The sequence below is a fragment of the Hymenobacter coalescens genome (assembly GCF_054783195.1).
The window spans coordinates 453,078-507,163 of the sequence record NZ_BAAGRA010000014.1 but is presented as its reverse complement, the minus strand read 5'-3'; the positions used below and the strand labels follow the sequence as shown (position 1 = coordinate 507,163).

The window sequence follows — 54,086 nt, the reverse complement described above, 5'->3', positions numbered from 1 at the left end:
CGTAAACTACCTGCGCAAGCGCCACGCCGCGCTCGTGCAGTCGCCCTTGTTTCGGGGCATGCAGTTCAGCACCGATAAAGCCGAGCTGCAGCAGTGGATGCCGCTGGTGATGGAAGGCCGCGACCCGCAGCAGCCCGTGGCCGCCACCCGCATGGACCTGGGCACCGACGTGAACTTCGGCTCCCTGACGCGCGGCATGTTCTACCTGCTGCAGGAGAAGCCCGGCGTCACGTTCTACTTCAACCACGAGGTGGACAAGCTCCGGCAGAAGGAGGACGGCCTGTGGCGCCTGCGCGCCGAAAACCGTGCCACCGGCCAGAAGCTCAAGCTCAAGGCGCCCTTCGTGTTTATCGGCGCGGGCGGCGGCTCCTTGCCCCTGCTCATCGCCTCGGGCATTCCGGAGGGCCAGGGCTTCGGCGGTTTCCCGGTGAGCGGGCAGTGGCTGAAGTGCCTGAACCCCGACATCATCGCCCGCCACGACGCGAAAGTGTACGGCAAGGCCTCCGTCGGCTCGCCGCCCATGTCGGTGCCCCACCTCGACTCGCGCGTCATCAACGGCCGCAAGGAGCTGCTGTTCGGGCCCTACGCGGGCTTCAGCACCAAGTTCCTGAAAAAAGGCTCGTTCCTGGATTTGCCGCTGAGCATCAAGCTCGGCAACATGCGCCCGATGATTATTGCGGGCCTGAAAAACATTCCGCTCACGCGCTACCTCATCAACCAGGTGCGGCAGTCGCCGGAAGACCGGCTGGCGGCCCTGCGCGAGTACCTGCCCGAAGCCCGGGCCGAGGACTGGGAGCTGGAGGTGGCCGGACAGCGCGTGCAGGTCATCAAAAAAGACAAAAAGGAAGGCGGCGTGCTCGAGTTTGGTACCGAAGTGGTCAGCGCCGCCGACGGCTCCATTGCGGCGCTCCTAGGGGCGTCGCCCGGCGCGTCCACGGCCGTGAGCATCATGCTGGGTCTGATTCAGAAATGCTTCCCGCAGCAGGCGGCTACGCCCGAGTGGCAGGCCCAATTCCGGCGGATGATTCCCTCCTTCGGTCAGTCGCTGAACGACAACCCGGCTTTGGTGGAAGAATTGCGCGCCCACACCGGCGACGTGCTGGGGCTGAACGCCTCGGTGAGCAGCTAGCCGCGCCGCCCCGGTATTTAGCACGCAGTATAGCACGCCCCCGACAAGCTGTCGGGGGCGTTTTCGGCTACGGCCCGCCATTCGCTCATACGCCAACGAGGGCTGACCACTAACTGTCAGCCGGTTACATCATACTTAACGTAAGCTTAACACCAATTGGCGGCTCATGCAGGCGGCGTCTACGTATCAGGAAGTGCTGCTGGCCGGCGCATGCGCCGCGCTCCGGTCGGCAGCCGTTCCGCAACCCCGCGGCGTCGTCCCTGAACTGCTAATCCCGTGTATTCCATCACCCGCTATAACCGCGCCGTCCGCCGCAACGACTTCGTCGTGTACGCGCTGATGGCCGCTGCCGGAGCCTGCGCCCTGCTCGTATCGGTAGTAAATTGATCCATGGCCGCACCTTGCGGCCAGCCCGACGGGCCGCCCGGCAGTAGTGCCGGACGGCCCGTCGGCTTTTAGCGCTCCGGCAGAAACACTTCGGCCAGCATGCACCGGGCACTGCCGCCGCCAATGGTTTCGATGGTGGGAATGGGCAGAGGCAACAACTCGCAGTAGTGGCCCAGTTCGGCACGTTGGGCCGTCGTCAGGGCCTCATAAGCGCTTTGCGACATGGCCAGCAGCTCGCGGCCCGCGGCGGGCTGTACCGTGAGCATATTGCCGGCAAAGCGCTCCACCTGGGCCAGCGTGATATCCACTATGTGGTGGCCGGTAGCCGTAAGCGAATCCACCACGTGCGCCCTTTCCTTTTCGTCGGCAATGCTTTCAAGGCACACCACGGCAAACTCGGCGCCGATGCACATCATCACGTTGGTGTGGTAAATGGCCTGCCCGTGGGCATCCAGGGCGTGAAAAGCGACGGGCCGGTGGTCCAGCTGCGCGGCTACTTCCCCAAACAGCTCCGCGTCGGTGCGCGGCGACAACGCAGCGTAGGCCACGCGGTGGTCGTGGTCGAAAATAATGCTGCCCGTACCTTCCAGAAAGCGGCCCTGCGCTTCGTAGCCCGAGAGGTCGATGATTTCGCGCAGCTCGAACTCCTGGCCCAACGCCTCCAGGATGTCAGGGCGGCGCTCGGCCCGCCGGTTGGGCGCGCACATGGGGTACAGCAGCGCGCGGCCGTCGGGGTGCAGCGTAAGCCAGTTATTGGGAAACACGGCGTCGGGCTTGGCCGGCTCGGCCGTATCATCGAACACCCGCACGCGCACCCCCCGGCCGCGCAGGGTGCTTACCAGCTGATCGAACTCGGCAAAAGCCCGCTGCTGCACCGCAGCGGCATCGAGCTCCGCTGGCCCCTGCTGCTGGAAGTGGTTGGAGGCGGCGGTTTCGGCATTGAAGCCGAAGCGCGCGGGCCGTACGACAAAAACGGTGCGGGCAGACTGCATGGGTGTGAAATAGGATAACGGGGCCGGGCAAATGTAGGGGCCGCGCAGTTGGCAGTGGCTCCCGATAACAGCGTCAGTCGCCCCTGCGTAGGCAGCACAGCGGCCTTTCAGGCGCGTCCCATACTTTTACCCCACCCCGCCTTCAGCGGGGCCATTCCCATCCGCTTCCCATGATCCGACTCGAACGCTTCACCCCGGCCGATTTCAACCAGCTCATTGAATGGATCAACAGCGAGCGGCTCATGCAGGAATGGTCTGGCTCGCTGTTTTCGTTTCCCCTCACCGAGGAAAGCCTAGCGTGGTACATCGAGGGCGCCAACGACCTGAAAAACCCCGACGTGTTCGTGTACAAGGCCGTCGATTCCAAAACCGGCGAAATTGTCGGGCATATTTCGCTGGGCAGCATCAGCCCGCGCGATAAGTCCGGGCGCGTGACGCGGGTGCTGGTGGGCAACCAATGCGCCCGCGGCAAAGGCGTGTGCCGGCGCATGGTGCAGGCCCTGCTGCGCATCGGGTTCGAGGAATTGGGCCTGCACCGCATCAGCCTGGGCGTGTATGACTTCAACGAGGCCGCTCTGAAATGCTACCTCAAAGCCGGCTTCACGCAGGAAGGCGTGCTGCGCGACGTGGTGCGCCACGGCGACGAGTATTGGAGCTTGGTGGAAATGAGCGTGCTGGAAGACGAGTGGCGCGCGCAGCAGGCCGCTGCTTCAAAACCTGCTCAGGCCGACGAAACGGCCAAGGGACGCAGTGCCGACTTAAACTCGTAGGCAATAACCCGCCTATAAGGGCCGACACCGCTGGCCACTTCGCGGGCCGGCCTCACGCCGCCGCAGATCCATTGCGCTCTGGGCACAAAAAAAGCAGCATGCCTTCCGGCATGCTGCTTTTGCTCTTGCAAGCGTCGTAATTACGAAGCGCGGCGCACCTTTACGGCGTTCAGGCCTTTACGGCCCTGCTCCACTTCGAATTCAACCTTGTCGTTGTCACGGATTTCGTCGATCAGACCGGTAACGTGTACGAAGATGTCTTCGCCGGTAGCGGCGTTGTTGATGAAACCAAACCCTTTGGTCTCATTGAAGAATTTTACGGTTCCCGTCTGCATGATGCTTAGGATGTGAATGAGATTTAAGCAACTAGCAGCGGCACCCTACTTGAATTCAGCACGCGAATCAATTGTAGTGCAACGGGGCAACTTGCCTTAAACACTGTAAATGTAAGGCTTATTTGTGAGAGTTTTCGCTACGCCCGCTGAAAAACCCCGCTGCTTGCGTTTCGTCCGGCCCGCTTCAGCCCCGCGCAAAGCAGCTGGCAGCCTCCCCTCCCCTTGACCAGCCAAGCCAGGCACCACAAATCAATACTATTGTTAACCAATAATTTATGCCTTTTAAAATAGTCTTCCACCGGCACCACCTGCGCGGCTCCTACCGGCTGAATTTCCTGGCCATAGCCCCGGTGGTGCGCTCGTAATTAAATCTTGTAAGCCTTCACCGAGTCGACGTCAAACAGGTAAACCACGCTGTCAATCGGGTCGAAAATGTAGTCCGGGGTACGGTTTTCCACCTCCACCTGCCCCTCCACCTTGCCGGTGGCCTTGTTGATCTTAAGCAGCTTGAAGCGTCCCACTTCGTCGCGTTCGGCCTTGGTCAGCACGATGTGGTGCCGAAGTCCGCTCAGCAGCGTCGTCGGGCGTCCGGCAGCGCTGCTACCCGCCTCGAAAGCGCGTTGGTTGGCAATCCACGACTGCTTGGCGGCCGGCATGGCATTCGTTTTGGCCTGCGTGGCCGCGTCGACCGCCTGCGCGGCCGAGTGGCCCAGGATGGCACCGGCCACCACCGGGGGCGGGGCGAAGTAGTGGTTGTACACAATGCGGCCGCTGAAATCAACCTTCACCACCGACTGCGCCGTCACCACGGCCACCCCGTCGTCGAGCAGCTCCAGCTGGGGGGCCTCGCCTTCGAGCAGCTTGATGGACAGCTTATCTTTCACCAGCAATGTTTCCTCGCCCTTCTTCAGGTTGACGCGCCCCAGGTAGCCGTTGGCGAAGAAGTAAGTGTCGTCGTTGACTTTGAGCTTGGCGCGGCCAGCCGGGTCGAAATACTTTGTCTTGCCGGTTTGGGCGTAACCTTTGGGGTTGAAATACTCCACGCAGGAGGCACTCAGCAGCCCGATGCCGCCGTCGTTGGCAAACAGCTGCACGTTGTCGCCGCTGGTTTTGAAGGTCTTTTCCGCCTTCAGAGCCAGGCTGCCCAGGTCCACCAGCTTCACCGATGAGCCGCCGCCCACGACGAACAGGTCGGTGCCATAGGGCTGCATGGCGCCGGCGTTACTGATGCCCACGGTGGCCGTGCGCAGCTCCTGGCAGGTATGCTTGTCGTACAGGGCCAGGGTCAGGTCGCGGTCCTTTTTGCCGCTCTTGCCGATGATGAGCTGGTCGGGGGCGACCTCCCGGTAAGTCACCACGGCGCCGGGCAGCTCCTTTTCGCCGGTGAGCTTACCGGTTTGCAGGTTGATGCCGGTCAGGTAGCCATCCTTGAGCACGCACAGGTGGGTGGCGTTGCCAAACACTTCAAACGTCGGCTCGGTGGGCAGCAGCAGTTCGGCCACCTTCGGCGAGGTCTTCAGCGGCACGTTGTACACCAGCTTGCCGGTGCCAGGCTCCAGGGCCGATACGCCAAAGGACGACACCACCACCACACGCCCGCCGGGCTGCGGCATGATCTTGATGGGGCGGGCCCGGCCGGCGGAAATGCTGAGCTCGGCGAGGCGCGTGCCGGAGGTCCTGTCGAGCACCAGGGCCTTGGTGCCCGCGTCGGTGGCTTCCCACACCACCGTGTTGGCAGCGTCGATGACGCGGTTTTCCAGCTGCTTGATGGCCGGCGGGCTGTACACCGCTTTGCCCGTTTCGGAATTCAGCACCACGGCCTGCGGGTACTCCGAAAGGGCCGAGCCCGTCACCACCTGGATCAGCGGGCCCGCGCCAAGCAGGCTGGCCGACTTGGTTTGCTCCACCTTGGTGAGCCAGCGCGGCTTGCCCGTGTTTTTGGCCAGGCTCATCACGAAGTTGGCCTTCAAAATCAAAATGTTGCCATCCGGAATGATGTACTTCACCGGGGCCGGGCCGTTGCGCAGCGTCGTCCAGATAACGTGCCCCGGCTCGGCCTCCGCGGCAGGTTCGCGCACCATTCGCCCCACGGGCTTGCTGGGCGAAGGGCTCGGCGCAGCGGCCGCAGGAGCCTCTGGCTTTGCCGGTGCGGCCGGTACCGGCGCCTCAACCGCGGGCGCGGCAGCCGGCTCTGCAGCAGCAGGTGCGGGCGTAGCCGGAGCAGCCGTGTCCGCAATTACCGGCGCGGCCGTTTCGGTGGGTTGCGCTGCCGGACTGGTTGCCGTGGCCGCGGCTGCGGACGCAGCACTGGCTTCGGGCGCGGGCTGCACCACGGCCAGCTGGGTGACTGGCGCCGCTGCCGCTCCCAGCGGCTGCCCACCCGCCGGCTCGGGAGTCTCCAGCGCGGGTGAGGTGGTAGCCGGAGCGGGCGCGGCAGCAGGAGCCGGGGCCGCTAGCTCGGCCGGAGCAACGGCTGCTGCCGGTGCTCCGGCCACGGGGGCGGCTTCCGTTGCCGGGGCCGCGGCGGCCACCGGCGCGGCCGCTGAGGGCGGGCTGCTGCCTGCCGTCACCGGGGCTGCGGGCTGCTCAGCCGCCGGAGCCGATGCACCTAGTGCCGGCGCGGCGGCTGCGGGCGCACTGGCCGGTGCCGCAGCGGCCGGGGCAGCTGCGGGGGCGGCGGCTGTTTGCTCCGGCACGTTGAACTTCTCGCGGCGCCCCTTTTCGTAAATGATCATCCACACGTCGGTTTTCCGCACGTTGTAGATAGGGCCATCAAGAAAGTCGAACAGGCGGTATTTGATGTGCTCGTCGGTAATCTCAATGACCTTGGAGCTGATTTCCGACTTGTCGTTCTTGATGATGACGTCCTGCGCCTGGCTGCTGGTGGCCGCCAGCAGACCGAAAGCGGCCAGCACGGCCGTGCGCCCGGCCCAACCAGGACTTATTGCCCGGAGGATGGGGGCAGCAGCCAGCCAAAAACGAGTATAGCGTTGCAACATAGATGCAGGTGTGCGGAGAAGGAAGCAAAAAGGCAGAAAAGCCTTGCCAAAACGCAAGGCCATTCTTTCCATAATGCAAAGTAACAAAAAACATTCACCATCCCCAAGCGCCACATTGCCGCTTTGATCTTCACAGCTGCTGTTGTTTCAGCAAGCAAAGTGCGCCGTTTGGCGGGCTACAAATCGCCTTTTCCAAGGCTGTGGCAGGCATGCACGGCTTGTATCACATGAAAATGCTATAGACAAACCGGGTTAAGTACAGCTAAACTTGCAACGCCGAGAAGGTGCTGTTTTGCTGATAGCACCGCTCTTCGGTTTCGCACGCACTTTTCCTACATCCCCAGCTATGAAAACCAACCCAGTAGCCATCATCGGTGGCGGCCCCGCCGGCATTGCCGCCGCCAAATCCCTCCTGGAAGATGGCCTGACACCCGTCATCATCGAGCAAAGCAGCGGCATCGGCGGGCAGTGGAACCAGGGCGCGGCCCACAGCGGGCAGTGGCCCGAAATGCACGCCAATTCCTGCCACATCAAGATGTCCTTTTCGGACTACGATTACCCGGCGGGCACCCAGATGTTTCCGACCAACCAGGAAGTGCTGGCGTACCTGCGCAGCTACGCCCGGCACTTCGGCGTGGACGCCCACGTGCGTCTTAATACCCGCGTGGAACTGATCAGCCGCGGGCCCGAAGGGCAGTACGTTATCTGGACGGTCGATCAGGCCGGCAAGCGGCGTACGGAGGTGTTTTCGCACGTCATCGTGGCCTCGGGGCGCTACAACAAGCCGCGCTACCCCGACACGCCCGGCCTCGACCACTTCCACGGCCGGGTGCTGCACTCCTTTGAATACCGCGGCCGCGAAGCTTTCCGCGGGCAGCGCGTGCTGGTGGTCGGCAACAGCATCAGCGGGCTGGAAATTGCCAGCGACCTAGCCCGCAACCAGGACACGACGGTGATTTCCTCGTGCCGCAAGCCGCGCTACATCGCCCGCAAGGTTATGCACGGCCTGCCCACCGATCAGCTGGCCTTCACCCGTTTCGGGGCCTACATCAGCCAAGCACTGCCGCCGGCCGAAGCCATGGAAGGCCTGAAAAGCCTTATTCTCAGCGCGGTAGGCAACCCCGCCGACTACGGGGCTCCGCGCCCGGCCGACAGCATTCTGGAAGCCGGCATCTCGCAGTGCCAGGATTACCTCGACCACGTGGCCGCCGGCCGCATCCAGGCCGTGACGGGCGTGCGGGCCTATGCCCCCGGCATGGCGGTGCTCACCGACGGGCAAGAGCTGCGCGTGGATGCCGTCATTCTGGCCACGGGCTACGAGCTGCACCTGCCCTTCCTGCACGAAGACATCCGCCGCACCGTCAACGCCGACCACGCGCACCTCGACCTGCACCAGTTCACGTTCCACCCGGGGCTGCCCAACTTCGCCTTTATGGGCCTCTACCAGCAAATCGGCTCGTACTTCGTGACGGCGGAGCTGCAGGCCCGCTGGATTGCGGCCTGCTGGAGCGGTGCCCGCGCCATGCCTACGGCCGACGAAATGGCCACCGGCATTGCCGAGTTCCGCCAGCTGAAGCAGCACCGCGACACGATGACCTGCCAGGAAATGGCCGAAATGCTCGCGGCGAACCTGGGCGTCGCGCCCACGCTGGAAAAATACCCCGAGCTGGCCCAGGAGCTGTTCTTTGGGCTGCTGGCACCGGCCCAGTTCCGCATGGAAGGCCACGGCAGCCACCCCGACGCCCGTGCCCGCTTCGAGCGCAACGCGCGCCACTTCACCGGCGGCCAGGCCGTGCCGCTCAACGAGCAGCAGCTTGGCGGGCTGCAGATGCTGGCCGCCAAGCTGCCGCAGCGCCAGTCGTTGCAGGCGCTGGTGCAGCAGTTGCAGCCGGAGGCCGCCCTTGCTTAGCAGCCGGTTTTCAGCACGACCAGCGCCGGCGGATGACAGTATCCGCCGGCGCTGGTCGTTTGGAGCTTACGCCTGGGTTTCGTCGTCGAACACGAAGGACTTGAGCAGGCTCAGCAGGCCTTCGTCGATGGCGGGCAGATAAGCATCCAGAAAGTCGGAGCGGTAGGGGTCGATGTAGCCCGCGAGGCGCCGGAAATCTTCGCCCGACAGGCGTTGAAAGCCCATGGACCAGTTGCTGAACACGCGCGCCCGGATGGGGCCGTCGGCGAGGGTGAACACGCGCGTATGCCGCTGGTCCACCTGAATCTTGGCGTAGATGTGATGCACGGCCGCTTCTTCGCCTTCCAGCACCTGCAGAAAGCTGTCGTTGCCGTAAAGCAGCAGCCCGGTTATGCCTAGCCGAGCATTGTTGGTACGCGACTGTTCCAGCAGAAACCGCAGCCCGGCGGCCGTTTGTACTCCCACCGCGGAGCTTTGGTAGACGATGTGGTGCATGTCCGAAACGCTATGCCGGACGCCTGTAGATGGTGCCCGACGCCTGGCGGTTTGCCTCTGACGGCAGCAGCCAACTCCCTTAATGTAAGCACTCGAAGGCCCGGAAACAAGCTCATCCTTCACGGTGGCGTCCCGTTGGGCCATTTGCCACCGGGGGCGGCTCCGGCCCGGCCGCTGGCGTCGGCCGCAGGGCCAGCCGCAGGCTGAACAGGGCCAGCAACAGCGTCAGGGGAGTAAATACGGCCTTCTCAAAGGCGTTGGCCGACAGCAGATTGCCAGCGGTGTTGAGCAGAAAAATCCCGGCCATGCCCCACAGGCAGCCGTTGATCAGCCGGCAGTGCACCCGTAGTTTCAACAGCCCGGCCCTGATGCCGACCACCGCCAGCATCAGCAGGTTGAGCAATACGGAAACCGTTTCGAACGCCAGCATCCGGCTTTCATCGGGCAAGCGCCCGCCCCACACAATGGCGAAGGGAATCACCCGGGCCATGACCAGCAGGTGAAACCCGACCACCAGCGCGAGGATGCTGAGCAGGCCGTACGTGGCCACGCGTTCGGACAACAGGTGCTTCATGGGCCGTGGAGAGTTTTTGGTCAGGATGGCCCAAAACTACCCGTTTGAGCGGGTGTCGCGCTATGGCCGCGTAACCGACGGCCTACTGGCAGCCCGTGGACCACCGAGTCCTACGGGCACAAAAAAAGCACGCTGTGGGGCGTGCTTTTCTACTTGCAAGCAAGTACTGCGGGGTTAGGCGCGGCGTACGTTGACGGCGTTCAGGCCCTTGCGGCCCTGCTCTACCTCAAACTGCACCGTGTCGTTGTCACGGATTTCGTCGATGAGGCCCGTTACGTGGACGAAGATGTCCTGGCCGGTAGTGGTGTCGTTGATGAAACCAAAGCCTTTGGTTTCATTGAAGAATTTTACGGTTCCTGTTGACATGATGCTTTAGGAAAGGGGTGAAAGAAAAGCAACTGACAACGGAACGCTACGGTAATTCTGCAAGCGAATGATGGTAGGTGACACGAGGCAACTTGCCTGAAAACGATGTAAACCTACGCCTTTTATTTTCGGCAGCTCCCAGAAAGAGCGGCACGGCTGCCGGCGTCGGGTTACGGGGAGCTAACGGGCGGCCCCTGCGTTAAGTTCAAAACAGCTCTGGGTTAAAATTAGCACCACCGATTGAGCCCGCGGCGTGCGGGGACATTTCGTCTGGCTACCGCAACCGTGCTACTCCAGCCCAGCCGCCGCATAACGCTGGCAGTATGGGCACTGCGCCCGGGGCAACCGTGCCGCGGATCGGAGCAAGGTCCTCGTGTAGAGGCCAGGCGGTGGGCTGCCGGTTCCGAACATACAGGAGGCGCCCGGTGCATCACGTGCGCCGCCTTTTTCGGAGCCTGAGCGACGGCATCGCACGCAGCTGGCGCGCCGGCTGGCTTGCCGGTTTGATCGGCAGGCCGCAAGTTTGCGTAGGTAGCTGCCTGACAGCCGTGCCAAGCGCCCCTTCTCCCCGCCTATGGATATCCGCCCCCGCGACAACGCCCCCGCCTGGAAGCGCGCCGCTTACCGGGTCATTTTCGAATCGGACACGCGGGCGGGCCAACGGTTTGACATCTGCCTGCTCCTTGCCATTGTGCTGAGCGTGCTGGCGGTGATGCTGGAAAGCGTGCGCAGCATCGAGGCGCAGTACGGGCCCGCGCTGCGCGTGGTGGAATGGGTATTTACCGGGCTGTTTCTGCTGGAATACCTGGTGCGCCTGGCCGTGGTGCGGCGGCCGATGGCCTACGCCGTGAGCTGGCTGGGCATCATCGACTCCCTGTCGGTGGTGCCCACGCTGGCGGCACTGGTGCTTACAGGCAGCCGCTACCTGCTCGTGATTCGGACGCTGCGGCTGCTGCGCGTGTTCCGCATCTTCAAGCTCGGGCAGTTCGTGGGCGAGGGCGAGTTTATCCTGAACGCACTCAAGGCCAGCCGCTTCAAAATCATGGTGTTTCTGACGACGGTCTTCACCCTGGTCATCGTTATCGGTACGCTCATGTACGTGGTGGAGGGCGGAGAAAACGGCTTCTCCAGCATCCCCAAAAGTATTTACTGGGCCATCGTGACGCTGACCACGGTGGGCTACGGCGATATTTCTCCCGTGACGGTGTTGGGGCAGAGCTTGGCTTCGGTGCTCATGATCATGGGCTACGCCATCATTGCCGTGCCCACCGGCATCGTATCGGCCCACATGGCCCTGCCCGCTACCCAGGGCTCGGCCTTGAAGCAGGCGGTGTGCCACGTGTGCCAGGCCGGCGGCCACCGCGACGACGCAGAGTTCTGCTGGCATTGCGGTGAGAAGCTTTAGCCCGAGCTGTCGGGCCGCGGGCCGGCGACACGAAGCCGAGCCCAGGCGCGGTGCAACGCCACCACTGCCTGACACACCGAGGCCTTGAAAGCCGTGGCCCCGGGCGGACCGGCATCTCAGCGTGCCGCTTGGCAGCTTGGCGCTAAAGACTTCGCACGATAACCTTCGCGGGCCCAACCAGGTAGTAGCAGCGGCCCGGTGGCCCGGCCAAGTGGGATGCCCCTCTCGCCGGGCCACCGGGCCGCAAACGCTCCACTTGTACCCTTCCATGTCGGCTGAACCGCACTCCTCACCCCTCTCTTCTTCGTCTGACCCGGCCCCGGTGGTGCTGGCCGGCGCTACCGGCCAGCTGGGCCTCCTCATTGCGCACCACCTGCGGCAGCGGGGCGCAGCCGTACGGGCTTTGGTAAGGCCTGCCACGCTCACCTCCGCCGAGGCCGATTCGCTACGCCTACAGGGCGTGGCGGTTGTGGCCGTGGATTACCACGACGCGGCGGCGCTGGCGCAGGCCTGCGCGGGGGCGGGTTGCGTGGTATCGGCCCTGTCGGGGCTGCGCGAGGTGATAGTAGACGCGCAAAGCCAATTGCTGGCGGCTGCGGTGGCCGCCGGGGTGCCCCGCTTCATTCCTTCTGATTATTGCATCGACTACACCCGTCTTCCCGAGGGCTCGAACCGCAACCTGGACCTGCGCCGGGAGTTCAGCCGCCGGCTCGACCGGGCGCCCATCCGGGCCACGTCCGTGCTCAACGGCATGTTCACGGACTTGCTCACCGGCCAGGCTCCCGTGGTGCTGGCGGGCCCGCGCCGGGTGGTGTACTGGGGCGACGCCGACCAGCCGCTGGACTTCACCACGATGGTCAACACGGCGGAGTTTACCGCGGCCGCAGCCCTCGACGATGCCACGCCGCGCTACTTGCGCGTGGCCGGGGAGGTAGCCAGCATCCGCGGGCTGCAGGCGGCGGCCAGCGCCGCCACCGGCCAGCCGTTCAAGTTGTTTCGGGTGGGTAGCCTGGGCGCGTTCGGCACGGTCATCAGGCTCACCAAAGCCCTCATGCCCGCTTCCGACGACGTGTTTCCGCCCTGGCAGGGCATGCAGTACCTGCACAACATGTTCAGCGGTCTGCCCAAGCTCGCCCCGCTCGACAACGCCCGCTACCCCGACATCCGGTGGACTTCCGTGCAGCAAGTGCTAGCGGCGCTCCGATAGCGGCCGGCAAGCGCACTTCCCGGATTTGCCCCGCCGACACCGTAGCGACGGTGCGGCGGGGCTTCGCAGGGCGGCTGGCATCCTGCTTCGGCAACCAGCCGGCCCGCACCCGTGGCACCAGCCACGGCTGACGAGCCCATCTCTAGTCGTCGATTGCTGGCTTTTTTTGCGGGGTATATCCCTCCTTCGCTGGTCAGGTACGGCACCTACGATTTAACTTCTTTGGAAATTACTTTGAGATACAAAGTTCTTTAACTTACTTCGTGCCGTTCCTGCTTGCCGGCTGGTGCTGGGGCTGCCGCCCTGAGGCCTTGTCTGCGAAGCAGTGTGCGCATGCAGCATTTCCACACGTATTTTCAACATTATACCCTGACTGCCATGACCACCAAAAACCTCGTGCGCCCTGCGCTTGCCACGGCCGGTCTTCTGCTCGTGCCCTTTGTGGCGATGCAATTCACCCCGGAAGTGAAATGGACCCTCTCGGACTTCGTTTTCGCCGGCTTACTGATTTTCAGCACGGGCCTCGCCTACGAGTTGCTGGCCAGCCGGGCCGGCAACCTGACGTACCGGCTGGGCGTGGTGCTGGCATTGGCGGCCGGGTTCCTCTCCATCTGGGTTAATCTGGCCGTTGGCATCATCGGGGCCGGGCCCAACCTGGCCAACGTGCTGTTTGCCGGGGTGTATGTCACCGCCATCGTCGGGGCCATCATGGCGCGGCTGCAGCCGCGCGGCATGGCCAACACGATGTTCGCAGCGGCGCTGGTGCAGTTTCTGGTACCCGTGGTGGCGCTGCTGATCTGGCGGCCCGAGCTGACTACGGATGTTACCCGCGGTGCACTCGGCAACCTGCTCTTTGTGGCGCTCTGGATTGGCTCGGCACTGCTTTTCCGCCGCGCCGATGGGCACCGGGACAGTTCCCGCCCGGCCGCTTCCACTACCGCTTAGGCCGATTCGGCAAAGCCGGTTTTACCCGAACGCCGTGCCGAGCGCGGGCTGGGCACGGCGTTCAGCCCGATACACCTCTGGCTGCCGACGCCCGCCCTGGCTTACGCCTATTGGATGTTTTGAGCAAACGGCGGCGCCAGCAGGCCCGTCCGAACAACCTTCTTCACGGGCAGCGAGCCACGTCAGCCGGCATGATCTACTCCTGCACGGCGAGGAAAGCCGGCAATGCGGCCCGCAGCCGGTCGCTGCCGAACTGAAAGCCAACTTCGTCGCCGTTGCAGTCGATGTGAGTCGCGTAGGTAGTGGCCCAGAGAAACTTCTGCCGCCGTACCGGCCCAAAGGCCGACCAGGGAATGAACAGCGGCGGGTGCCCGAGGAAAAAGATTGCCCAGGCGCTCAGCCAAAGCCCCTGCGGAGTTACGCCGGCGCGGACCGCATTTTTATACTGCACCCCGCCAATGCGCAGGAAGCGCACCGGCGCCAGGGAAACGGCAGCGGGCACTTCGGCCGTGGCGTACGATTTGGCTAGCCGCATCCAGCCCATTCGGGACAGGATAAAGAGTATCAGACCGAAGAAGGCTACCAGGACGGGCAGGAGCAGAAGAAGTAGCCACGGCACAAAAGGATGCATACCCGGGCCTACGTGGGTAACGGGCAAGGGTTAAAGCCATGGGCGCTGGCCCGCAGCCCGCGGGGCCACTTTTGCCCTGAGCCCGAGCACCCGTCGGCGTGGCCTCACCCCGCTTGGGGCGTGGCGGGGTTTTGCTTCCAAAACCTTTCGCACGCACTGCTTCGTCCTACCTCGGCTCGACCAACGAAATGGCAAAGCTGCTTCCCGAGGCTCGGCGGGACGTTCGGGAGGCGTCTTTTACAAAATACCTCCACACATGCTGTTAGTTGCCCAAAGCCCGCAGGTAGTCCGGTGGAATGGGCAGGCCTTGCAGGCGATTCGTCATGGCATACAGCATGAGCAGCCCCGCCAGCAGCCCCACCGCACCCACGCCCACGGCCTGCCGCCGCGCACTGGCTTCCCCCCAGCGGGAGACGCCTTTTTGGTAATGCAGACTGGCTACATGCAGGAAAACAGCCGTTACCGCCAGCAAGTAGTAGGGAACAAAAAACAGGCTAAACGGAAAAGTATTGATGCCAGCCGCCGCAAAGTAGAGGTTGGTATCCAGTCCCAGCAAGGTCCGCCCGGCAAGCACCGCACCGGTGTGCACCAGCAGGAAGAACGCGAGGTAAAGCCCGGAGAAAACCTGAATCCGGGGCGCCAGGGCCCGCTGCGGTTGCCCCCGGCTAGCCCGGTACAGGCGCAGACCGGTCAAGATCTGGCCTGCTACGGCCAGCAGCAAGACCGTTTCCACCACCGGGTGCCGGTATACCTGCCGTAGCGCGGTCATAGTCGTTTGGTGCGCCGAAACGCTCCAAAGCGCAACTACATGATTCGCCAAATGCGCGAAGATGAAAACGGCTAACAGCAGGCCCGTCCAGTAATGGTAGGTTTTGACCGGTATTCGCATGATGCAAGGCAAGACTTTCGGAGCAATATTAGTCTGACTTAATATAATCTCCTCGTTTCTACTTGCCCCTCACTCGGGGCTCACCAATCACCCTTGTTTCGGTATTCAGGAGTTGCACTGACCTTAAAGAGGCTTCGCAAGCCAAGCTGATTCTTCCTGTGAGGAAGGCACGCTTGGCCGGGTTTCGGGAGTGAGTTCCATCTGAACCGAGTCTAAAGATCGGCCAGCCATACCCAGGCATCAGCCGCGCTTTCGGGGCCGAACCTGCGCTGAGTTTTGACCGGCAGCTTGTTGCAGATACGGCCTGACGTCCACCAGTTTGTATTCGGGTGAGCACTGCAGAAAGTAGTTGAGCAAGCCCGCGTGCCCGGCTCCGATAATGAGCAGCACCCGGTCGCCGGGGCGGATGGGCAGGCGCTGCATGTTGCGCAGGATGCGCAAGTTGCGGCTGTACCAGCGCGAAGTTTCGAAATCCACCCCCGTATTGGCCAGCGGCGTTTCCTCGTACTTGAATCCGCCCACCAGATACGAACCCTGTTTGTGCAGCAGATTGGCCGGCTCGTTGAGCGTCGTCAGGGCTGCTACCAGGCCAGCGCGGGCGGGCAGCAGGTCCTCGGCTGCGTGCAGGGCACGGTAACGCCGTTCTATTGCCGAGTCGGGGTTGTGGGCCAGAAAACGCTCGAAACGCTTGACCCGGGCGGTGTCATTGAACAGCTTCAGCAGTTCGGGGTAATAGCTACCGTCCGCATCGACGCCCCACACCCGGGGCAAACCAAGCTGCCGGGCCAATCGAAACCCTAGCTGCTGACGCTCGTCTCGGCGCAGGGTGTGCCGCCCGGCCACGTATGCCCGGAACAGGGAATCGTAGCGGGCCTGCTGGGCGGGCGAAGCCTCCACCAGCACGTGCGTGGGCCGGAAGCGGGCCAGGGCGTCGGAGAGGCGAGCCAGCTCGGCTTGGTGCGCCGGGGCCAGCACGTCCACTTGGTTGGCCCGATCTATTTTGTGCTGGTCGAGGTTGGGGTACTCGAAGTGAAACGTGCCGAGCGTCATCACCTGGATGGGGGCTGGTTGGGCAGCCGCGGAAAGCGGACCAATTATGGTCAGCAACAATCCGACGAGTTGGCGAGCGAAGTTCTTCATAGCGGGCCAGATGCAAACTGACTCGCAAGCGTTGCTTGAGCCGATGCCTCATGCCCACAGGCCTGGCGCACCTTTGAGCGCGTGCCAGTGAATTGTTATGTTCCGGCAGGCTGATACCAGATGAAGCAGGTCGGGCATGATGTTTTTACCCATTTTCCAACACGTTCTAAACGCGACCCCATCAGCGCCGCATCTGCAAAAAATATATCTTACTCTATATCTACTCCCGGCACTATGCAGCGACGTACTTTCCTCCAGCTGTCGGCCGTAGTTCCGGCCGCCTTTGCATTGCCCGCTTGGGTTTCCCTGCCGTCCGTAGCCAGGCCCGCGGGGCCGCCCGCTCAGGCCGTACTGGTTCGCAAGGGCCAGGACCGCTCCGGGCAGCCGTTCCGCTTTCTGGATGCCGAGTTTACCGTGAAGGTTTCGGGCAAGGACACGGACGGGCGCTGCGTGATTTTCGACACCATCCGCCACTCCGGCGCGGGCCCGGCCCTGCATTACCACAAGGACTGCGAAGAGTGGTTTGAGGTGCAGGAAGGCGAATTTAAATTTCAGGCAGGCGAGCAGACCCTGCGCCTGAAAGCCGGCGACACGCTGCTGGTACCCCGGGGTGTGCCGCACGCGTTTGTAAAAACCAGCGCCGGCCCGGCCCGCCTGCTCGTAATGCACCAACCGGCCGGCACCATGGAAGAGTACTTTCGGACGGGCAGCACCCTCACCGACCAGCGCATCGAAAGCCGCAAAGCCCTGGCCGCCCAGCACGACATCCACATCATCGGCCCGTCGCTGCAGCCGGACTGAGCCCGGGTACCCACGTTGCAGCAGCCGCTTTCGGTGCTTTTGCACGCTGACCGCGGCGGGGCGGGCAAGCGGCAGGCGTAAACCGGTGATTTTGCTTCCCGAACCTTCAGCCACCATACCGCCTGGGTTTGCGGGCATTGCGAAGCGCCGATTTCTACTGATGCATTGCGGTGGCCCTTGTTTCCGGCCGGCACCGGAACGACAAGCCCGTGGCCGTTGCGTGCACAAACAGCGTCACGCTTTATCCGACACCGGCTTGTCAGAGCACGACGCCAAGCGGAGTGAATATTAGCCTCCGGCACGTCATGCTTCGCCCGCGCTTAGCATGACGTGCCGGAGGTTTATTCTCCGCTTGCTCGACTACTCCCCCCTGCTTAGCTGGTCCCGATCAGAGGCTGAGTTGCCGGTAATTGGCACTTTCACCAGGTGGTTATCAGGCTGACGCTCACTACAGCTTAATGCCCTGCGCCGCCATGGCCTGCTCCTGCTGGGCGTGGTTGGCCTTGAACCCTTCGTGCTGGGCCTCGGTGCGCTCGGTGCCGAGACTCTGCAGGTTCTCGCGCAGCTTATCGGCCGGCATATCGGCGCCGTAGGCGGGCGTGCCCGGCTGCTGCCGCCACGACTGGTGCAGCGTGCCCGCGTCCACCGCGTCGAAGCCCAGCTCGTCGACCAGCTGTATTACTTTCTGCTTGGCGGCGGCATCGTCGGAGGCTACGGGCAGGCTGATGCGGCCGGGCGTGCCCTTGGGCTGCCCTTTCTCCACAATGTGGTGGGCGTAGATGTTGTTGAACACCTTCACCACCGGGCGGCCCAGGTGCTGCTGCACCCACTCGCTCTCGGTCAGGCTGCCGGTTTCCAGCTCCTCGATCTTGCCGTCGCGCAGCTGCGGGTAGTAATTGCTGGTGTCGATGATGGGCACCTCGCGGGGCACGCTGGCCAGCAGGTCCTTGGGCAGGTCGGGAATGTTCTTGAGTGGGATGGTCACCACAATGAGGTCGGTGCCGCGCCGGGCGGCTTCCTCGGCCGTCACGGCCTGAGCGCCTGTTTTCTGTTCCACGTCCTTGAGAGTTTCGGGCCCGCGGGAGTTGGCAATGTATACCTGGTGGCCGAGGCCCGTCAGCCGCACGGCCAGGGCGCTGCCGATGTGGCCCGCGCCGATGATTCCGATGTTCATGGGTTGTCTGGTTTGGTTCGCGCGCCGGTGATGTGCCGGCGCAGGGTGGTAAACAGCGGAAGCGGGCGTTTGGGTTTTTTCTTCTTTAGGTGAACAGGTAACGAGGCGAGCTACTGCCAATGCTCTTTCTACTTGCGCCTTGCCTTCTGTTCGGACGGGCTTATACACGTTTTAACCAGCGCGTACCGCTGCTCGTTATTGCAGCTGAAAACCTTCAATACACCATTTGTATCACCTCCAAGATAAAAATCAGATACCTGCGGGTACTCTGACACAAATGTCCTCAAAGCAAGTGGGTTATTAGGCGACTTCTGCGATAGATAATAACGAACTTCTCCGTAGCACAGAAATATTCTTTTGCTATAAGTAAAGTAGCCCATAAAGCTTGCTGAAGCCAATCTACTTATATCGACAGGGCTTATGCTAAGCAATAATTTCCCTTCTCTCGTGCTACCAGAAAAATAGTACCCAATTTTATTACTACAGCTCTTATCATTTTTAATAATATCATCTAATAATTCCGATAAGCAAGGGTTGACTTCATACTTCGGCAGTTTTACTGAGCCCTTTTCTATAGCCCCAGTTACTGTATCAAGCCCTGATAGAAGTGTGTCTGTTGGCATATTACCCCGACTCTGTCCCGATGTTGTTCCAAATAAGGAGCTAGTATCTATCGGAGCGGTATTGCGATGAGTATTGGCTACATCGGTTGAGCTGTCAATTATTGTGTGATTCAACTTCTCACTTTTCGATTTACACGATTTCAATACAACTGAACAAGCAAAAGCTAATAAAAGACACTTTCTATTATAGCCAGTCATTGCTTACGTTTTATAGGCGTATTTAGGACTTGTGGCTCATCCCGCAGCAGTTCTGTCTCACAGCAGCGGCAGCTGCCCGGCGTCGTGCGGGTTCAACACTAGCAGGCCACGCACGGCGCTAAAGTCGCTGGTGTTGCGGGTGAGCAGCGGCAGGCCGTGGGCCAAGGCGGTGGCGGCAATAATGGCATCGGGAAGTTTGATGCGGTGTTGCTGGCGCAGCAGGATGGTTTGCTGAATGACCGGCTCGTCGAGCGGCAACACGGTGCAACTGCCAATAAACTGCAGCAACGCCGCCTCTTCCGCAGCATTGGCCGGCTTGATCAGCAATTCCATTCGATTGATTACCGACAGGAATCCGGCCCCGGCATCTACTACTTGCACCATCCACTGCAGACTAGCTGGCGGTAGCAGTTGACTTTGAAACTCAATTGCCGCGTTTGTATCAATTAAGATTCCCGCTCCCATTCGTCACGTAGTTCAGCATTTTGTTGCAGCATCCGCTTCGCTGACTCAGGCGAAATGCTTCCGATGAGAGAAGCCACTGAAGGTTTGGGTGAGGGCTGGGCTAAAGGTGGCTTCCTTACTCCTTCATACGCATCGCCCGATTGCTCTATAATACCCACCACGCGTACATTCTTCTGTAGCCGGAGAATCTCGACGGCGGCTTTATCGGGAACTTCTACAAGCACGAGTGTCATTGTCTGAACTGGTTGTTTCTGGAAGATACGAAAGCAACAACGGCGGCGGGCAGAATATTCCGCCCGCCGCCGTTGCGCTGTTTCGGAGCTACTACTTCCGGCCCGGAATCTTCACCCCGCGCTCCTCGGCTACCTGCTGGGCCAGCTCGTAGCCGGCGTCGGCGTGGCGGAAGACGCCCATGCCAGGATCTGTAGTCAATACCCGCTTTAGGCGCTCGGCTTTTTCGGGGGTGCCGGTGGCCACGATGACCATGCCGGAGTGGGTGCTGTTGCCGATGCCCACGCCGCCGCCGTTGTGCAGGCTCACCCAATCGGCGCCGGAGGCGGTGTTGGCCAGGGCGTTGAGCAGGGGCCAGTCGGCCACGGCGTCGGAGCCGTCCTTCATGCCCTCGGTTTCGCGGTTGGGCGAGGCCACGGAGCCGCAGTCGAGGTGGTCCCGGCCGATGACGATGGGGGCCGAGACTTCGCCGCGGGCCACCAGGTCGTTGATGACCAGACCGAACTTTTCCCGCTCGCCGTAGCCCAGCCAGCACACGCGGGCGGGCAGGCCAATGAAGGGCACCTTGGCCTGGGCCTTCTCGATCCAGCGGGCCAGCATCTTGTTGTCGGGAAAGGTTTCGAGCAGGGCGCGGTCGATGCGCAGGATGTCTTGCGGGTCGCCGGAGAGGGCCGCCCAGCGGAAGGGGCCTTTGCCCTCGCAGAACAGCGGGCGGATGTAGGCGGGCACGAAGCCGGGGTAGAGGAACTGCCCGTTTTCGTCGCGCACCTTCAGGCCGCCTTTTTCGGCTTGGCCGCGCAGGTTGTTGCCGTAGTCGAGGGCCACGGCTCCGCCAGCCTGCATGTCGATGATGGCCTGGCAGTGCTTCACGATGGAGGCCAGGGCCTGGCGCTTGAACTCCTCGGGGTTATTTTTGCGCAGCTCCAGCACCTGCGTGATGTCGCCTTCGGGAATGTAGTCCATAAGGTCGTGGGCCGAAGTCTGGTCCGTCACAATGTCGGCCTTGTAGCCGCGGGCCAGCAACTCGGGCAGCACGGTGGCGGCGTTGCCGGTCAGGCCGATGCTCCAGCCTTGGCGCGCCTGCCTGTACTGCTCCATCAGCTCCAGGGCGTGGTTCAGGTCGCGGGCCTGCTCATCGAGGTAACCTTCCTGCACCTTCTGCTTCACGCGGGCATCGATGGGCTCAATGACTAAGCACACGCCGTCGTTCATGGTCACGGCCAAGGGCTGCGCGCCCGACATGCCGCCCAGGCCGGCGGTGATGGTAACGGTGCCGGCCAGCGTGCCGCCGAAGTGCTTGTCGGCCACGGCGGCGAAGGTTTCGTAGGTGCCTTGCAGGATGCCCTGGGTGGCAATGTAAATCCAGGAGCCGGCCGTCATCTGCCCGTACATCATCAGGCCCAGCTTGTCCAGCTCGTCGAAATACTCCTGGGTGCTCCAGGCGGGCACGATGTTGGAGTTGGCAATGAGCACCCGCGGGGCGTGGGGCCAGGTGCGCAGCACGCCCACGGCCTTGCCCGACTGCACCAGCATGGTTTCGTCGGCTTCCAGGTTTTTGAGGGTCTTGACGATGGTCTGGTACTCCTTCCAGTTGCGGGCCGCGCGGCCAGCGCCGCCGTACACAATCAGCTCATCGTACACCAGGCTCACGGCCGGGTCGAGGTTGTTTTCGAGCATGCGCAGGGCCGCCTCGGCTTCCCAGGTTTTGCAGCGCAGCGTGGTGCCGTGCTGGGCTTTCACCGTTTCCGCGGGCTTGTACTCGTAGTACATCGGGCGCTGGGCGTTTTTGCCGGTGGCCGAGGATTTGGAGTTGGCTTCGAGGTTGAGTTCCGGGGTTTCGAGGGCGGAGTGCGACATGGGTGGGGCGGGAGAATTCGGGAGTAGGTGGAGCGGCGAATATAGCGTTTTCAGCGGCTGCTGCCGGTGCTTTTTGCCCCGACGTGGCTTAACCAGCCGGCGCGCAAACGCCCATCCCAAAGTCCGCAGCGGCCGTTGTCGGGAACTGGCTGCGCAGTCCCGTGAGGGGCGGCAAATGACTATTTACCGCCAAGCTCGACATTAAAATAATCTTATTGAATGAGCTTACAGACGAGCTTAGTGCAACAAAGACAGAAATTTTTCATAAAAGAAGGTTACCTGCGCATCAATTCAGTATCAACGGGCACGGTGCTGGTTATTCGCCCGCACCAGAACTAACCACCTTCACCAAACACCTTACCCATCATGAAAAAGATTCTGTTTATGGCCCTGGCCGCCGCCTCGTTTACGTTCGCCTCCTGCGGGGGCAATCAGCAGGAAGGCGGCGCCGGTGGCACCGGCACTGAGAGCGGCACGGGCACCGACGCCAGCGGCGGCGCTGCCGGTAGCGGCATGGAGTCGGGCGGCAGCGACGCCGGCATGAACTCCGACACCAGCATGAGCGGCGGCGCTGGTGGCAGCACGGCCGGCGGTGGCACCACCGGCGGCACCATGACCGGCAGCGGCACCACCGGCACCACCACCATGGGCGGCACCACCGATGCCAGCACCGGCGGTACCACCACCGGCGGCAGCACCGCGGGTGGCACCACAGCCGGCGGCTCCACCACGGGTGGCGGCAGCACGGCCGGCGGCACCGGCTCGACGGGCGGCGGCACCACGGGCGGCCGCTAATCGCGCAGCCTTGCCTTATGAAGCCCCTCGCTCCACGCGAGGGGCTTTTTTTGTGGGAGCCGACGCCGTTTTGTTGCTCGGCTTCTGAGGCCAGGGCGGCTGAGCGGACGCCCGAAGGCGCCACAAGCGGGACCCGGCTTCTACCCGCGCCGCCGATTTGCGTATGGCAATTCCTACACAGCACAACCAATTTGCCGCGGCATTGCACGGTCCGGGCGTCAGCCTCAGCCGGCCTCGGCTCCAACCACCTACCCCTATGAAAAAGATTCTGTTCCTCGCCCTGGCCGCTGCCTCGCTGGGCCTGGCCGCCTGCGACCAAAGCAAAACCAACGGCGCCGAAGGCAGCGCCTCCGGCTCGACCATGACCAGCACGAGCTTCGACGACGCTGACGGCGACGAAGGCAAAGTCGACACGGTGCGCACCGATGCCGGCACGCCCACCGACCCGACGCCCACCGACACCATGGCTGGCCACTAAGCCGGCGCCCGCCTTACGCAAAACAAAAAAGCCTCCGCCGACCGGGAGGCTTTTTTTGCGCGGCCGTCCAGGCCAGTGCTCATGGTTTAATACGCCGAATGCACCCCGACGCGCGCCGACTGCGTACTCCCTAGCTCACTATAACTGCCCGACGCGCATGAACCAGGTAGCCGCTGGCGTCACCCAGCTTCAGATCCAACGCTTCGTCAACGTGTACTTCGTGGAATCCAGCAACCCCGGCGAGTGGGTGCTGGTGGATACCGGCCTGCCCGGCTCCGAGAAGGCCATCATCGCGGCGGCCGACCACATTTTTTACCCCGGCACCCACCCCACCGCCATCCTGCTCACGCACGGCCACATGGACCACGCCGGCTCGGCCCGCGCCCTGGCCGAGCACTGGCACGTGCCGGTGCTGGCCCATCCGCTGGAGCTGCCCTTCCTGCAGGGCCGCGCCGTGTACCCGCCCGCCGACCCCACCGTGGACGGCGGCGGCACCCTGGCCATTGCCGCCCGCTTTTTCCCGCCGCAGTCCTTCCAGCTCTCCGACCTGGTGCAGCCCCTGGCCACTGACAACGACGAGGTGCCCTACTTGCCCAGCTGGCGCTGGCTGCACGTGCCCGGGCACGCCCCCGGCCAGGTAGCGTTGTTCCGCGAATCGGACCGCACCCTGCTTGGCGCCGACGCCTTTGCCACGGCCAACCACGAGTCGGTGCCTGCGCTGCTGATGCAGCGGCCGCAGATCAGCGTGGCCGGCGCGCCGTTCAACTACGACTGGCAGCAGGTACGGGCCTCGGTGCAGCAGCTGGCAGCGCTGGCGCCGCAGGCCGTCGGCTGCGGGCACGGCCCGGTGATTCAGGGCGCCGCGGCCAGCACCGGCTTACGCGAGCTGGCCGACCATTTTCCGATGCCGGCCCACGGCCGCTACGCGCAGGAGCCGGCCCGGCTTGACGAAGGCGGCGTGCAATACCTGCCGCCGGCGCCCAAAGACACGCTCCCGGCCAAAGCCGCCCTGATCGGCGCCGGCGTAGCGCTGGCCGCCGCAGCGGGTGTGGCCCTCCTCAACCGGCGGCGCCAGCCGAAGGTGTACGATCAGGCCGCCCGCCGCACCCGTCGCCGCAGCCAGCAGGTGGAGCTGAATTCGGACTCGTATCCCTACAAAGAAATTCGGTACTAGGCGCTGCGGGGCCGTTCCTGAACCGCTTTAAAAGCCAAGGGCAGTCGTGGTGAGCTGCTGCGCCCCGCCGAAGCAGTTCCACGTTCCGGTTGCTTTAGCCAGGCCTGCCGGGAATACGTCCTGCGAACGGCTGAGCCCCATCATTCCAGAGGCCGGTGTATGGCTCCGGGCTGTTGGCCAGGTGCTTGGCAGGCGCTGGGTTTGCACCCACCAGGGATAAAAACTACGGGCCGCCCTTGCTGATGCAGGAGCGGCCCGAACTTGTTTGTGGGAGCGGATTTGGAAGATACGACAAATTACTTGCCGACGCGGCCCACCCGCACGCCGCCGTTGGTGGTGACGGCTTTTACGGGGGCGCCGCCCTTGCCCAGCGCCACCGATACTTCGCGGCCGATGGTGCCCTGCACCTTGGTGGGGAAGTCGGTGTTGATGGGGCCGTGCTGGGTGCTGGTGAAGAGCTGAGCCGAATAATCGGCGGGCACCTTCCAGGTGATGCCGCCGTTGGTGGTGGCCACGTCGAGGCCGGGGCCGTCCCATTGGGAGCCGGTGAGCGTGATGCTCAGCCCGCCGTTTTCGGTACGGCCCTTCATGTCGCCGCCGGCGCCGGTGATGCTTACGCCGCCGTTGTGGGCCGCGAAGGTGACGGGCCCGCGCAGGTTCTCCAGGTGAATGCCGCCGTTGTGGGTGGTCAGCGCCAGCGCGGTTTTTTCGGGCACGAAGATTTCGTAGCTCACAGCGTAGCCCTCGTTGCCGCTGCCGTCGGAGCCGGTCGCGCGCAGGGTGTTGCCCTCGGTGCTGATCTTGATGCCCGCCACCTGGGCTTTGGCCGTGGCTTCGTCCCTGGACCAGGCCTGCACTTTGGCCCGCACCCGGATGTCGGCGCCGCTGTAGCCCTTCACCGTGATGCCCCCGTTGCGCAGCGCGTCCACCGTCAGCTTGCCCGATTTGATGGCCGGCAGCGTCAGGTCGCGGGTTTCGCAGTAGCGCTTCTGCTCGGAGCTGCCCCAGCGGCCTTCCTCACAAGTTGACGTAAAGGCGGGAGCCGATTGGGCCGCGGCGGCCAGGGAAGCGGTGCTGAGCAGCAGGGCGGTGAACATGCGTTTCATAGCGTGAAAGGGGGTTGGAATGAAAGGATGCCCCACTGACAAGCGCCGAATATCAGAGGATGCACATACAACGAAAATTTTCGTAGATAATATTTCTACCCCAACAAGGACCGCAGCGCGTCGGCGTGGGTGCGGCTGACGCGCACCACTTTGCCCCCGTCCAGGGTGGCGTAGTAGCCCCCGTTCCCGTCGCGCTCCAGCTCGCGCACGGCGTCGAGGGCCACCAGTACCGAGCGGTGGATGCGCAGAAACCGCTGCGGATCGAGCCGCTCCTGCAGCGCCGAAATGCCGAGGTTGCTCAGGTGCTGCCCGGTGGCGGTATGCAGCGTGGCGTAGTCGCCAGCGGCTTCCACCCACCGAATGGTATCGACGGGCACGGCCACCAGCCGTGCGCCTTGGGGCACGAACAGCCGCGGCGGAAACACGGCCGGCGCGGCGGCGGGGCGCGCTTCGTCGAGGCGCTGCAGCAAACGCTGCATGGCCGCGTCGGGCGCCGCGGCGGGGCGCTGCAACACCCGCTCCACGGCCTGCCGGAAGCGGGCCCGGTCGTAGGGCTTGAGCAGGTAATCAACGGCTCCGGCTTCGAAGGCCTGCAGCGCGTACTGGTCGTAGGCCGTGGAAAAAACGACGCGCGGCACTTCCGGCAGCCGGGCCAGCACCTCAAACCCGGTGAGACCCGGCATTTGTACGTCCAGAAAAACCAAGTCCGGGCGCAGGGCCTCGATCTGCGCCACGGCCGTCAGCCCATCGGCGCACTCGCCCACGACGTGGACCTGGGGAAACCCGGCCAGGTACTGGCGCACGATGGTGCGGGCCGGGGCTTCGTCGTCGATGATCAGGGTGTTCATGCGCGGTAAGGGGAGGTAACGTGTAGCTACCCGGCACCGACGCGGTACCGGGCACTATATCGGCAGCACAAAGGATACCCGCAGGCCGTGTGGCCGCTGCGGCTCCAGGCGCAGGCCCGGACCGCCCAGGGCCAGCAGCCGCTGGTGCGTGTTGCGCAGCCCCACGCCGGGCGCGGCGGCCAGCAGCGCCTCCAGCGAATCCCGGTCCGGGGGCAGGCCTGCGCCCTGGTCGGTCACGCTCACCCGCAGCTGCGCACCCGCCAGGCCCTGCACCACCACCACCACCTGGCTGCCCGCCACCAGGGGGGCCACGCCGTGGCGCACCGCGTTTTCCACCAGGGGCTGGATCAGCATGGGCGGCACGGGCACGGCCAGCAGGGCTTCGTCCACTTCGAACCTAACCTGCAGGCGGGACCCAAACCGCGCCTGCTCCAGCTCCAGGTAGCTGCGCAGAAACGCCAGCTCGTCGCCCAGGGGCAGCCGCTCGTGGCGGGAGGCGTCCAGGGCAAAGCGGAAGGTATGGGCGAGGCGGGCAATCAGCTCGCGGGTACTCTCCAGCTCGGGCGGAACCGAGGCGCTGATGGAGTTGAGCGTGTTGAAGAAAAAATGCGGGTTGATCTGGGCCTTGAGCGCGGCCAGCTGGCTGGTGTGGGCCTGCGCCTGCAGCCGCCGCGTCAGCTCGGTGCGGTGGCGCAGCTGCTGCACGAAGCGCTGGACGTGCAGCACGCCAAACTGCACGCCGTAAAACAGGGCCGGAATGTAGACGTCCCAGACCCGGCCGTTGCCGCTCATGGTGCCCTCGCCGAGCAGGTGAAGCAGGCCGTAGTAGCTCCCAAACCACGCCGCCACCCACAGCGGCCCCAGCACCAGGTGCGCCAGCAGCTTGCGCGGCCACGAAGCCCGCTCCAGCCGGGTTCGGAACAGCAGCCACCACACGGGCAGCGTCCACAGCGCCTTGAGCGGGTAGTCGAACAGCAGCACCCGCCGCAGGTAGTCGGCGTAAGCGCCGGGCTGCACTTCCTGCACGGTGTAGGCAATGGTGCAGGCGTAAAACACGGCGAACCCCACGTAGAACCCGGCCATGGCCAGCAGCCCCCGCCCGGTCAGCCCCGCGGGCTGCTCGGCCGGCAGCTGCGGAACCGGGCCCGGCGCGGCCAGCGTCCCGGCGTTGGGCACGGCGGGAGGCGCCGCCGCCGAAGGCGCAGCGGGCGGCGGGGCGGGTGATGCGGTCAGCATGAGCAGCAGCGTGAACCGGCAAATTAGGGAATCAAGGTGGCTAATTTGGCCGCCAGCTCCTGGCCGCGCAGGTCTTTGGCCACCACGCGCCCCTGCGGATCAAGCAGCACCGTGAGCGGGACGGCGCGGGCATCGTACACCTCGACACTGGGGCTGCGGAAGCCCTGCAGGTCCGACACCTGAACCCAGGGCAGCTGATCGGCGGCAATGGCCTTGAGCCACTGCTCGCGCGAATCGTCAAGGGAAACGGCGTACATCTCGAACCCGCGGGCGTGGTATTGCTGGTAGAGCCGCACCATGGCTGGGTTTTCGGCCCGGCAGGGCTTGCACCACGAGGCCCAGAAATCGAGCAGCACGTAGCGCCCGCGCAAGGACGCCAGGGCCACCGGCTGTCCATCGGGGCCGGGCAGGACGAGGTCGGGCGCCACCCGCCCGACGGCCGTGACCTGCCGGGCGGCGCGGCGCGCCAGCAGCGCCCGGGTGTAGCGGCTGGCCGGCAGCGCCGCGGCAAAGTGCGCGGTGGCCGAATCCAGAAACGACTCCTCGCGGGAGTAGCCGCTCAGGTCGACCAGCGCGTAAGCCGCCACCCACGAGGCCGGGTGCCGCCGAATCAGGTGCTTGGTGTCGGTCAGCCGCTCGCCCCAGGCCGCGTTCCAGGGTTCGGAGCGCTGCTCGTTCTGCCGAATCAGCTCCTGCGTGCGTTGGCGGTGCCGCTGGAGCACCGCCTGCAGGGCCTGCAGCAGCTGCGCGTCGGCCGTGCCGGTTTGCCGGGCCGTAGCCAGCGGCTGCCGGGCATCGGCCGCGAACTGCACGCGCGCCCCGGGGCCCAGTGCCACCGGCACCGGCTCGGGCTGTTCGGGCAAGCGGAGCGCGTACACCGCCGCTTCCGCCACCCGGCCCCGCAGCCGGAAGCGGCCCTGCGCATCGGTGACGGCCGAGTCCAGGCGCCCCGGCGCCTGGGGGCTTAGCTCGGTCAGCAGCACGCGGGTGCCGGGCGCGGCATGGCTTAGCTGCCCGCGCAGCTCGTAGCCCTGGCGCTTCGCGGCCCCGGCGGACGGCGCCGGCGACTGCGCGGCCGTCGGGCTACCCCAGGCCCCGGCCCACGCCAGCAGGCCGGCGGCAAACGCGCGCCGGGCAAATCGGGAAAAAGTCAGCGAATGAACCATAGGCGCAGGGATGACACTGCTCCCAAAGCAAGACCTGCCAACGGGCCCGCCCAACAACGAACCGGCCAGCCGCGGCGGGCTTCGCCCAACGGCGGCCCCGGCCGACAACCAGATTCCGCGCCGGAACGGCGCGGGGTACGAGCGTTAGCCCGAGGCCGCTACGCCCGTCAGGTAGGCCGTAAGGATGGTAGCCGCCAGCCGGGCCGTCATGAAGTCGCGGTCGAGCACGGGGTTGAACTCCACCACTTCGAAGAGACGCACGTTTTCGCGCTGGCCGGCCAGAAAAGCGGCTTCCGTGGCCTGCCGCGGCGTCAGCCCGTCGGCGCTGGGGGCCGATACGGCGGGCGCAAAGGCCTGGGCCACCGCGTCGGCATCGAAGGAGACGAAGGCCGGGCCTTCGGCGGCCGCCCGGCGCAGGGCCCGCTCCATGTACAGCGGCATGCCATCCTGCTGCACGTGGGCCAGCGGCACCACGGTGGCCTGCTGCTGGTGGAGGAAATCGATGTCGTCCCAGGTATTCAGGTTGGAGTGCAGCCCGATTTCCGTGAAGCGCGCGCCGCTCACGAAGCCCTGCCGCAGCAGCTTGCCGTAGGGCGTGCCGCTGCCCAGGTCGGGGCGGTCCTTCACGTCGGCGTGCGCGTCGAGGTTGATGCCGCCCACGGGCTGGCCGCCGGTGGCGTCGACGAGGCCGCGCACCGTGCTGAAGGTGCCGTCGTGGGAGCCGCCGAGCACCACCACGCGCCGATACCGGCCGAGCAGCTCGCCTACCCGCTCGCGGATGCGCTGGTGGTGGCGGGCGTGGTCGTAGGGCTGGCCGGGGTCGAGGATGTCGCCCGCGTCGGCGATGCGCAGCGCGTCGAGGCGCACGTGGTGCTCCAGGTTGTAGGTTTTGTGGTAGCGGCGCAGCTCGCGGCGGATGGCGGCCGGGGCGCCCACGGCCCCGGCGCGGCCGCCTTCGAGCACGGTGCCGTGGTCGAGGGGCAGGCCCACGAGGCAGACGTCGGCGTCGGGCAACTCGGCGGCGGGGCGGATCAGTTCGCGCAGGAAAGTGGGCATGGCGGGGCGCATCATGTGGGTGCGCCGGCAAAGCAAGCAGATGCGCGGGCGGCCTGCAAACGCGGCGCGCCGTAACTTTCGGAGCGCGTCCGGCTGTACGGCGCGCCTTCTGCCCTATGCTTTATCGTTTGTTGTTGAGCGGCCTGCTGCTGGCCCTTTGCCTGCTGGGCCCGGTTGCCGTGGCCCAGCAGCGCTCCGCCGCCCGCGCCACCGCGCCCCGCGCCGCCAAACCGGCCCCCGCCCGGGCGTCCACGGCCAGCTTCTTTGCCACGTACACCTACACCTCGTTCACCATCTTCGACCAGAGCAACGGCCCCGAGCCCATTGCGGCCGAAGGCGTGGGCGGCACGCTCACGCTGCGCCCCGACGGCACCTACGAGCAGCACCTGCGCCTGGGCGGCGCCACGCCCACCTCGTTCGACCGCAGCGGGCAGTTCACGTTTCAGGGCGACCAAATCAGCTTCCGCTACGTGCGGCAGGGCCAGGAGCGCACCGACAACGGCACCTTCCGCTTCGACCCAAAAAAAGGCACGCTGCTCATTACTATCATTGGATTTCCCGCCGGCAACCGCAGCGTCTACACCCTGCAGGCCGCCCGCTGAGCCCACGCCGGGCCGGGGAAAGGAAGCCCGCCTGCTGCGCGGACTGTGGCTGCCGCCTGGGGTTGCCCTTGGTCCGGCTTTCGGCTAACTTGCGGCCCCTTTGGCAGCCGCCCCCTCGGCTGGCCCGCTGTCAACGTACTAAATCACCATTTCACCATTTCACTATAGATGGGACGCGCATTTGAATTCCGCAAAGGCCGCAAAATGAAGCGCTGGGACCGGATGTCGAAGGATTTCACCCGCATCGGCCGCGAAATCGTCATTGCCGTGAAGGAAGGCGGCGCCAACCCCGACACGAACTCGCGCCTGCGCACCGCCATCCAGAACGCCAAGGGCGTGAACATGCCCAAGGACCGCGTGGAAGCCGCCATCAAGCGCGCTTCCTCCAAGGAAGAGGGCAACTACACCGAGGTGGTGTACGAGGGCTACGCTCCGCACGGGGTGGCCATCGTGGTGGAAACGGCCACCGACAACCCCACCCGCACCGTGGCTAACGTGCGCATGTACTTCAACCGCGGCAACGGCGCCCTGGGCACGGCCGGCTCGTCGGACTTCACCTTCACCCGCAAGGGCGTGTTCAAGCTGGCCGCCGAAGGCCTCGACCGCGACGAGCTGGAGCTGGAGTTGATTGACTTCGGCGCCGAGGACATCTACGAAGACTCCGAGGAAGACGAGCACGGCCACGAGAAGCACTACATCGTGGTCGAAACGGCCTTCACCGACTTCGGTCAGATGCAGAAAGCCCTGGAGCAGAAAGGGCTGAACGTCATCAGCGCTCAGCTGCAGCGCATTCCGAACACGACGGTGCACCTGGAAGGCGAGCAGCTGGAAGAGGTGATGAACCTGATCGAGAAGTTCGAGGACGACGACGACGTGCAGGCCGTGTACCACACGCTGGGCTAGGTTCCCGGCTTTTGCTGCAAAACCAAACGCGGGCCGCTCCACACCGGGGCGGCCCGCGTTTGGTTATACCTTGTCCCCGTTTTAGCGCGTTGTACCTTGTTTTCGTTTGTCCGAATGAGATTGGCCCTTGCCGCCCTGCTCTGCTTTACCGCGTTTGTTGCCGCGGCCCAGCAGCAGGAACTAACTGCTTTGCTGCAAAAAGCCAGCGTGCCGGGCCTGCAAGTGGTGTACACCCGTGGCACCGTGGTGAAAGTTTACAGCGCAGGCGTGCGTCAAGCGGGAAACCAGGCGGCAGTGGACGCCACTACCACTTTCCAGGCCGCGTCGTTGAGCAAAGTGGTGCTGGCCTACCTCACCCTGCGCCTGCACGACCGGGGCATCATCAACCTCGACCAGTCGCTGCTGAGCTACTACAGCTACCCACGCCTGCGCACCCAACCGCGGGCCGCTGCCATTTCTGCCCGCATGGTGCTAACACATACCTCCGGCCTGCCCAACTGGGCCGAAAACCCGCTTGGAGCTACCTGGGAAACGTCGGCGCTGCAGCTGAAGCACGCGCCCGACAGCTGCTGGAATTACTCGGGGGAGGGCTTCGTGTTTCTGCAGAAAACCCTGGAGCACCTCACCGGCAAGCCGTTGCAAACGCTGGCGCAGGAAGAGGTATTCGGGCCACTGGGCATGGCCGGCAGCAGCTACGTATGGCGCGTGGCCTTTGGGCGCAACGCCAGCTACGGCCACAACCAAGCCGGCAAGCCCACGGAAATCCGGCGGTTTGCCGAAGCCAACGCCGGCTTCAGCCTGCTCACCACCGCCACCGACTACAGCCGGTTTGTGCAGGCTCTGATGCTCGGCCAAGGTCTCAAGCCCGCCACTGCCCAGCTGCTCACCGCGGCCGCCAACCCGGCCAACCGCTGCGGCCAGCGCTCCACCCCCACCGACGCCCACATTGCCTGGGGCTACGGCATCGGCCAAGCCACCACCAGCGCAGGCCCGGCCCTGTGGCACTGGGGCGACAACGGCGACTTTAAAGCCTTTTTCATGGCCTTTCCGGCGCAGAAAACCAGCCTGGTCTTTTTCACCAACGGCGCCAACGGGCTCAAGCTCACCGACGATGTGCTGCGCCTGTTTATAGGCCCCGGGGAGTACCACACTACCCAGTGGCTGGCGGAGGAGCAGTAGGTCCGTTCCCCAACTTTACGGGCTCGGCGTGGCGTGGGGCCACGCGTGAAATATGACTAGGTTTAGCGCACCGGCCAAGTGCCGGTGCGTACATCCGTCTCCAGTTTTTTCCTCGTCATGAAGCACGCTTCTACTTTGCTTGCGGCCGGCATGTTGCTGGCGGGTTTGTCCACTGTTTCCTGCACCCAGCAACGCGAGGAAACCGCAACCAGCGGCGCCGCTACCATCCCCGCCGCCTACTTCGCCGGCGACACGGCCCGCGTCAAGGACGGGGGCGTGCAGATGATACCGATAACCACGCCCAAGGGCACATTCAAGGTGTGGACCAAGCGCTTCGGCCACAACCCGCGCATCCGGCTGCTGCTACTCAACGGCGGCCCCGGCGCCACGCACGAGTACTTCGAGTGCCTGGAAAGCTTCCTGCCGCAGGAGGGCATCGAGTTCATCTACTACGACCAGCTCGGCTGCGGCAACTCCGACACCCCCAAGGACACCAGCATGTGGAGCCTGCCGCGCTACGTGGAGGAGGTGGAGCAGGTGCGCCAGGCCCTGAAGCTCGACCAGGACAACTTCTACCTGCTGGGCCACAGCTGGGGCGGCATCCTGGCGGCCGAGTACGCCCTGAAGTACCAGCAGCACCTCAAGGGCCTTGTCATCTCGAACATGATGATGAGCGTGCCGGCCTACGGCAAGTACGCCGAGCAGGTGCTGGCTCCGCAGCTCAAGCCTGAGGTGCTGCGCGAAATCCGCCAGATCGAAGCCCGTAAGGATTTCCAGAACCCGCGCTACATGGAGCTGCTGCTGCCCAACTTCTACGTGGAGCACATCCTGCGCCTGCCGCTGGACCGCTGGCCCGAGCCGGTAAACCGCTCCTTCGCCAAGATGAACCAGAGCCTGTACGTGACCATGCAGGGCCCCAGCGAGTTTGGCGTAGCCGGCAAGCTGCTGCGCTGGGACCGTACCGCCGACCTGCCCAAACTCGCGGTACCGGTGCTCAGCATCGGCGGCAAGCACGACACCATGGACCCCGAGCACATGCGCATGGTGGCCCAGAAGGTGCAAAACGGCACGGCGCTAATTTGCCCCCGCGGCTCCCACATGAGCTTCTACGACGACCAGCAGACCTACATGCGCGGGCTGATCAAGTTCATCAAGGGCGTGGACGCGGGGCAGAAGAAAGTGCAGCTGTAGGGCCGCATCAGGAACCTATTCCTTAACTCAGTTTTTTATAAACCGTGGACAAACAACTTGTCGGCCTCTCAGGTGAATACTTCGTGGCAGCGGAGCTACTGAAACGCAATTTTCAAGTAGCCGTGACGCTAGGCAATGCTAAATCGGTGGATCTGTTCATCCGCAACGAGGCTAGTGGACAAACCTGTGGAGTCAGTGTGAAAACCCTACGGCAGAAGCCCAATTGCTTCACCTTGCACTCCGACAAACTAGAACCTGATACCGTATATTTTTTCCTGTACTTGAACCCCGTAGGTCACGGTCCGGACTACTTTATTTTACGCGGCGCCGATATTTTAGCCGATTTACCCCGCTTTTATGGCGCCAGCTACGGGCGGGCTGACCGTCGGGAAACGATAAATCATGGACCTTTGCAGCCGTACCACAACAACTGGGGCGTGCTGCCCTAAGCACGCGCCATAGCTTTTCCACCCGACATGTCCACCCGCCTCAACAAATACATCAGCGAAAGCGGCCTTTGCTCGCGCCGCGAAGCCGACCGCTTCATCGAGCAGGGCGTGGTGTTCGTGAACGGCAAGCGCGCCGACGTGGGCACGCAGGTGGAGCCCACCGACAAAGTGGTGGTCAACGGCAACCGCATCGAGCCGCGCGCCGCCGAAGACGCCATCTACATTGCCTTCAACAAGCCGCCGGGCATCACCACCACCACCGAGCGGGGCGTGAAGGACAACATCATCCGTTATATCAAGCACTCGGAGCGCATCTTCCCCATTGGCCGCCTCGACAAGGACTCGCAGGGCCTGATCCTGCTGACGTCCAACGGCGACATCGTCAACAAGATCCTGCGCGCCGGCAACGAGCACGAGAAGGAGTACATCGTGATGGTGGACAAGCCCATCCGCGAGGAGTTTCTGGAGGGCATGCGCAACGGCGTGCCCATGCTCGGCACCGTCACCCGCAAGTGCGAGGTGCACAAGGAAACCGACTACATCTTCCGCATCATCCTGGTGCAGGGCCTGAACCGGCAGATACGCCGCATGTGCGAGTTTTTCGGCTACGAGGTGGTGCAGCTGGAGCGCTGGCGCGTGATGAACATCACCCTGAAGGGCCTGGGCGTGGGCGACTGGCGCGAGCTGACGGAGAAAGAGCTGGACGGCGTCTTTAAGGCCATCGAGCACTCCAGCGGTACGGTCAGCGGCCGGCGCCCGAAGCGCACCAAAACGCCCCAGCAGATGGCCAGCGAGGAATGGCTCAGCGAAGCCCCGCGCCCCAAAGAGGCCAAGCCGCGGCCCAAAACCTATGGCGCCGAAGCCCAGGCCAAGGGCCGGCACCGGCCTGGCACGGGAAAGCCCAAAGCCGCCGCGCCGGGCGCCACCGCTACGCCCGGCACGGGCAGCCGGCCCCGGCCCGCGGGCAAACCGGCCGCCGGGAAACCCGCCGGCAAGTCCCCGCGCAGCGCGGGCAGCAAGCCTGCCGCCCGCTCGGGCCGCAGCAATACTGGCGGCGGCCGGGGCCGCACCCGCTGATCGGGCGGGGCCGGCTAAGACCGGGTCTTACCGAGGAAGTACCGTGTTTTCTGTGCGATGCAAGCAGTAGAGCTTATCCCAGTGCTGGACATCGGCTACTACAGCCAGGAGTTGCCCGCGCCCGCGCTGTACCCGCGTAAGCAGCACGCGGCGGCCTGGGACGAGTACGCCGCCCCTTCGCCCGCGCTGACCGGCTTCCCGGAGCCGCTGCGGCCGTATGCGCCCGGCCTGCACTTTTACCGCGCCGTCGACATCGGGCAGGGCAACCTCCAGAAGGTGCTGGCCGACCACTTGGCCGGCTGCTTCAGCGGCGAATGGCTGCTGGCCGAAACACCCTCCCTTTACGGGGGCTATGTGCTGCGCCTCGATGGCCGCAACGCCTTGTTTCCGCAGTGCTGCGGCGAGTTGTCGGACATTATCTACTGGAAGCGACTAACGCAGGCCCGCGAAGCGCTGTACTAGGGCCACCCGGCTCCCAATGTGACGTTTGCGGCCGACGAGGTAATTCTGGATTGCCGCGTCCGCCACGACTACGACGAACCGTTCGAACCGGCTACGGCCCCGGAAATCCGGGTGCACCGGCAGGCGCTGCCGGTGCCCTTGGGCGACCTGGGCGACCTGCTTATCTTTCACAACGTGGAGATGCCCGACGAACAGCCCTGAGCCGGGCAGCGCCGCCGGCACCGCCCGGACGGCACGCGGCATTTCCTGCTGAGCCGGTGAGAGTTAGCAACCAAGCAGCCGCCCGCGGCCCTGGCCTTGATCTTCCGAATCGCGCCGACCACCTACCTTCGACCCGCCAAAGTCGCCTGCTACGGCTTCGGCGGGCCGTTTTCGTGGCCGCGAACGGCGCCATCATTCCCCACAACCACTCTCCCACCGTCTCCTATGCTCCGCACCGACTGGACGCTAGCCGAAGTACACGCCCTTTACCACCAACCCGTGCTGGAACTCGTGGCCCAGGCCAGCGAGGTACACCGCCAGCACCAGACCACCGGCGAGGTGCAGGTGTGCACGCTGCTCTCGGTGAAAACCGGCGGCTGCCCCGAAGACTGCGCCTATTGCCCCCAGGCCGCCCGCTACCACACCGGCGTGCAGGCCCACAAACTGCTGCCCGACGCGGAAGTGCTGGCCGCCGCGCAGCGCGCCAAGGACTCCGGCTCTACCCGCTTCTGCATGGGTGCCGCCTGGCGCGAGGTGCGCGACAACCGCGACTTCGACCGGGTGCTCGGCATGGTCACCGAGGTCAACAACCTCGGCCTGGAGGTGTGCTGCACCTTGGGCATGCTCAACGAGTACCAGGCCGAGCGCCTGAAGGAAGCCGGCCTCTACGCCTACAACCACAACCTCGACACGAGCGAGGACCACTACAGCAACATCATCACCACCCGCACCTACGACGACCGGCTCAGCACCCTGGAGCACGTGCGTAAGGCGGGCATTTCCGTTTGCTCGGGCGGCATCATCGGCCTGGGCGAGACGGACGAGGACCGCGTGAAGATGCTGCACACGCTGGCCACCCTGCCCGCCCACCCCGAGTCGGTGCCGGTGAATGCGCTGGTGCCGGTGGAGGGCACGCCGCTGGCCGAGCAGCCCCGCGTGAGCGTGTGGGAAATGCTGCGCATGATTGCCACGGCCCGCATCCTGATGCCGCAGACCATGGTGCGCCTCTCGGCCGGCCGCCAGGAAATGCCGGTGACGGAGCAGGCCCTGTGCTTCCTGGCCGGCGCCAACTCCATCTTCTCCGGCGAGAAGCTGCTGACCACGCCCAATCCCGACTTCGACGCCGACCGGGAAATGTTTGCGCTGCTGGGCCTCAAGCCCCGGCAGGCCTTCAAAAATCAGGTACCCGAAGGCGCGACGGTGCTGGCGGCCATCAACTAGTGTTTGTGCGGGGCTGGCCCGGGCCAGCCCCGCACGAATTCCTATTCATCCTTTCCCTTCAATCATTATGACCATCCATTTCGAACTCAACTTGGACCATACGTTCGCCGAAGCGCTGCGGGCGCAGTACGAGCCACTGGTAGCGCAGGAGGAAATCGGCGAGCTGGAAGACAAGATCGGGGCGGCCGTCAACCTCGTGTTTCAGCGCCACGGCGTGCTGCCCGGCGTCGGCGACCGGGTGGAAGTCGATTCGGAGTGGATGGTCATCACGGCCCGCACCTTCGGGCAGGATGGCTCGGTGTGGCTGTCGGTGGCCCGGTTTCAGGCCTAGCACATGCAGCGGCTGAAGCTCGTCGTGGCCGGGCTGCTGGGTCTGGCGCTGCGCGGCCCCGCGGCGGCGCAGACGCTGGCTACGCCCGGCCTGGCCGGCCTGGATTCTGCCTACACGGTGCACGGCATCCGCCTCGGCGCGGCGGAGGGCAGCGTGCCTTGGCTGCGGCCCACCAGCAGCGGCTTCGGCAAACGCTGGCGCCACACCCGCCTCTACGCCCCGAAAGCCGATACCGTCACGCTGTGCCGGCAGCGGGCCGACGCTAGTTTCTGGTTTCGGGGCGGGCGCTACATCGGGGCGACGTACCTGCTGCCGAAAAGCGAACAAAAAACCCGGCGGGTACAGCAGATGCTGACGCGCCGCTACGGCCCGCCGCGCCCGGCCAACGTGCCGAACACCTGGTACTGGTTGGGCCGCCGCACGTACATCCTGTACGAAGACGGCATTCCGCAACCCATCGTGCACGTGGCCGGCCTGGGCATGCTCAACGAGCAAGTGATGGAAACCAGCGTCCGCCAGGAAGCGCGCACCGCCCTGGGCTGGCAGCCTGACTCGCTGGGCCTGCCCCGCCAGTTCGACCTGCCCGCCGCCAAGAAAAAGTAATGCCCGCCGCATCCCCCCTGCTCGACCGCCTGGCCCGGCAGCTCCACCAGCGGGAGCTGGCCGGCACGCGCCGCCGCCTGGCGCTGCCCCCCGCGAACCTGGTAGACTTCAGCTCCAACGACTACCTCGGCCTGGCCCGGCACCCGGCCCTGCGCGCCGCCGTGCAGCAAGCAGCCGCCGGTGAACAGCCACTGGCCGGCAGCACCGGCGCGCGCCTGCTCACCGGCAACTCCGCGGCGGCTGAGGCGCTGGAGGCGCAGCTGGCGGCCTTTCACCACGCCGAGGCCGCGCTGCTCTTCACTTCGGGCTACGCCGCCAACCACGGCTTCTTCGGAGCCGTGCCCGGGCGCGGCGACGTGATTCTCTACGACGAGGCCTCGCACGCCTCGGTCAAGGACGGCATCCGCGCCTCCTTTGCCACGGCCTACAGCTTCCGCCACAACGACGCGGCCGACCTTGAGCGCCGGCTGGCGCGCCTGGCCCTGCCGGCGGGGGCCGCCGTGTTCGTGGCCGTGGAGGCCGTGTACTCCATGGGCGGCGACGCGGCCCCGCTCGGCGCGCTGGCCGCCGTGTGCCGGCAGGCCGGAGCGCAGTTGGTGGTCGACGAAGCCCACAGCGTGGGCCTGTACGGCCCGCGCGGCGAAGGTCTGGTGACGGCGTTGGGCCTCGACGATCAGGTGCTGGCCCGCGTGGTAACCTTCGGCAAGGCCCTGGGCGGGCACGGTGCGGCGGTGCTGGGCGCAGCAGTGCTGCGCGACTACCTGCTGAATTTCAGCCGGCCCTTTATCTACACCACCGCCGCGCCGGCCTACACGCTGGCGGCGCTGCGGGCGGCGTACGAGCGGCTGCCGGGGCTGCACGAGGCCCGGCAACGGGTCTTCGGCCTCTCGGCCTACCTGCAGCGGCAGCTCAGCCGGGTACCGGGCCTGCAGGTGCCCGCCGAGAGCCGGGTGATCCTGCCCCTGCGGCTGCCCGATTATACCCCGGCGCAGGTGCGGCAGCTGGCCGCCGCCGTGCAGGCCGCGGGCTTCGACGTGCGCGCCATCGTGCCGCCCACCGTGCCGGCGGGGCAGCAGTGCCTGCGCGTAATCGTGCATAGTTTCAACACCGAATCCGAAATCGATGACCTCATTTCCGCCCTCCGTTTCGCGCTGGCCTGAGCACCCCCAGCGGTTGTTTGTGACCGGCATCGGCACCGACGTGGGCAAAACCGTGGCCGCGGCCGTGTTCACCCAGGCCCTCGGCGCCGACTACTGGAAGCCCGTGCAGGCCGGCGGCCTCGACCATACCGACTCCGACGAAGTGCGCCGCCTGGTGACGCACTCCGGCAGCGGCTTTCACCCCGAGCGGCACCGGCTGCAGATGCCGGCCTCCCCGCACCGCGCCGCCGCGGCCGAGGGCGTGCGCATCCAGGCCAGCGACTTTGCCTTGCCCGCCACGCACAACCACCTTGTGGTGGAAGGCGCCGGCGGGCTGCTGGTGCCGCTGGCGCCCGGCCTGCTCGTGGCCGACCTGGTGCAGCAGCTCGGCCTGGGCGTGGTGGTGGTCAGCCGGCACTATCTGGGCTCCATCAACCACACCCTGCTCACGCTGGAGGTGCTGCGGCAGCGTGGCATTGCGGTGCGCGGCCTCGTCTTCAACGGCCCCGACGACCCCATCACCGAGGAGGCCATCCGGGCCTACACCAGCGCCCCCGTGCTGCTGCGGCTGCGCCCCGAACCGGCCCTGACCCCGGCCGTGGTGGAAGCCTACGCCCAGCAGGTAGCCCTGGCCGATTTGGCGCCGCAACCCAACAAGTAGCCCGCCAAACAGGTTTCGCAACTCCGGCGCGGCCCCGACTGCGGGCGCCGCGCTTCGCACTTCTTCTTTCCCGACATGACCCTAGCCGAACGCGACCAGCAGGTCATCTGGCACCCGTATACCCAAATGCAACAGGCACCGGCCCCCATTGCCGTGGTGCGCGGCGAAGGCGCCTGGCTGCAGGCCGACGACGGCCGCCGCTACCTCGACGCCATTGCCTCGTGGTGGACCAACCTGCACGGCCACGCCCACCCGCACATCGCGGCCCGCGTGCACCAGCAGCTCACCACGCTGGAGCACGTCATCTTCGCTGGCTTCACCCACGAGCCCGCCGTGGCCCTGGCCGAAGGCGTGCTGCGCCTGCTGCCCACCAACCAGCAGAAAGCGTTTTACTCCGACAACGGCTCGACGGCCGTGGAGGTAGCGCTGAAAATGGCCCTGCAGTACCACCACAACCTCGGCCGGCCGCGCCCGCGCATCCTCGCCTTCCGCGACTCATACCACGGCGACACCTTCGGGGCCATGAGCGTGAGCAGCCGGGGCGCCTTCACCGCGCCCTTCGCCCAGCTGCTGTTTGAAGTGGATTACCTGGACGTGCCCGTGCCCGGCCGCGAAGCCGAAGTGCTGGCTCAGGCTGCGGCCTTGCTGGCGGGCGGGGAGGTAGCCGCGTTCATCTTCGAGCCGCTGCTGCTGGGCACCGCCGGCATGGTCACGTACGCGCCGGATGTGCTGGATGAGCTGCTGCGCCTGTGCCGGCAGCACGGCACGCTCGCCATTGCCGATGAAGTGCTGACGGGCTTCGGGCGCACCGGCCGGCTCTTCGCCAGCCTGTACCTGCAGGAGCAGCCCGATCTGATGTGCTTTTCCAAGGGCCTGACCGGCGGCACCATGGCGCTGGGCCTGACCACCTGCTCGGCGGCCATCTACGAGGCTTTCCTGAGCGAAGACCGGCTGAAAACGCTGTTCCACGGCCATTCCTACACGGCCAACCCCATAGCCTGCGCCGCCGGCCTGGCCAGCCTGGAGCTGCTGCTCAGCCCCGAAAGCCAGGCCAACCGCCAGCGCATTGCCGCGGCGCACGCGGCGTACGCGGCGCGCCTGCACGGCCAGCCGGGGGTGCGCGAGTGCCGCACCCTGGGCACCATGCTGGCCGTGGAGCTGGCCGTCCCCGGCGAGGGCACCGGCTACTTCAGCCGCCTGCGCGACACGCTCTACGCGCACGCCCTGAGCCGCGGGGTGTTGCTGCGGCCCCTAGGCAACATCATTTACACGCTCCCGCCCTACTGCATCAGCGACGCCGAGCTGCAGCAGGTGTACACGGTACTTGACGAGCTGCGCGAGCTGACCTTGCGCGCCGCGCCCGCGCCCGCTGCATGAGCCCCGAGTACCCGCACATCGTTATCCGCGGCTGGGGCAGCGTATCGGCCGGCGGGCTGCGCGGCGCCGAGCCGGCCGCTGGTCCCTCCTTCCGCACGGCCGCGCCCTCGGGGCTGCCCGTCGCGGCGCTGCCGCCCGCGGCCGAAGCAGCCGTGGCCGCCTTGCGCCAGCGCCGCCCGGCCTACCGCGCCCTCGACCGCAGCGTGCTCCTGGCCCTGCTGGCCGCCGAGCAGGCCGTGGCGGAGGCGGGCTGGCAGCCTGCCGACCCGCGGCCGCTGGCCGTCAGCCTGGGCTCCTCGCGCGGCGCGACGGAGCGGCTGGAAACCTTTCACGCAGCGTTTCTGACCCACGGCGAAGCGCCACCGGCAGCCTCCCCGCTCACCACCCTGGGCAACGTGGCCAGCTGGGTAGCCGACCACGCGGGCGCTACGGCCGGGGCCATCAGCCACTCCAGCACCTGCAGCACGGCCCTGCAGGCCCTGGGCAACGCCGTGGCCTGGCTGCGCGCCGGCCTGGCCACGCGCTACCTCGCCGGGGGCACCGAAGCCCCGCTGACGGCCTTCACCCTGGCCCAGATGCAGGCCATCGGCATTTACTCCGCGCGGCCCGCCACCGACTGGCCCTGCCGACCAGGCGCGGGCGGGGCTTCTACCTTCGTGTTGGGCGAAGGCGCGGCGGTGCTGGCGCTGGAAGCCGTGCCCGCCGCCGCGGTGCGCCCAGGCGAGTTGCTCCTCGAAAGCGTGGGCTTTGGCTTCGAGGCGACGGGCACCAAAACCGGCCTTTCCCGCGACGGGCAGCACTTTCAGCAGGCCATGCGGCAGGCGCTGCACCTGGCCGGCTGCCCGCCCACCGACGTGGACCTGCTGGTGCTCCACAGCCCCGGTACCCGCGCCGGCGACGCGGCCGAGCGGGCCGCCGTGCAGCAGGTATTCGGCGCCGAGCATCCGGCCTGCGCTTCCAATAAATGGCAGCTGGGCCACACCCTGGGCGCTTCCGCCGCGCTCAGCCTCGATTTGGCCCTGCACACGCTCCGTGCGCAGCAAATGCCGCCGCCGCTGCCTTTTGCCTCGTGGCTGAACGAGCGACCGGCCCCGCCTCGCATCCGGCGGGTGCTGGTGAATGCAGCCGGCTTCGGTGGCAACGCGGCCAGCGCTTTGGTATCGGTGGCTGGGAGGTAGGGACTTTTGACGTGCGCACCTGCGCCCAAGCCCGCTGCGCTTCAGCGCACGTATTGGGCCAGCAGCCGGCGCAGCTCCGCCCCCTGCCCCGGCAGGGCGTGCAGCCGGGCATCGGTGTCGTCGATAACCCGGAAGAAGTCCTCGTACTCGGCGGCCGTGGCGGACACAAACCCGTCGGTGCCCCGCGCTTCGGCCCAACCCTGCCGCAGGCGGGCCAGGGCTTCGGGGTGAGCGGCCTGGGCTTGCAACAGCACCTGCCGCAACGCCTGCTGTTCGGCGGCCGGCAGGGTGGCGCGGCACACCACCGGGCCCAGCGGAATGGCGTCGGAGGTCCAGAGCAGCTGCAGATCGGCCGCTTGGCCCGCACGCTGCAGCTGCCGAAACTCGCCCAAGCCGCAGGCGCCGACTTCGGCCTGCCCGCTGCGCAAGGCGCTGAGCACGGCCGCGTGGCTGCCCGCGTAGCTCACCTGCCGAAAGCTCGTTTCGGCGGCCGTCAGGCCCTGCGTGGCTAGCCACAGGCGCGGCACCAGGTGGCCCGACGTGGAGTGCGGCCCGGCAAACACCAGCCGTAGCTCGGCGGCGCGGTCGGCCACTTCGGCCACAGAACGTACTGCCGCGGTACGGCGCGTCACCAGGCAGGCCTGATAGTCGCCGCTACTGCCGGCGGGCAGCTGCAGGCGCGCCAGGGGCGTCACGGCGGCCGGCGCCGCCGCCTGGAGCGCCACGTATCCCAGGGTGTTGAGAAGGGCCACGTCGACTTCGCCGGCGCGAATGGCCGTCAGTAGCGCCGGCACCGAGGGAAAGCTGCGCACCTGGGCTTCGCGGCCCACGGCGCGGGCCAGCTCGGCGGCCAGCGGGCTGATGTGGGCCACGCGGTCATTGGTATCGTAGGCGTAGGTGGCCACCACCAGGGGCCGGGCCGGGGCACTGGATTGTGCCGAAACCGCGGTCAACAGCCCCAGAAAGGCCCCCACGAAAGCAAGTAAACGTTTCATAGCCAAGTCGTTGTTGTGTCGACAAAGCTAGCTCGGGATGGCGCCGGCACGGTAGCGGCTGCGGCTCAAAGAATGTCGGGCGCGGCTCAGGCCGGCAGCAGCTCCGCCGCCTGCCCGGGCGTGCAGCCAAACCGCTCCCGGAACGCCTGCACGAAGTGCGAGGTGCTCACGAAGCCCGCCTCGTCGCCGACCTGCCCGACGCTCAGGCCGGTGGTGCGCAGCAGGAAGCGGGCGTGCTCCAGGCGCTGGGCGCGCAGCCACTGGGCCGGCGGCTGCCCGAAAGTGGTCTGAAAGTCGCGCTTGAATGAGGCCAGGCTGCGGCCGGCCAGGAAGGCAAATTCGGCTAGGCTGAACGGGCGCTGGAAGTTCTGCTCCATGAGCAGGCGCAGGTCGTAGCGGGCGGTGTGGTGCAGGTGCAGCAGAAACGGCTGGTAGCGCGCCGCGTCGGGGCCGAGCACGAAATGCAGCAGCAGCTCCTGCAGTTTGAGCTGCAGCAGCGGGGCCTGCGCGGGCTGGTAGGTGCCGAAATACGGCAGGATGGAAGCCACAAACCCCTGCAGGACCGGCGTGATGGGAAACGGCAGGCTGGCGGCGGGCTCGGCGGCAGCCGGGGCCGCATCGGCGCTGAAATGCGCCCGGTACTGCTGCACGAACTGGCGCACGGGCTCTTCCTTCAGGAAAAACAGCACGCTCTCGTAATCCTCGCCTTCGGCGCCGCGCACCGACGACATCAGGTACAGCCCCTTGCGGATGAAGGCCCCCTCACCGGCGCCGATAACCAGATCGGGGGCTCCGGCCATGCGCACGATCTTCTGGCCACTGAGCACGAGCAGCAGCAGGTTTTCGCTCAGGTGCACCGGCGTATCGCGCGAGTCATGGTCGCGGCGGTACGAGGCCAGCGTGGTGGCGGCCAGCTCAATGGTGCGGTACGCGGCATCCTGCCGGAAGTACTGGGGCAGCTCGATTTGCATACCACCAAGATACTACCCAGTTTCGTAAGCGCAGACGCGGCCGTTGCCGGCCGTTTTCCGTCTGTTTTCATTTCTCGATCTGCCCCTGCTCATGCTCCGTTTCCCCGTCACTGCCGGCCTGCTGGCCGCCGCCCTGCTCTCTGCCTCTGCCCTGCGCGCCCAGAACGCCCCCGCCGCATCCGTCGACGCCGAAATCCAGAAAATGGTGGGCGAGATATCGGCCGACCGCCTCAAGGACGACGTCTACAAGATGGTATCGTTTGGCACCCGCCACACGCTGTCGGACACCCAAAGCAAGAAGCGCGGCATCGGCGCGGCCCGGCGCTGGGTGGAGGACGAGTTTCGCAAGTACGCCAAGGCCAGCGGCGGCCGGCTGAAGGTGGAGCAGGACACCTTCACGGTGAAGCCCGACGGCCGCCGCGTGGACGTGAAAACCGTCATGGCCAACGTCATGGCCACCTTGCCCGGCACCGACCCCGCCGACAACCGCGTGTTCATCGTCAGCGGCCACCTCGACTCGCGCGTGACCGACGTGATGAACCGCACCGCCGACGCGCCCGGCGCCAACGACGACGGCTCGGGCGTGGCCGTGGTGCTGGAGCTGGCCCGGGTGATGAGCACCCGCAAGTTTCCGTGCACCATCGTGTTCGTGGCCGTGCAGGGCGAAGAGCAGAGCCTGATCGGCTCGGGCTACCTCGCGCGCAAGGCCAAGGCCCAGAACTGGAACATCGTGGGCATGCTCAACAACGACATCGTGGGCAACTCCACTGGCCACGACCCGGAAATCAAGGACGCGGGCCGCGTGCGCGTGTTCAGCGAGGGCGTGCCGGCCAACGAAACGCCCGAGCAGGCCCAGCTGCGCCGCCAGCTTTCCTCGGAGAATGACTCGCCCTCGCGCCAGCTGGCCCGCTACGCCAAGCAGGCCGGCGAGCAGTACGTGACCGGCCACAAGGTGGAGCTGGAGTACCGCCCCGACCGCTTTCTGCGCGGCGGCGACCACACGCCCTTCAACCAGCAGGGCTACGCGGCGGTGCGCTTCTCGGAGATGAACGAGGACTTCACCCACCAGCACCAGGACCTGCGCACCGAAAACGGCCGCCAGTACGGCGACCTGCCCGAATTTGTGGACTACGAGTACCTGCGCAAGAACACCGGCGTGAACCTGGCTACGCTGGCGGGCCTGGCCCTGGCCCCGGCCGCTCCGCAGAACGTGGGCGTGCTCACCAGCGGCCTCACCAACCGCACGCAGCTCAAGTGGGAAGCCCCGGCCACCGGCCGCCAGCCCGCCGGCTACGTGGTGTTGATGCGCGAAACTTCGTCGCCGGTGTGGCAGCAGCGCTTCGCGGTGCAGGGCCTCACGGCCGATCTGCCGCACAGCAAGGACAACTACATCTTCGGCGTGGCCGCCGTGGATGCCCAGGGCCACGAGAGCCTACCGGTGATTCCCAAGCCGGTGCGCTAACGCTTTGGTTCACATGATCAAGTACTTGTTTGCCTGGCTGCTGCTTGCCGGCTCCGCGTGGGCCGCGCAGGCCCAGCCCGGCGGGCCCGCGCCCGTCGACCTCGACGGCGTCGCCACCATCATTTTTCCTGTGGCTCCGAACGTGCTGGATACGTTGGGTCAGCGCATCTACTCAGCTCAGGATGCCGGACTGACTTACATGGTCATGAGCCGGCACGTGGATGCGCAGCCGGGCTTCCGCCTCGCCGATGGCGACTTGGATGGCTTTTACCAGGGCCTGGCCAAGGGCGTGGTGGCCGCCAGTCAGGGCAAGGTGGTGGCACAACAATCGTTCGACGTGCAGGGCCTGCGGGGTATAGAACTGGTGTACACCAACACCCGCAACCCCGTATTCCCACCGAAAATAACCAGCCGCACCATTTACCTGAACGGTTACCTGTTTATCTACCAGGTGCTGCCCACTGGAGAAGCCCAGCCCGATTTCACGGCCCGGCAAGGAGCCTTTTTTACGTCGTTTGCCCTGCAGCCCAGCGTAGCCCAGAACGGGCGGCAGTTCACGCTCGACGCCGCCGGCCAACCCGACCAATCCACGGCGGCTCGGTTGGGACAACTGAGCGGGCGCATAGCATTTTACGCGTTGCTCGCGGGTCTCGTGTACTTTCTGCTGCGGCGCTTCAGGCTCATCGGCCGCAAGGGCAGGTAGCAGTGGGCGTAGGGTTTCCAGGAGGCTGCAAAACCGGGGGTAGGCCGAATGCCTACCCCCGGTTTTGCTTAGGGCCAGCGTGCAGCTAAATACCCCAGCCCACATTTTTCCGTCGGCCAGTTTCGCGCTGTCTTATACCGCCGGCCCCGCTCAGCGCTACAGCAAAGCCAGATGATTTATTTACTATCGATAATGATAGTAAAACTATTATTGCTTACTTGCGCCGCTTTTCGCGGTGCTGGTGGCCAACAGCAGCGGAGGCACCTCCCCACGCGGCACATTTCCGCTGGCGTACGGGCCGCACCCCGGCCCCAATTCTGCCCTCCTGCATGGACACGCACCTCCTCATTGCCAACCTGACCAATCCCACCCTGCTGTTCTTCGTGCTCGGCATCGTCGCCACGCTGGTGAAGAGCGACCTGGAGATTCCGCCGACTACCACCAAGTTCATTTCGCTGTACCTGCTATTTTCCATCGGCTTCAAAGGCGGGCAGGAACTGGCCCACAGCCCTTTCAGCAGCGAAATCCTCTATTCGTTGGGCTTCGGCTTGCTCATTGCCAGTTTGATTCCGCTCTACTCCTTTTTCATTCTGAAGCGCCGGCTCAGCGTCAGCGACGCGGGCGCCGTGGCCGCCGCCTACGGCTCGGTTAGCGCCGTGACGTTCGTGGCGGCCGTGTCGTTTCTGGAGGCCCAGCAGTTGAGCTTCGGCGGGCACATGGTGGCGGTCATGGCCCTGATGGAGTCGCCGGCCATCATCGTGGGCGTCATCCTGCTGATGCGCTACGAAGCGCCGGCAGCCGACGAAACGCAGCCCCGGCTGGGCGCCATCGTGCAGCACTCCTTCACCAACGGCAGCGTGCTGATGGTGCTCGGCAGCCTCGTCATCGGCCTGATTGCCGATTCCAAGCAAGCCGACGGCATCAAGCCTTTCACCACCGACATCTTCAAGGGCTTTCTGGCCATCTTTCTGCTGGAAATGGGCATGGTGACGGCCCGGCGCTTCGCCGCCTTTATCCGCTACGGCCGCTTCGTGACGGTATTTGCCGTGCTCATGCCGCTGCTCAACGGCTGCCTGGTGGCCGCGGCCAGCCACGTGGTGACCGACAGCGTGGGCAACCGTTTCATCTTCGCCATCCTGGCGGCCAGCGCCTCCTACATCGCCGTGCCGGCCGCCATGCGCCTGGCGGCGCCCAAGGCCGATCCGGGCCTTTACATTCCCATGGCCCTGGGCGTGACTTTCCCCATCAACATTACCTTGGGCATGCCGCTGTACTTTGCCATCGTGCAGCACTCCTGAGCCGGGCCTGCTTGGCTTTCTTGCACGCGGGCCCGGCGCAGGATGCGCAGCACTGCTTCACGGGCATCACATAAACGGGTGGCCTCGTGCAGCCGGCCGCCGCACGGATTGTCGGTGCCGTAATCAACTTCTTCCCCCGATGCCCAGCCTCACCTACTACCTGACCGCAGCCGTAATCAAGCTCAAAGGCCTGAAACAAACCTTCTCGGAGTCGCCCATTAACTATGCCCTGCTGCGTCGGGACGACGTGCACGCGCCCACCAAAGGCCAGACGCTGGGGCAGGCCAGCCGCGCCATCAGCCTGAGCCAGTCGACCCTTACCGAGATAACACCAGCCCAGGTCAGCCAACCGGACGTAGCCATTCTGTACTGCCCCGGCGGCGCTTTCGTGTACGGCCCCACGGAAATCAACTGGCACGGCGTGGCCAGGCTGGCCCGCCAAACCCAGCTGAAGGCCTACCTGCTGGATTACCCGAAAGCGCCCGAGAATCAGATTGGCGCCATCAATCGCAGCCTGGATGAGGCTTACGCTTACCTGCGCGAACGGTACGCGGCCCGAAACATCATCCTGCTAGGCGACTCGGTGGGTGCCACGCTGCTCACCCTGCTGGTGCAGCGCCTGCTGCGCACGCCCAGCCCGGCACTACCGAATAGCCTGATCCTGGTTTCGCCCGTGGCCGATGCCAGTCTGGCCAACCCCGACGCGGCCGCTTTGGATAAGCGGGATATTATGTTGTCCGTGGCGGGCGCGCGTTCGGCCAAGCAGCTCTGCGCCGGCAGCACGCCCCTGCAAAGCGAGGAGATTTCGCCGCTCTACGGCCGCTTTCAGGGCTTTGTGCCCACGTACCTGTTCATTGCCGAGCGCGACATCATGCAGCCGGACGCGCAGCTGATGGCCGAAGCCATGACCGCCGCCGGAGTGCCGCTGCGGGTGGTGCACGGCGCGGGCATGCCGCACATCTGGCCGTTGCTGCCGGTGATGCGCGAAGCCCGTCAAGCCCTGAGCAGCATTGGCGCCATCATCAGCGCAAACGCCCGGCAGCCTGTCGCGGCTGTTGTTTCTGCTTGAGCCGAGCGGGCGCCGCGGCGGGCTGCCCCGGCGCTAATAGCTCACAAACGGCATTTTGCCCACGAACTTCTCGCTCTCCACCTCCTGCAGCAGAAAAGCGGCTAAGTCGGCGCGGCCGATGCTGGTGCTGGCATTCACGCCCACCCAGCCCACGCGGTACCGCTCGTGGGCGGGCTCGGCGGTGAGGCGCGGCCCCCGCACAATTTCCCAGTCGAGGCCGCTGGTGCGCAGCACGTCGGCGTGGCCCTGGGCGTCGGTGAGCACGTGGGGCACGGCCAGGCGCATGATGCCCCGAATGAGCTTGTCGGCTAGCTTGGGCTGGTCTTCGGCGTAGGGCAGCCCGCCGCCCGAGAGGCTGATGATGCGCCGTACCCCGTGCTGCTGCATGGCGGCCACGATGTATGCGGTGCCGCGCGTCTGCACGTCTTTGGGTGAGTTTTTCACTTGCCCGAACAGGCTCACCACCACGTCGGCGCCCTGTACGGTGCGGGCCACCGCGGCGGCGTCGAGCACGTCGCCGGGCAGCACCTCCAGACGGGGCGAGCTTTGGGGAATGGAGGCCGGGTTGCGGGCCAGGGCGCGCACGGTGTAGCCGCGCTGCAGGGCTAGTTGCAAAAACTCCTGGCCGGTGCGGCCCGAGCCACCAAAAAGGGCAATGCGTTTCATGAGAGAAGCAGTGGTTTGTGGGCAAAGAACCGTAGCTTGGGAGTACCGGTTGTATTGGCCGGTACTTACATAGAGGTAAGAAATGGACGCTGTCCCCGTAGCCGTCACCGCCCGTTGCCCAATTCGCACTGCCCTGGAGCTGGTAGGCGGCAAATGGCGCCTGCTGGTGCTGCACCAACTGGCCCCCGCGCCGCGCCGCTTTGGCGAGCTGAAACGCCTGCTGCCCGACATCAGCGAGAAAATCCTGGTGCACGAGCTGAAGCTGCTCACCGACGCGGCCCTCATCAGCCGCCACAACTACGGCGAGGTGCCGCCCCGCGTGGAGTACGCCCTCACGCCCGCCGGCCGCGCTGCGCTGCCGCTGGTCGCCGCGGCGGCTGAGTTTGGTCAGGAATACCTGCGCCTGCTGCCCACCTGAGCCATGGCCTTCCGCAGCCGCCTTAGGGCGGCCTGGCCCGTTCCCTACCTTGCTGGTCGCACCGGCTCGGCACTCCGGCCTGGGCTTACCGTCCTGCTACCTGCCCGGGCTGGCGCTGCTCGTGGGCGGGGTGCTTTGCCGCCGTACATTCTACTGCTAACCAATGGTTTCCGCGCCCGGTATCGACCAGCCGAAGGCCGCGTAGGCGGGGCCGGCTATTGTCTGCTGGTGCTGCCCGCCCCGCCTACACTGAAGGTGCCGCAGTAGCACCCTCTTTCCTTTCCCCTCCACCCTATTACCCCCAACGCCATTATGACCTTTCGCGAAGCGCAGCTCGACGACATTCCCCAACTCGTGCGGGTGCGGGGCGCCGTGCGCGAAAACGTGCTGTCCGATCCGGCGCGGGTCACGGAAGCCGATTACGTGGACTACCTCACCCGGCGCGGCCGGGGCTGGGTGGCCACGGCGCCCAATGGCCTCGTGGCCGGTTTTGCCATTGCCGACGTGCCGGGCCACAACGTCTGGGCCCTGTTCGTGCACCCAGATTACGACCGGCGGGGCATCGGCCGGCAGCTGCACCGGCTGATGCTGGACTGGTACTTCGCCCAAACCGATGAAACGGTGTGGCTGAGCACCGGCACAGGCACGCGGGCCGAGGAATTTTACCGCCGCCAGGGTTGGCAGGAAACGGGGCGGACCAAGAGCGGGGAAGTGCGGTTTGAAATGCCAGCGGAATTCTGGCGGCAGCGGCCCGCCACACAAGCAATTAACCTACTCACTAACAATGCTTTCTTACAGCGAACGGCAGATTAATGGTATTGCCCAGGACCGCCTGTCCCTAAGGGCTGGCGCGGCATGGTTTGCAAGCCTGGATGAGGCGGAGCAGGAGTCGGCATTGATGCAGCTTTGGATGTACATCCAACAGGCGCACCCCAGCCCGGAGGAAGTAAGCCAAGCCATCGAAACGGCTCCTGTAAAACTTACCGCTACTCCGTTGGTGCTTCTGCGTACGCACCCGCTCCCCCTGGCCCTGCGCAAGCTGGTCAATCTGCCAGCACAGGAGCGGACGGCAACCTTTCAGGTGATGATGACGCTGTTTCGGTTGGCCGACACGCGGCGTCGGCTTACGGAGTGCCGGGGCAGCTGTTCGCACGAATGGCACCACCTGCCCCAACAGGACTGAAGGGCGGCGTCCGATCTAGCCCCCTGCTCAGCGCTTCACTGTTACTTGCGCCGTTATTTTACCTATTAAGAATCAACACTATCTGACGCACAAGCACATCAGGAGCCCCGCACAATCGGCGCATCCCTGTACTTTCGGCGCATGACCCGCCCCTTGCTCACCCTGGCCGCCGCGCTGTTGGCCCTGCCCGGCCTTGCCCAGCGCCTCCACTCTCCTTCGCACAAGCTCGCGCTGCAGTTTAACCTGAATGCGGCCGGCGAACCAACCTACCAGCTCACCTTCGGCCCGCGCACCGTGCTCCAGCCCAGCCGGCTGGGCGTGCTCATCCAGGGCCAGTCGGGCTTTGCGCAGGGCCTGACGGTAGTGCAGATCGACTCGGCCCGGCACGACGACACCTGGACACCGGTGTGGGGCGAGGTCAGCCAGATCCGCAACCGCTACCAGGAGCTGCTGGTGACGCTGCAGCAGCCCGGCCCCGAGCAGCGCCGCATGCGGGTGCGCTTCCGCCTGTTCGACGACGGGCTGGGCTTTCGTTACGAGTGGCCCGCGCAGCCGCGGCTGCAGTACTTCACCGTGACGGACGAGCGCACCGAGTTCAACCTGCCCGCCGACCACAAAGCGTTCTGGATTCCGGGCGACTACGACTCCAACGAGTACGCCTACACCACCTCCCGGTTGAGCCGGGTCGACAGCTCGCCCATCAAGCCCATCGAGCAGCAATCGGCGCCGCAACGGGTGCAGACGCCGCTGATGCTCAAATCGGACGACGGGCTGTACGTGAACATTCACGAGGCCGCGCTGGTGAACTACCCGGCCCTGATGCTGGACGTGAACCCGCAGTCCTTCGGGCTGGCCTCGCACCTGGTACCGGCTGCTACCGGTGCCAAGGCTTACCTGCAGGCCCCCGAGCACACGCCCTGGCGCACCGTGGTGGTCAGCGACAAAGCCCCCGAGGTGCTGGCCAGCAAGCTGATTCTGAACCTGAACGAGCCGAGCAAGCTGCCCGACACGGGCTGGATCAAGCCGCAGAAGTTTGTGGGCGTGTGGTGGGAAATGCACGTGAACCGCAGCAGCTGGAACTACTCCGACGCCTCCAACCTCAAGCTGGCCGCCACCGACTGGAACGCCCTGAAGCCCAACGGCCGCCACGGCGCCAACACCGCCAACGTGAAGCGCTACATCGACTTCGCCGCCCGCCACGGCATCGAGGGCGTGCTGGTGGAGGGCTGGAACGTGGGCTGGGAGGACTGGGCCGGCAACTGGAAGGAAGAGGTGTTCGACTTCGTGACGCCCTACCCCGATTTCAACGTGGCGGAACTGCAGCAGTACGCGGCCGCGAAGGGCGTCAAGCTCATCATGCACCACGAAACCTCCGGCTCGGTCACCAACTACGAGCGGCGGCAGGACGCGGCCCTGCGCTTCATGAAGCAGCACGGCTACGACGCGGTGAAGACCGGCTACGTGGGCCGCATCATCCCGCGCGGGGAGCACCACGACGGGCAGTGGATGGTAAACCACTACACCCGCACCGCCGAGAACATGGCCCGGCAGCAGATCATGGTGGACATGCACGAATCGGTGCGCCCCACCGGCCTGCACCGCACCTACCCCAATTGGCTGGCCGCGGAGGCGGCGCGCGGCAACGAGTTCAACGCCTGGAGCGAGGGCAACCCGCCCGAGCACGAAACCATCCTGCCCTTTACCCGCCTGATGGGCGGCCCGATGGACTACACGCCCGGCATCTTCCAGATCAAGCTTGACAGCTGGAACCCCGAGCGCAACCAGGGCAAGCAAGTGCACACCACGCTGGCCAAGCAGCTGGCCTTGTACGTGACGATGTACTCGCCCCTGCAAATGGCTGCCGACCTGCCCGAAGCCTACGAGCAGCACCTCGACGCCTTCCAGTTCATCAAGGACGTGCCGGTGGACTGGGACGACACGCGCATCCTGCAGGCCGAGCCCGGTGACTACCTCACTACCGCCCGCAAGGCCAAGGGCCGCCCCGAGTGGTACCTGGGCGCCATCACCGACGAGCAAGCCCGGCAGCAGGCGGTGAAGCTGGATTTTCTCCCGGCCGGTCAGCAGTACGAAGCCATCCTCTACACCGACGCCCCCGGCGCCTCGTGGGACAAGAACCCCATGGCCTACCGCATCCGGCGGCAGAAAGTAACCCGCAACACGACGCTGAAGCTGCCGCTGGCCCCCGGCGGCGGCGCGGCCGTGAGCCTGAAGCCTATTGGACGCTAAAGGTTTTCGGTACCGGGCGCCCGGCGCTGGCGCAGCAGAAAGGCAGCAGGCGCGGAGTCCAACCTCCGCGCCTGCTGCCTTTCTGCTGCGCTCCACATCTTTTGGAGCGAATTCCTGCTATTTCTTTCCGCCGACTTCCTTCAGCAGCTGCTCGTTCAGGCGGGTGTATTCGTCCTTGGCGTGGGGGTTTTTCTCGCTTTTGACCAAGGCCATCGATTGCCGCGCGGCCTCGGCAGCTTCGGCCTTGCGGTCGGCTTTCTGCAGCATCTTGCCTTTCCAGTAGTACGTGTAGTAGCTGGGCTGCTGCTTGATGGCCTCGTCGAGCCAGCTGATGGCCTGGTTGATGTCCTTGCCGGTGCTGTAGTAGTACTGCGCGGCCTGGAAGTAAGGCTTCTTGTCGCCCTGCATGGCCTGCTGAATCTGCGCCATGATGCGCGCATCGGGGTCGGCCACGATGGGCACGCTCACGCGCGTCTTGTCCCAGCGCAGGGTGAGGTCGGCGGCTTCGGGCTGCAGGTTTTCGAGCAGCATGGAGAAGGACTCCATGGCCGTGTTGGAGGTGCGCGGCTTGGCCTTCACCCGCACCAAGTCTAGTTCGGGGCGGTAGTCGTAGGCGCCCCACTGCGAGGTGTCCTTGTTCAGGATGATGGTCCACTCCTTCGGGTCGGGAATAGTAAAGAGGGCGTAGGTGCCGGCCGGCACCACCTGCCCGCCAAAGTTCACCTCTTCGCCGAAGCGGATGCGCGTAGACGAGTTGGCGCCGGTACGCCACACGGCGCCGTTGGGCACCAGCTTGCCAAACACCTCGCGCCCTTTTTTGGAAGGCCGGGCGTAGGTCAGCTCAATAAAAGAAGTAGAGAAATCCTGCCGCATCCGCACGGTGGGGCTCATGGCCGGCAGTTTCAATTGCTGCGCCTGCAGCGTGGGCGCCAGCCAACACAGGCCGGCGGCAAGGAAGAGAGTCGAAAGTACTTTCATGCGATGTACAGGGGTGAGAGCTGCTAGCCCTAGCAAACATCGGACCCAGCGCCCGCCCAGTCGGCGGCGGACTTCTGCCTTCTTCACCGCGGCAACGCCAAGCCGGACCCGGGGCCCAATTTCCACCCCCTTCTAACGCCC

General features: G+C 65.3%; 55 protein-coding genes (1 of these 55 only partly in view). 33 read left to right on the top strand and 22 right to left on the bottom strand.

Annotated features, from left to right (window positions below; translation table 11 throughout):
• On the top strand, positions 1–1,129 hold the 3' portion of the coding sequence (locus tag ACYVKQ_RS11410; RefSeq protein ID WP_460675453.1) for a malate:quinone oxidoreductase. Its footprint begins 392 nt before the window's first position; only the last 1,129 of its 1,521 coding nucleotides appear in the window; its start codon lies beyond the left edge, outside the window; its stop codon occupies positions 1,127–1,129.
• Positions 1,130–1,584: 455 nt separating this feature from the next.
• Here ACYVKQ_RS11410 and ctlX read toward each other — a convergent pair whose 3' ends face one another.
• Complete coding sequence (ctlX, locus tag ACYVKQ_RS11405; RefSeq protein WP_460675452.1) at positions 1,585–2,508, bottom strand: citrulline utilization hydrolase CtlX; 924 nt, start codon at positions 2,506–2,508, stop codon at positions 1,585–1,587.
• A 170-nt stretch (positions 2,509–2,678) separates the two neighbouring features.
• Between ctlX and ACYVKQ_RS11400 the strand changes: the two genes are divergently transcribed.
• Entirely contained in the window at positions 2,679–3,278 is a 600-nt protein-coding gene (locus tag ACYVKQ_RS11400; protein ID WP_460675451.1) for a GNAT family N-acetyltransferase, read from the top strand.
• A 140-nt stretch (positions 3,279–3,418) separates the two neighbouring features.
• Here ACYVKQ_RS11400 and ACYVKQ_RS11395 read toward each other — a convergent pair whose 3' ends face one another.
• The gene (locus tag ACYVKQ_RS11395; RefSeq protein WP_460675450.1) at positions 3,419–3,613 is read right to left on the bottom strand and encodes a cold-shock protein; all 195 of its coding nucleotides are present in this window, start codon (positions 3,611–3,613) and stop codon (positions 3,419–3,421) included.
• Positions 3,614–3,978: 365 nt separating this feature from the next.
• The gene (locus tag ACYVKQ_RS11390; RefSeq protein WP_460675449.1) at positions 3,979–6,612 is read right to left on the bottom strand and encodes a PQQ-binding-like beta-propeller repeat protein; all 2,634 of its coding nucleotides are present in this window, start codon (positions 6,610–6,612) and stop codon (positions 3,979–3,981) included.
• A 346-nt stretch (positions 6,613–6,958) separates the two neighbouring features.
• On the opposite strand from ACYVKQ_RS11390, the gene ACYVKQ_RS11385 reads away from it, so the two are divergent.
• Complete coding sequence (locus ACYVKQ_RS11385; RefSeq protein ID WP_460675448.1) at positions 6,959–8,521, top strand: flavin-containing monooxygenase; 1,563 nt, start codon at positions 6,959–6,961, stop codon at positions 8,519–8,521.
• A 66-nt stretch (positions 8,522–8,587) separates the two neighbouring features.
• On the opposite strand, the gene ACYVKQ_RS11380 is transcribed toward ACYVKQ_RS11385, so the two are convergent.
• The 3 genes from ACYVKQ_RS11380 to ACYVKQ_RS11370 form a co-directional block, all read right to left on the bottom strand.
• Positions 8,588–9,016 (bottom strand): BLUF domain-containing protein, encoded by a 429-nt coding sequence (locus ACYVKQ_RS11380; RefSeq protein ID WP_460675447.1) that lies wholly within the window; start codon positions 9,014–9,016, stop codon positions 8,588–8,590.
• 112 nt (positions 9,017–9,128) lie between these two features.
• Positions 9,129–9,590, bottom strand: coding sequence for a hypothetical protein (locus ACYVKQ_RS11375; RefSeq protein ID WP_460675446.1), 462 nt, complete (start codon positions 9,588–9,590; stop codon positions 9,129–9,131).
• A 174-nt stretch (positions 9,591–9,764) separates the two neighbouring features.
• Positions 9,765–9,956, bottom strand: coding sequence for a cold-shock protein (locus tag ACYVKQ_RS11370; RefSeq protein WP_460675445.1), 192 nt, complete (start codon positions 9,954–9,956; stop codon positions 9,765–9,767).
• Positions 9,957–10,530: 574 nt separating this feature from the next.
• Here ACYVKQ_RS11370 and ACYVKQ_RS11365 point away from each other — a divergent pair.
• The 3 genes from ACYVKQ_RS11365 (at position 10,531) to ACYVKQ_RS11355 (ending at position 13,513) form a co-directional block, all read left to right on the top strand.
• Complete coding sequence (locus tag ACYVKQ_RS11365; RefSeq protein WP_460675444.1) at positions 10,531–11,361, top strand: ion transporter; 831 nt, start codon at positions 10,531–10,533, stop codon at positions 11,359–11,361.
• A 268-nt stretch (positions 11,362–11,629) separates the two neighbouring features.
• On the top strand, positions 11,630–12,568 hold the full coding sequence (locus ACYVKQ_RS11360; protein ID WP_460675443.1) for an NmrA family NAD(P)-binding protein: 939 nt from the start codon (positions 11,630–11,632) through the stop codon (positions 12,566–12,568).
• Positions 12,569–12,946: 378 nt separating this feature from the next.
• Positions 12,947–13,513 carry a hypothetical protein gene (locus ACYVKQ_RS11355; protein ID WP_460675442.1) on the top strand — a complete coding sequence of 189 codons (567 nt, stop codon included), beginning with the start codon at positions 12,947–12,949 and terminating at the stop codon, positions 13,511–13,513.
• A 196-nt stretch (positions 13,514–13,709) separates the two neighbouring features.
• On the opposite strand, the gene ACYVKQ_RS11350 is transcribed toward ACYVKQ_RS11355, so the two are convergent.
• The 3 genes from ACYVKQ_RS11350 to ACYVKQ_RS11340 all read right to left on the bottom strand — a co-directional run bounded on the left by ACYVKQ_RS11350 (position 13,710) and on the right by ACYVKQ_RS11340 (position 16,173).
• Positions 13,710–14,144, bottom strand: a complete 435-nt coding sequence (locus tag ACYVKQ_RS11350; RefSeq protein WP_460675441.1) for a hypothetical protein — start codon at positions 14,142–14,144, stop codon at positions 13,710–13,712.
• 262 nt (positions 14,145–14,406) lie between these two features.
• Complete coding sequence (locus tag ACYVKQ_RS11345; RefSeq protein WP_460675440.1) at positions 14,407–14,865, bottom strand: hypothetical protein; 459 nt, start codon at positions 14,863–14,865, stop codon at positions 14,407–14,409.
• Positions 14,866–15,273: 408 nt separating this feature from the next.
• Positions 15,274–16,173, bottom strand: coding sequence for a DUF5694 domain-containing protein (locus ACYVKQ_RS11340; RefSeq protein WP_460675439.1), 900 nt, complete (start codon positions 16,171–16,173; stop codon positions 15,274–15,276).
• Positions 16,174–16,407: 234 nt separating this feature from the next.
• Here ACYVKQ_RS11340 and ACYVKQ_RS11335 point away from each other — a divergent pair, with 234 nt between their 5' ends.
• Positions 16,408–16,974 (top strand): cupin domain-containing protein, encoded by a 567-nt coding sequence (locus ACYVKQ_RS11335; RefSeq protein ID WP_460675438.1) that lies wholly within the window; start codon positions 16,408–16,410, stop codon positions 16,972–16,974.
• 448 nt (positions 16,975–17,422) lie between these two features.
• On the opposite strand, the gene ACYVKQ_RS11330 is transcribed toward ACYVKQ_RS11335, so the two are convergent.
• From ACYVKQ_RS11330 to hutU, 4 genes are all read right to left on the bottom strand, one after another.
• Positions 17,423–18,316 (bottom strand): NADPH-dependent F420 reductase, encoded by an 894-nt coding sequence (locus ACYVKQ_RS11330; RefSeq protein ID WP_460675437.1) that lies wholly within the window; start codon positions 18,314–18,316, stop codon positions 17,423–17,425.
• A gap of 710 nt (positions 18,317–19,026) precedes the next feature.
• Positions 19,027–19,434, bottom strand: a complete 408-nt coding sequence (locus tag ACYVKQ_RS11325) for a type II toxin-antitoxin system VapC family toxin (RefSeq protein WP_460675436.1) — start codon at positions 19,432–19,434, stop codon at positions 19,027–19,029.
• Complete coding sequence (locus tag ACYVKQ_RS11320; protein WP_460578276.1) at positions 19,416–19,667, bottom strand: hypothetical protein; 252 nt, start codon at positions 19,665–19,667, stop codon at positions 19,416–19,418. The genes ACYVKQ_RS11325 and ACYVKQ_RS11320 overlap by 19 nt, the downstream gene beginning before the upstream one ends.
• A 91-nt stretch (positions 19,668–19,758) precedes the next feature.
• Positions 19,759–21,522, bottom strand: a complete 1,764-nt coding sequence (hutU, locus tag ACYVKQ_RS11315; RefSeq protein ID WP_460578275.1) for a urocanate hydratase — start codon at positions 21,520–21,522, stop codon at positions 19,759–19,761.
• Between the two features lie 366 nt (positions 21,523–21,888).
• Here hutU and ACYVKQ_RS11310 point away from each other — a divergent pair, with 366 nt between their 5' ends.
• From ACYVKQ_RS11310 to ACYVKQ_RS11300, 3 genes are all read left to right on the top strand, one after another.
• Complete coding sequence (locus ACYVKQ_RS11310) at positions 21,889–22,317, top strand: hypothetical protein (protein WP_460578274.1); 429 nt, start codon at positions 21,889–21,891, stop codon at positions 22,315–22,317.
• Positions 22,318–22,573: 256 nt separating this feature from the next.
• The gene (locus ACYVKQ_RS11305) at positions 22,574–22,795 is read left to right on the top strand and encodes a hypothetical protein (RefSeq protein WP_460578273.1); all 222 of its coding nucleotides are present in this window, start codon (positions 22,574–22,576) and stop codon (positions 22,793–22,795) included.
• A gap of 157 nt (positions 22,796–22,952) precedes the next feature.
• Entirely contained in the window at positions 22,953–23,969 is a 1,017-nt protein-coding gene (locus ACYVKQ_RS11300; protein WP_460578272.1) for an MBL fold metallo-hydrolase, read from the top strand.
• Between the two features lie 296 nt (positions 23,970–24,265).
• On the opposite strand, the gene ACYVKQ_RS11295 is transcribed toward ACYVKQ_RS11300, so the two are convergent.
• The 5 genes from ACYVKQ_RS11295 to ACYVKQ_RS11275 all read right to left on the bottom strand — a co-directional run bounded on the left by ACYVKQ_RS11295 (position 24,266) and on the right by ACYVKQ_RS11275 (position 29,381).
• Positions 24,266–25,075, bottom strand: coding sequence for a DUF4097 family beta strand repeat-containing protein (locus ACYVKQ_RS11295; protein WP_460578271.1), 810 nt, complete (start codon positions 25,073–25,075; stop codon positions 24,266–24,268).
• A gap of 95 nt (positions 25,076–25,170) precedes the next feature.
• A complete protein-coding gene (locus ACYVKQ_RS11290) occupies positions 25,171–25,923 on the bottom strand; it encodes a LytR/AlgR family response regulator transcription factor (protein ID WP_460578270.1) in 753 nt (250 codons plus the stop codon).
• Positions 25,924–25,977: 54 nt separating this feature from the next.
• On the bottom strand, positions 25,978–27,159 hold the full coding sequence (locus tag ACYVKQ_RS11285) for a sensor histidine kinase (RefSeq protein ID WP_460578269.1): 1,182 nt from the start codon (positions 27,157–27,159) through the stop codon (positions 25,978–25,980).
• Positions 27,160–27,182: 23 nt separating this feature from the next.
• Complete coding sequence (locus ACYVKQ_RS11280; RefSeq protein ID WP_460578268.1) at positions 27,183–28,325, bottom strand: TlpA family protein disulfide reductase; 1,143 nt, start codon at positions 28,323–28,325, stop codon at positions 27,183–27,185.
• A gap of 144 nt (positions 28,326–28,469) precedes the next feature.
• Entirely contained in the window at positions 28,470–29,381 is a 912-nt protein-coding gene (locus tag ACYVKQ_RS11275) for an arginase family protein (protein ID WP_460578267.1), read from the bottom strand.
• Between the two features lie 116 nt (positions 29,382–29,497).
• Between ACYVKQ_RS11275 and ACYVKQ_RS11270 the strand changes: the two genes are divergently transcribed.
• The 15 genes from ACYVKQ_RS11270 to ACYVKQ_RS11200 all read left to right on the top strand — a co-directional run bounded on the left by ACYVKQ_RS11270 (position 29,498) and on the right by ACYVKQ_RS11200 (position 41,955).
• Entirely contained in the window at positions 29,498–29,983 is a 486-nt protein-coding gene (locus tag ACYVKQ_RS11270) for a hypothetical protein (RefSeq protein WP_460578266.1), read from the top strand.
• Positions 29,984–30,151: 168 nt separating this feature from the next.
• The gene (locus ACYVKQ_RS11265) at positions 30,152–30,886 is read left to right on the top strand and encodes a YebC/PmpR family DNA-binding transcriptional regulator (protein WP_460578265.1); all 735 of its coding nucleotides are present in this window, start codon (positions 30,152–30,154) and stop codon (positions 30,884–30,886) included.
• A 114-nt stretch (positions 30,887–31,000) separates the two neighbouring features.
• Positions 31,001–32,065: a serine hydrolase domain-containing protein gene (locus ACYVKQ_RS11260; protein ID WP_460578264.1), complete on the top strand. Its 1,065-nt coding sequence runs from the start codon at positions 31,001–31,003 to the stop codon at positions 32,063–32,065.
• 117 nt (positions 32,066–32,182) lie between these two features.
• Complete coding sequence (locus ACYVKQ_RS11255) at positions 32,183–33,256, top strand: alpha/beta hydrolase family protein (RefSeq protein ID WP_460578263.1); 1,074 nt, start codon at positions 32,183–32,185, stop codon at positions 33,254–33,256.
• A gap of 44 nt (positions 33,257–33,300) precedes the next feature.
• Positions 33,301–33,705, top strand: a complete 405-nt coding sequence (locus ACYVKQ_RS11250) for a hypothetical protein (protein ID WP_460578262.1) — start codon at positions 33,301–33,303, stop codon at positions 33,703–33,705.
• A 27-nt stretch (positions 33,706–33,732) separates the two neighbouring features.
• On the top strand, positions 33,733–34,782 hold the full coding sequence (gene rluF, locus ACYVKQ_RS11245) for a pseudouridine synthase (RefSeq protein WP_460578261.1): 1,050 nt from the start codon (positions 33,733–33,735) through the stop codon (positions 34,780–34,782).
• Positions 34,783–34,839: 57 nt separating this feature from the next.
• Positions 34,840–35,244, top strand: coding sequence for a hypothetical protein (locus ACYVKQ_RS11240; RefSeq protein ID WP_460578260.1), 405 nt, complete (start codon positions 34,840–34,842; stop codon positions 35,242–35,244).
• 18 nt (positions 35,245–35,262) lie between these two features.
• The gene (locus tag ACYVKQ_RS11235) at positions 35,263–35,445 is read left to right on the top strand and encodes a hypothetical protein (protein WP_460578259.1); all 183 of its coding nucleotides are present in this window, start codon (positions 35,263–35,265) and stop codon (positions 35,443–35,445) included.
• A 225-nt stretch (positions 35,446–35,670) separates the two neighbouring features.
• Positions 35,671–36,666 carry a biotin synthase gene (gene bioB, locus ACYVKQ_RS11230; RefSeq protein WP_460578258.1) on the top strand — a complete coding sequence of 332 codons (996 nt, stop codon included), beginning with the start codon at positions 35,671–35,673 and terminating at the stop codon, positions 36,664–36,666.
• Positions 36,667–36,733: 67 nt separating this feature from the next.
• On the top strand, positions 36,734–36,997 hold the full coding sequence (locus tag ACYVKQ_RS11225; protein WP_460578257.1) for a hypothetical protein: 264 nt from the start codon (positions 36,734–36,736) through the stop codon (positions 36,995–36,997).
• A 3-nt stretch (positions 36,998–37,000) separates the two neighbouring features.
• Complete coding sequence (locus ACYVKQ_RS11220) at positions 37,001–37,600, top strand: hypothetical protein (RefSeq protein WP_460578256.1); 600 nt, start codon at positions 37,001–37,003, stop codon at positions 37,598–37,600.
• Complete coding sequence (locus tag ACYVKQ_RS11215) at positions 37,600–38,760, top strand: aminotransferase class I/II-fold pyridoxal phosphate-dependent enzyme (protein ID WP_460578255.1); 1,161 nt, start codon at positions 37,600–37,602, stop codon at positions 38,758–38,760. Before ACYVKQ_RS11220 ends, ACYVKQ_RS11215 begins: the two co-directional genes overlap by 1 nt.
• On the top strand, positions 38,723–39,400 hold the full coding sequence (gene bioD, locus ACYVKQ_RS11210) for a dethiobiotin synthase (RefSeq protein ID WP_460578254.1): 678 nt from the start codon (positions 38,723–38,725) through the stop codon (positions 39,398–39,400). The genes ACYVKQ_RS11215 and bioD overlap by 38 nt, the downstream gene beginning before the upstream one ends.
• 75 nt (positions 39,401–39,475) lie before the next feature.
• The gene (gene bioA / locus ACYVKQ_RS11205; protein ID WP_460578253.1) at positions 39,476–40,777 is read left to right on the top strand and encodes an aspartate aminotransferase family protein; all 1,302 of its coding nucleotides are present in this window, start codon (positions 39,476–39,478) and stop codon (positions 40,775–40,777) included.
• Positions 40,774–41,955 carry a beta-ketoacyl-[acyl-carrier-protein] synthase family protein gene (locus ACYVKQ_RS11200; RefSeq protein WP_460578252.1) on the top strand — a complete coding sequence of 394 codons (1,182 nt, stop codon included), beginning with the start codon at positions 40,774–40,776 and terminating at the stop codon, positions 41,953–41,955. Before bioA ends, ACYVKQ_RS11200 begins: the two co-directional genes overlap by 4 nt.
• Before the next feature lie 41 nt (positions 41,956–41,996).
• Here ACYVKQ_RS11200 and ACYVKQ_RS11195 read toward each other — a convergent pair whose 3' ends face one another.
• Positions 41,997–42,950 carry a phosphate/phosphite/phosphonate ABC transporter substrate-binding protein gene (locus tag ACYVKQ_RS11195; protein ID WP_460578251.1) on the bottom strand — a complete coding sequence of 318 codons (954 nt, stop codon included), beginning with the start codon at positions 42,948–42,950 and terminating at the stop codon, positions 41,997–41,999.
• An 86-nt stretch (positions 42,951–43,036) separates the two neighbouring features.
• A complete protein-coding gene (locus ACYVKQ_RS11190; RefSeq protein WP_460578250.1) occupies positions 43,037–43,921 on the bottom strand; it encodes a helix-turn-helix domain-containing protein in 885 nt (294 codons plus the stop codon).
• A 91-nt stretch (positions 43,922–44,012) separates the two neighbouring features.
• Here ACYVKQ_RS11190 and ACYVKQ_RS11185 point away from each other — a divergent pair, with 91 nt between their 5' ends.
• From ACYVKQ_RS11185 to ACYVKQ_RS11170, 4 genes are all read left to right on the top strand, one after another.
• Positions 44,013–45,383: a M28 family metallopeptidase gene (locus ACYVKQ_RS11185; protein WP_460578249.1), complete on the top strand. Its 1,371-nt coding sequence runs from the start codon at positions 44,013–44,015 to the stop codon at positions 45,381–45,383.
• 13 nt (positions 45,384–45,396) lie between these two features.
• The gene (locus tag ACYVKQ_RS11180) at positions 45,397–46,086 is read left to right on the top strand and encodes a hypothetical protein (protein WP_460578248.1); all 690 of its coding nucleotides are present in this window, start codon (positions 45,397–45,399) and stop codon (positions 46,084–46,086) included.
• Positions 46,087–46,415: 329 nt separating this feature from the next.
• Positions 46,416–47,384, top strand: a complete 969-nt coding sequence (locus ACYVKQ_RS11175) for a sodium-dependent bicarbonate transport family permease (RefSeq protein ID WP_460578247.1) — start codon at positions 46,416–46,418, stop codon at positions 47,382–47,384.
• Positions 47,385–47,523: 139 nt separating this feature from the next.
• A complete protein-coding gene (locus ACYVKQ_RS11170; protein WP_460578246.1) occupies positions 47,524–48,453 on the top strand; it encodes an alpha/beta hydrolase in 930 nt (309 codons plus the stop codon).
• A 33-nt stretch (positions 48,454–48,486) separates the two neighbouring features.
• Here ACYVKQ_RS11170 and ACYVKQ_RS11165 read toward each other — a convergent pair whose 3' ends face one another.
• Positions 48,487–49,119 (bottom strand): NAD(P)-dependent oxidoreductase, encoded by a 633-nt coding sequence (locus tag ACYVKQ_RS11165; RefSeq protein ID WP_460578245.1) that lies wholly within the window; start codon positions 49,117–49,119, stop codon positions 48,487–48,489.
• Between the two features lie 82 nt (positions 49,120–49,201).
• Here ACYVKQ_RS11165 and ACYVKQ_RS11160 point away from each other — a divergent pair, with 82 nt between their 5' ends.
• The 4 genes from ACYVKQ_RS11160 to ACYVKQ_RS11145 all read left to right on the top strand — a co-directional run bounded on the left by ACYVKQ_RS11160 (position 49,202) and on the right by ACYVKQ_RS11145 (position 52,967).
• On the top strand, positions 49,202–49,537 hold the full coding sequence (locus ACYVKQ_RS11160) for a winged helix-turn-helix transcriptional regulator (protein ID WP_460578244.1): 336 nt from the start codon (positions 49,202–49,204) through the stop codon (positions 49,535–49,537).
• Between the two features lie 312 nt (positions 49,538–49,849).
• The gene (locus tag ACYVKQ_RS11155; protein WP_460578243.1) at positions 49,850–50,350 is read left to right on the top strand and encodes a GNAT family N-acetyltransferase; all 501 of its coding nucleotides are present in this window, start codon (positions 49,850–49,852) and stop codon (positions 50,348–50,350) included.
• Positions 50,322–50,720, top strand: a complete 399-nt coding sequence (locus ACYVKQ_RS11150) for a DUF5958 family protein (RefSeq protein ID WP_460578242.1) — start codon at positions 50,322–50,324, stop codon at positions 50,718–50,720. Before ACYVKQ_RS11155 ends, ACYVKQ_RS11150 begins: the two co-directional genes overlap by 29 nt.
• A gap of 141 nt (positions 50,721–50,861) precedes the next feature.
• Positions 50,862–52,967, top strand: a complete 2,106-nt coding sequence (locus ACYVKQ_RS11145) for a glycoside hydrolase family 97 protein (protein WP_460578241.1) — start codon at positions 50,862–50,864, stop codon at positions 52,965–52,967.
• Between the two features lie 117 nt (positions 52,968–53,084).
• Here the strand turns inward: ACYVKQ_RS11145 and ACYVKQ_RS11140 are convergent, their stop codons facing one another.
• The gene (locus ACYVKQ_RS11140; RefSeq protein WP_460578240.1) at positions 53,085–53,945 is read right to left on the bottom strand and encodes a DUF2911 domain-containing protein; all 861 of its coding nucleotides are present in this window, start codon (positions 53,943–53,945) and stop codon (positions 53,085–53,087) included.
• Positions 53,946–54,086 lie beyond the last annotated feature (141 nt).

Bases quoted from the DNA above. Each gene is read 5' to 3' on its own strand.
- ACYVKQ_RS11240 (WP_460578260.1), top strand. From the start codon at position 34,840: ATGCAAGCAGTAGAGCTTATCCCAGTGCTGGACATCGGCTACTACAGC.
- ACYVKQ_RS11215 (WP_460578255.1), top strand. From the start codon at position 37,600: ATGCCCGCCGCATCCCCCCTGCTCGACCGCCTGGCCCGGCAGCTCCAC.
- ACYVKQ_RS11185 (WP_460578249.1), top strand. From the start codon at position 44,013: ATGCTCCGTTTCCCCGTCACTGCCGGCCTGCTGGCCGCCGCCCTGCTC.
- ACYVKQ_RS11290 (WP_460578270.1), bottom strand. From the start codon at position 25,923: ATGAACACCCTGATCATCGACGACGAAGCCCCGGCCCGCACCATCGTG.
- ACYVKQ_RS11320 (WP_460578276.1), bottom strand. From the start codon at position 19,667: ATGACACTCGTGCTTGTAGAAGTTCCCGATAAAGCCGCCGTCGAGATT.
- ACYVKQ_RS11335 (WP_460675438.1), top strand. From the start codon at position 16,408: ATGCAGCGACGTACTTTCCTCCAGCTGTCGGCCGTAGTTCCGGCCGCC.
- ACYVKQ_RS11280 (WP_460578268.1), bottom strand. From the start codon at position 28,325: ATGGTTCATTCGCTGACTTTTTCCCGATTTGCCCGGCGCGCGTTTGCC.
- ACYVKQ_RS11385 (WP_460675448.1), top strand. From the start codon at position 6,959: ATGAAAACCAACCCAGTAGCCATCATCGGTGGCGGCCCCGCCGGCATT.
- ACYVKQ_RS11195 (WP_460578251.1), bottom strand. From the start codon at position 42,950: ATGAAACGTTTACTTGCTTTCGTGGGGGCCTTTCTGGGGCTGTTGACC.
- ACYVKQ_RS11375 (WP_460675446.1), bottom strand. From the start codon at position 9,590: ATGAAGCACCTGTTGTCCGAACGCGTGGCCACGTACGGCCTGCTCAGC.
- ACYVKQ_RS11305 (WP_460578273.1), top strand. From the start codon at position 22,574: ATGAAAAAGATTCTGTTCCTCGCCCTGGCCGCTGCCTCGCTGGGCCTG.
- ACYVKQ_RS11175 (WP_460578247.1), top strand. From the start codon at position 46,416: ATGGACACGCACCTCCTCATTGCCAACCTGACCAATCCCACCCTGCTG.
- bioB (WP_460578258.1), top strand. From the start codon at position 35,671: ATGCTCCGCACCGACTGGACGCTAGCCGAAGTACACGCCCTTTACCAC.
- ACYVKQ_RS11340 (WP_460675439.1), bottom strand. From the start codon at position 16,173: ATGAAGAACTTCGCTCGCCAACTCGTCGGATTGTTGCTGACCATAATT.
- hutU (WP_460578275.1), bottom strand. From the start codon at position 21,522: ATGTCGCACTCCGCCCTCGAAACCCCGGAACTCAACCTCGAAGCCAAC.
- ACYVKQ_RS11295 (WP_460578271.1), bottom strand. From the start codon at position 25,075: ATGAAACGCATGTTCACCGCCCTGCTGCTCAGCACCGCTTCCCTGGCC.
- ACYVKQ_RS11265 (WP_460578265.1), top strand. From the start codon at position 30,152: ATGGGACGCGCATTTGAATTCCGCAAAGGCCGCAAAATGAAGCGCTGG.
- ACYVKQ_RS11170 (WP_460578246.1), top strand. From the start codon at position 47,524: ATGCCCAGCCTCACCTACTACCTGACCGCAGCCGTAATCAAGCTCAAA.
- ACYVKQ_RS11400 (WP_460675451.1), top strand. From the start codon at position 2,679: ATGATCCGACTCGAACGCTTCACCCCGGCCGATTTCAACCAGCTCATT.
- ACYVKQ_RS11255 (WP_460578263.1), top strand. From the start codon at position 32,183: ATGAAGCACGCTTCTACTTTGCTTGCGGCCGGCATGTTGCTGGCGGGT.
- ACYVKQ_RS11160 (WP_460578244.1), top strand. From the start codon at position 49,202: ATGGACGCTGTCCCCGTAGCCGTCACCGCCCGTTGCCCAATTCGCACT.
- ACYVKQ_RS11180 (WP_460578248.1), top strand. From the start codon at position 45,397: ATGATCAAGTACTTGTTTGCCTGGCTGCTGCTTGCCGGCTCCGCGTGG.
- ACYVKQ_RS11370 (WP_460675445.1), bottom strand. From the start codon at position 9,956: ATGTCAACAGGAACCGTAAAATTCTTCAATGAAACCAAAGGCTTTGGT.
- rluF (WP_460578261.1), top strand. From the start codon at position 33,733: ATGTCCACCCGCCTCAACAAATACATCAGCGAAAGCGGCCTTTGCTCG.
- ACYVKQ_RS11260 (WP_460578264.1), top strand. From the start codon at position 31,001: ATGAGATTGGCCCTTGCCGCCCTGCTCTGCTTTACCGCGTTTGTTGCC.
- ACYVKQ_RS11390 (WP_460675449.1), bottom strand. From the start codon at position 6,612: ATGTTGCAACGCTATACTCGTTTTTGGCTGGCTGCTGCCCCCATCCTC.
- ACYVKQ_RS11190 (WP_460578250.1), bottom strand. From the start codon at position 43,921: ATGCAAATCGAGCTGCCCCAGTACTTCCGGCAGGATGCCGCGTACCGC.
- ACYVKQ_RS11310 (WP_460578274.1), top strand. From the start codon at position 21,889: ATGAAAAAGATTCTGTTTATGGCCCTGGCCGCCGCCTCGTTTACGTTC.
- ACYVKQ_RS11140 (WP_460578240.1), bottom strand. From the start codon at position 53,945: ATGAAAGTACTTTCGACTCTCTTCCTTGCCGCCGGCCTGTGTTGGCTG.
- ACYVKQ_RS11360 (WP_460675443.1), top strand. From the start codon at position 11,630: ATGTCGGCTGAACCGCACTCCTCACCCCTCTCTTCTTCGTCTGACCCG.
- ACYVKQ_RS11275 (WP_460578267.1), bottom strand. From the start codon at position 29,381: ATGCCCACTTTCCTGCGCGAACTGATCCGCCCCGCCGCCGAGTTGCCC.
- bioD (WP_460578254.1), top strand. From the start codon at position 38,723: ATGACCTCATTTCCGCCCTCCGTTTCGCGCTGGCCTGAGCACCCCCAG.
- ACYVKQ_RS11350 (WP_460675441.1), bottom strand. From the start codon at position 14,144: ATGCATCCTTTTGTGCCGTGGCTACTTCTTCTGCTCCTGCCCGTCCTG.
- ACYVKQ_RS11300 (WP_460578272.1), top strand. From the start codon at position 22,953: ATGAACCAGGTAGCCGCTGGCGTCACCCAGCTTCAGATCCAACGCTTC.
- ACYVKQ_RS11395 (WP_460675450.1), bottom strand. From the start codon at position 3,613: ATGCAGACGGGAACCGTAAAATTCTTCAATGAGACCAAAGGGTTTGGT.
- ACYVKQ_RS11145 (WP_460578241.1), top strand. From the start codon at position 50,862: ATGACCCGCCCCTTGCTCACCCTGGCCGCCGCGCTGTTGGCCCTGCCC.
- ctlX (WP_460675452.1), bottom strand. From the start codon at position 2,508: ATGCAGTCTGCCCGCACCGTTTTTGTCGTACGGCCCGCGCGCTTCGGC.
- ACYVKQ_RS11325 (WP_460675436.1), bottom strand. From the start codon at position 19,434: ATGGGAGCGGGAATCTTAATTGATACAAACGCGGCAATTGAGTTTCAA.
- ACYVKQ_RS11285 (WP_460578269.1), bottom strand. From the start codon at position 27,159: ATGCTGACCGCATCACCCGCCCCGCCGCCCGCTGCGCCTTCGGCGGCG.
- bioA (WP_460578253.1), top strand. From the start codon at position 39,476: ATGACCCTAGCCGAACGCGACCAGCAGGTCATCTGGCACCCGTATACC.
- ACYVKQ_RS11220 (WP_460578256.1), top strand. From the start codon at position 37,001: ATGCAGCGGCTGAAGCTCGTCGTGGCCGGGCTGCTGGGTCTGGCGCTG.
- ACYVKQ_RS11165 (WP_460578245.1), bottom strand. From the start codon at position 49,119: ATGAAACGCATTGCCCTTTTTGGTGGCTCGGGCCGCACCGGCCAGGAG.
- ACYVKQ_RS11380 (WP_460675447.1), bottom strand. From the start codon at position 9,016: ATGCACCACATCGTCTACCAAAGCTCCGCGGTGGGAGTACAAACGGCC.
- ACYVKQ_RS11365 (WP_460675444.1), top strand. From the start codon at position 10,531: ATGGATATCCGCCCCCGCGACAACGCCCCCGCCTGGAAGCGCGCCGCT.
- ACYVKQ_RS11355 (WP_460675442.1), top strand. From the start codon at position 12,947: ATGACCACCAAAAACCTCGTGCGCCCTGCGCTTGCCACGGCCGGTCTT.
- ACYVKQ_RS11200 (WP_460578252.1), top strand. From the start codon at position 40,774: ATGAGCCCCGAGTACCCGCACATCGTTATCCGCGGCTGGGGCAGCGTA.
- ACYVKQ_RS11270 (WP_460578266.1), top strand. From the start codon at position 29,498: ATGCTTTATCGTTTGTTGTTGAGCGGCCTGCTGCTGGCCCTTTGCCTG.
- ACYVKQ_RS11150 (WP_460578242.1), top strand. From the start codon at position 50,322: ATGCTTTCTTACAGCGAACGGCAGATTAATGGTATTGCCCAGGACCGC.
- ACYVKQ_RS11155 (WP_460578243.1), top strand. From the start codon at position 49,850: ATGACCTTTCGCGAAGCGCAGCTCGACGACATTCCCCAACTCGTGCGG.
- ACYVKQ_RS11225 (WP_460578257.1), top strand. From the start codon at position 36,734: ATGACCATCCATTTCGAACTCAACTTGGACCATACGTTCGCCGAAGCG.